32 protein-coding genes and 1 other RNA gene are annotated in these 42425 nt (G+C 46.1%); 19 read left to right on the top strand and 14 right to left on the bottom strand.

Annotated features, from left to right (window positions below):
- Positions 1-1973, bottom strand: a 1973-nt coding sequence (locus QT990_RS25560; protein WP_333465904.1) for a DUF4347 domain-containing protein, incomplete at its 3' end; no start/stop codon positions are given.
- A gap of 1016 nt (positions 1974-2989) precedes the next feature.
- Positions 2990-5101 (bottom strand): prolyl oligopeptidase family serine peptidase, encoded by a 2112-nt coding sequence (locus tag QT990_RS25555; RefSeq protein WP_333144728.1) that lies wholly within the window; start codon positions 5099-5101, stop codon positions 2990-2992.
- 258 nt (positions 5102-5359) lie between these two features.
- Between QT990_RS25555 and QT990_RS25550 the strand changes: the two genes are divergently transcribed.
- Positions 5360-6508, top strand: coding sequence for a flagellar assembly protein H (locus QT990_RS25550; protein ID WP_333144727.1), 1149 nt, complete (start codon positions 5360-5362; stop codon positions 6506-6508).
- Between the two features lie 101 nt (positions 6509-6609).
- Here QT990_RS25550 and recR read toward each other — a convergent pair whose 3' ends face one another.
- Together recR and QT990_RS25540 are read right to left on the bottom strand one after the other, a co-directional pair.
- Positions 6610-7203, bottom strand: coding sequence for a recombination mediator RecR (gene recR, locus QT990_RS25545; RefSeq protein WP_333036394.1), 594 nt, complete (start codon positions 7201-7203; stop codon positions 6610-6612).
- A gap of 152 nt (positions 7204-7355) precedes the next feature.
- Positions 7356-7724 (bottom strand): translation initiation factor, encoded by a 369-nt coding sequence (locus QT990_RS25540; RefSeq protein WP_333051370.1) that lies wholly within the window; start codon positions 7722-7724, stop codon positions 7356-7358.
- A gap of 258 nt (positions 7725-7982) precedes the next feature.
- Here QT990_RS25540 and trpB point away from each other — a divergent pair, with 258 nt between their 5' ends.
- From trpB to QT990_RS25525, 3 genes are all read left to right on the top strand, one after another.
- A complete protein-coding gene (gene trpB / locus QT990_RS25535; RefSeq protein WP_333085184.1) occupies positions 7983-9221 on the top strand; it encodes a tryptophan synthase subunit beta in 1239 nt (412 codons plus the stop codon).
- Between the two features lie 296 nt (positions 9222-9517).
- Positions 9518-10024, top strand: a complete 507-nt coding sequence (locus QT990_RS25530; RefSeq protein WP_333144726.1) for a CAP domain-containing protein — start codon at positions 9518-9520, stop codon at positions 10022-10024.
- 151 nt (positions 10025-10175) lie between these two features.
- The gene (locus QT990_RS25525; protein WP_333144729.1) at positions 10176-10808 is read left to right on the top strand and encodes a ribonuclease D; all 633 of its coding nucleotides are present in this window, start codon (positions 10176-10178) and stop codon (positions 10806-10808) included.
- A 542-nt stretch (positions 10809-11350) separates the two neighbouring features.
- Here QT990_RS25525 and QT990_RS25520 read toward each other — a convergent pair.
- Together QT990_RS25520 and QT990_RS25515 are read right to left on the bottom strand one after the other, a co-directional pair.
- On the bottom strand, positions 11351-12409 hold the full coding sequence (locus QT990_RS25520; protein ID WP_333144725.1) for a GspE/PulE/PilB domain-containing protein: 1059 nt from the start codon (positions 12407-12409) through the stop codon (positions 11351-11353).
- 604 nt (positions 12410-13013) lie between these two features.
- Positions 13014-14141 carry a HetZ-related protein 2 gene (locus tag QT990_RS25515; protein WP_333144724.1) on the bottom strand — a complete coding sequence of 376 codons (1128 nt, stop codon included), beginning with the start codon at positions 14139-14141 and terminating at the stop codon, positions 13014-13016.
- 178 nt (positions 14142-14319) lie between these two features.
- Here QT990_RS25515 and glyS point away from each other — a divergent pair, with 178 nt between their 5' ends.
- Positions 14320-16467 carry a glycine--tRNA ligase subunit beta gene (glyS, locus tag QT990_RS25510; protein ID WP_333144723.1) on the top strand — a complete coding sequence of 716 codons (2148 nt, stop codon included), beginning with the start codon at positions 14320-14322 and terminating at the stop codon, positions 16465-16467.
- Between the two features lie 596 nt (positions 16468-17063).
- A complete protein-coding gene (murD, locus tag QT990_RS25505) occupies positions 17064-18410 on the top strand; it encodes a UDP-N-acetylmuramoyl-L-alanine--D-glutamate ligase (protein WP_333465903.1) in 1347 nt (448 codons plus the stop codon).
- A 143-nt stretch (positions 18411-18553) separates the two neighbouring features.
- Here the strand turns inward: murD and QT990_RS25500 are convergent, their stop codons facing one another.
- From QT990_RS25500 to QT990_RS25485, 4 genes are all read right to left on the bottom strand, one after another.
- On the bottom strand, positions 18554-18754 hold the full coding sequence (locus QT990_RS25500; protein WP_333310139.1) for a hypothetical protein: 201 nt from the start codon (positions 18752-18754) through the stop codon (positions 18554-18556).
- Positions 18755-18790: 36 nt separating this feature from the next.
- Positions 18791-19150, bottom strand: a complete 360-nt coding sequence (locus QT990_RS25495; RefSeq protein WP_333310137.1) for a hypothetical protein — start codon at positions 19148-19150, stop codon at positions 18791-18793.
- A complete protein-coding gene (locus QT990_RS25490) occupies positions 19119-19301 on the bottom strand; it encodes a hypothetical protein (protein ID WP_333465902.1) in 183 nt (60 codons plus the stop codon). Before QT990_RS25490 ends, QT990_RS25495 begins: the two co-directional genes overlap by 32 nt.
- Positions 19302-19581: 280 nt before the next feature.
- Positions 19582-19992, bottom strand: a complete 411-nt coding sequence (locus QT990_RS25485) for an MAPEG family protein (RefSeq protein ID WP_333146441.1) — start codon at positions 19990-19992, stop codon at positions 19582-19584.
- A gap of 30 nt (positions 19993-20022) precedes the next feature.
- Between QT990_RS25485 and QT990_RS25480 the strand changes: the two genes are divergently transcribed.
- From QT990_RS25480 to QT990_RS25470, 3 genes are all read left to right on the top strand, one after another.
- Complete coding sequence (locus tag QT990_RS25480; protein ID WP_333146443.1) at positions 20023-20229, top strand: hypothetical protein; 207 nt, start codon at positions 20023-20025, stop codon at positions 20227-20229.
- Between the two features lie 397 nt (positions 20230-20626).
- Positions 20627-21406, top strand: a complete 780-nt coding sequence (locus QT990_RS25475) for a methyltransferase domain-containing protein (protein ID WP_333146447.1) — start codon at positions 20627-20629, stop codon at positions 21404-21406.
- A 92-nt stretch (positions 21407-21498) separates the two neighbouring features.
- The gene (locus QT990_RS25470) at positions 21499-21834 is read left to right on the top strand and encodes a cupin domain-containing protein (RefSeq protein ID WP_333411421.1); all 336 of its coding nucleotides are present in this window, start codon (positions 21499-21501) and stop codon (positions 21832-21834) included.
- Positions 21835-22085: 251 nt separating this feature from the next.
- On the opposite strand, the gene QT990_RS25465 is transcribed toward QT990_RS25470, so the two are convergent.
- On the bottom strand, positions 22086-22625 hold the full coding sequence (locus QT990_RS25465; RefSeq protein ID WP_333465901.1) for a Crp/Fnr family transcriptional regulator: 540 nt from the start codon (positions 22623-22625) through the stop codon (positions 22086-22088).
- Positions 22626-22833: 208 nt separating this feature from the next.
- Here QT990_RS25465 and QT990_RS25460 point away from each other — a divergent pair, with 208 nt between their 5' ends.
- From QT990_RS25460 to QT990_RS25440, 5 genes are all read left to right on the top strand, one after another.
- On the top strand, positions 22834-23352 hold the full coding sequence (locus QT990_RS25460) for a CdiA C-terminal domain-containing protein (protein WP_333146453.1): 519 nt from the start codon (positions 22834-22836) through the stop codon (positions 23350-23352).
- A gap of 199 nt (positions 23353-23551) precedes the next feature.
- Positions 23552-24358 carry a thiazole synthase gene (locus QT990_RS25455; protein ID WP_333154621.1) on the top strand — a complete coding sequence of 269 codons (807 nt, stop codon included), beginning with the start codon at positions 23552-23554 and terminating at the stop codon, positions 24356-24358.
- A 69-nt stretch (positions 24359-24427) separates the two neighbouring features.
- On the top strand, positions 24428-24595 hold the full coding sequence (gene psb34, locus QT990_RS25450) for a photosystem II assembly protein Psb34 (RefSeq protein ID WP_333103838.1): 168 nt from the start codon (positions 24428-24430) through the stop codon (positions 24593-24595).
- Between the two features lie 589 nt (positions 24596-25184).
- A complete protein-coding gene (locus QT990_RS25445) occupies positions 25185-27455 on the top strand; it encodes a hypothetical protein (RefSeq protein WP_333465900.1) in 2271 nt (756 codons plus the stop codon).
- Positions 27456-27560: 105 nt separating this feature from the next.
- Positions 27561-28253, top strand: coding sequence for a response regulator transcription factor (locus QT990_RS25440; RefSeq protein ID WP_333146457.1), 693 nt, complete (start codon positions 27561-27563; stop codon positions 28251-28253).
- Between the two features lie 93 nt (positions 28254-28346).
- On the opposite strand, the gene hemG is transcribed toward QT990_RS25440, so the two are convergent.
- A complete protein-coding gene (gene hemG, locus QT990_RS25435) occupies positions 28347-29807 on the bottom strand; it encodes a protoporphyrinogen oxidase (RefSeq protein WP_333310125.1) in 1461 nt (486 codons plus the stop codon).
- An 863-nt stretch (positions 29808-30670) separates the two neighbouring features.
- On the opposite strand from hemG, the gene QT990_RS25430 reads away from it, so the two are divergent.
- The 5 genes from QT990_RS25430 (at position 30671) to QT990_RS25410 (ending at position 39507) form a co-directional block, all read left to right on the top strand.
- Complete coding sequence (locus QT990_RS25430; RefSeq protein ID WP_333310123.1) at positions 30671-34906, top strand: PAS domain-containing protein; 4236 nt, start codon at positions 30671-30673, stop codon at positions 34904-34906.
- 76 nt (positions 34907-34982) lie between these two features.
- Positions 34983-36164, top strand: coding sequence for a magnesium/cobalt transporter CorA (corA, locus tag QT990_RS25425; protein WP_333146468.1), 1182 nt, complete (start codon positions 34983-34985; stop codon positions 36162-36164).
- A gap of 450 nt (positions 36165-36614) precedes the next feature.
- Positions 36615-37048, top strand: an RNA gene (rnpB, locus tag QT990_RS25420) — RNase P RNA component class A.
- Between the two features lie 287 nt (positions 37049-37335).
- Positions 37336-38040: a ribonuclease III gene (gene rnc, locus QT990_RS25415; RefSeq protein ID WP_333146470.1), complete on the top strand. Its 705-nt coding sequence runs from the start codon at positions 37336-37338 to the stop codon at positions 38038-38040.
- A gap of 219 nt (positions 38041-38259) precedes the next feature.
- On the top strand, positions 38260-39507 hold the full coding sequence (locus tag QT990_RS25410; RefSeq protein WP_333411434.1) for a Gfo/Idh/MocA family oxidoreductase: 1248 nt from the start codon (positions 38260-38262) through the stop codon (positions 39505-39507).
- A gap of 38 nt (positions 39508-39545) precedes the next feature.
- Here QT990_RS25410 and QT990_RS25405 read toward each other — a convergent pair whose 3' ends face one another.
- Both QT990_RS25405 and QT990_RS25400 read right to left on the bottom strand, forming a co-directional pair.
- Entirely contained in the window at positions 39546-41591 is a 2046-nt protein-coding gene (locus QT990_RS25405) for a sensor histidine kinase (RefSeq protein ID WP_333411435.1), read from the bottom strand.
- A 360-nt stretch (positions 41592-41951) separates the two neighbouring features.
- On the bottom strand, positions 41952-42095 hold the full coding sequence (locus tag QT990_RS25400) for a hypothetical protein (protein ID WP_333465899.1): 144 nt from the start codon (positions 42093-42095) through the stop codon (positions 41952-41954).
- Between the last annotated feature and the right edge of the window lie 330 nt (positions 42096-42425).

Raw genomic sequence — 42425 nt, 5'->3', positions numbered from 1 at the left:
TTGACTGTCGAAATTGTGTAAGTAACTATTTCACCCGGTGCTGCTGTGGCAGTCCCGGTTTTGGTGGTAACTAGGTCGGCAACAGCAGCAACAATTGTAGTTGAGACTTGAGAGATGGGTTGGGAACTATTGTTGTTAGCGAGCTTGTCGTCGAAAGTGCTGGAGGTGCTATAGGCACTGTTAGTTAAGGAAGCGCCGACTGTTGGGGAAACTCTTGCGGTGATGGTGCGGGTTTCGCTAGCACCGTTAGCCAGAGTCGGAATCGCCGGCCAGATGACCGTCCTCGTTGTGGGATTGTATGTGGCGAGGTCGGAGGCGCTGACGAAACTTAAGCCTGCAGGCAGGGGATCTTGAATCAGGACGCTTTCGGCGCTGTCTGGCCCGTTATTTGTGGAGGTAATCGTATAGGTAATGGTGCTGTTGGGTGTGGCGAACAGCGGACCTTTTTTAACAATGGAAACGTCGGCGCGGAGTGCAGGTTGATTTATACTTTCGACGATGACATTGTTAACTTCGTGAATGTTTGTATTTCCCCCTGTCGAAGCAGCAAAGCCAAATTTAAAAGTACGTGGCACTTCTCCGTTTATGGTTGCCAAATTTGATATGTCGATCAGTGTTTCGCCCGCATCAAATGTGCCGTTCCTGTTCACGTCGAAGGCCACTGTCAGACGGTTAGGAGATGTTGGTGAATTCGTCGTCGGGAATAATGTAATTTGGACGGTTCTTTTAGCCTGGGCGCGAATGCTTGTATCTTTATTGTCTATGCCAATGGAAACGCCAGTCAAACTGTTAGTTAAAAGACTAGAACCTAAAAATTTATAATTTTCGGTTGGGATTGTGCTTGCCCTGCCTCTAAGTCCTACTGCATCAGGTAGCTGGTCAGTTCCATTGTTCGGGATTCTGCCACCCTGTTTTCCAGCAATAGTGCTAGAATAATTGCCAAACTCGTCTAATCCGACACCTAAATAACCTCCTACAATACCCGGTACTTCTCCACCCCTATTATTCTGAGCATAGCCGAGAGAGCCACCGTAGCCTCCCGCTTTTGTTGGGGTAGCTGTTCCGTCAATGAGGAAAAAACTAATGCCATCAGCACCAAGGAGAGGCGCATTCGCTGGTGCATCACGATAAATGGCAGTACCTCTGTTATAGGCAAAGAAATCAAAGGTAACTCTCAGACCCTCAGTGGCGGAGATGGGGTTGTTGTAGATAACAAAAGCTGCTTGGTCAAAGGCGTTTGATGTTAATCTCAAAGTACCTTGTCCATCGGGATCGCCAGTCCCTAAAGCGGGAATAACGCCGCTGAGGTTTTCTGTACTACCTGCGGTTAAGCCTGGGTTAGCTGAAAGGGTGTTGCCAACTCCATATATCCAAGGCCCGATTACTGTTGAATTTTTAAATTCTTCAGCCGCTAAGGTTTCCAGGACTGATGTGTAGCCTTCTATGACTTCTTTTTCAAAGGCTATTTCGGTATTTATTTGTCCTGTAGTAATTTCTAATTCCCAGTTGCCACCTAATGCTGCACTCCCTGTTAGGTTGTTGGAAGCCGCAACATTTGCTCCTGTTATTTCGCTGAGTTTTTTTATGAATTTAATGCCGGATTCGCCTGCGGCTATGTTACAGCCGTAAAGTAAAATGCTGCCGGATTCGCTAAGGGCTTTTCCCCACTGCTGCAATTGGTTGCTGTAGGTTTCTAGATTATTAATATTAAGTTCCGCCCGGCCGATTTCTACTGCTGCTTCTCGGCCGTGAGAAACTATGTGCAGGCTGGTGATGTTGCTGCGCCGACTCATAATTTCGGTGATTTGCTCGATTCCATCCCGGGTTCTATCGAGCAAGACTACTTCTGTACCGCATTTCACTCCCCTGAGCAACTCTTGGTAGTTTTCTAGTTTTGAATCCACAATTGCTAGATTTTTTCGGCTAGCCGTCTCTGCTTCATAGCTGGCTTGTCTCAAGATTTTAGTTTCCATATTGGTAGATTTCCCTGTTTGTGTAGATGACCAAGTTGACAGATTTGGGATGGTTTTGATTTTTGGTTAATTTGGGTGCTAAATCTAAGCTACCCATGTTCATAGATGACGATAAACTTTCCAAGATAAAGCTTAGAAAGTTCTTTCTTTATGAGACATAATAGTAACCTATATTTGTCAATTGTGATGTTTGTCAATCATTAGACAGGATTTACTGCGATCGCCCTTGGATGTCCTGATGCGACCGATCGCTGCAAATTCTAACATGAATAAGGGGTAACAGCCTTTGTATTAGCGAATATGCTCTCTTTCTGGGAAAAATGATATCAGGTCTAAGGTTAGTTATATGCTAAATTACTTACGGATTTATCAGCATAAGGGGTCTCACCCCTCATGCTGCTGTTCTTAGTCTGGTGACATTGAGGCTGGCTCAGACAGATTGAACCGTAAATATACAGAAAATACTAATTTCCTAAAAATTGGCAGATTTTGACTTTCAGGTGCGATCGCTCTTGAAAGTTGAGAGTACCTGACATCTTGCAGCAATATCAATAAGAGGATTTTTCGTGGGGTCGGGCGGGTTTATAGAACCTATTTGCAAGCTTTAAGGCTGTTGGCGAACCCGCCCCTACGGCTAATTGAGAATGGTGCAATATCTCAGGAGTACCGCATTTCTAGAGATTTATACTTATACTAATTTGGTGTGCAGTAAACTCACAGCCATGTAATAATAGCCACTTAAGACTACAAAAGTTAACAAAGAAACTTGACAAATTATATATAGCGGTTCTCAAAAAAGTGAGGTATGCCCTATGCCCTATGCCCTATGCCCACGGAGGCCTATGCCCTATGCCCATGAGTACCTCATCTTTCTGAGAAAGGCTATATGTTAATACCAGGATTGCGGGGACAAAAAAGAACGATCGCCCTTCCATTAAAAAAGAACGATCGCCCTTTACACCCTCTTTCTATCTAAATCATGAAACTGCGTCGATCGCACGCCCTAATGCGGCTTGTTAAGCGTCAATATCGAGTTCGCGCACTAAAAAAGCCCATTCATCTGCCAATTCTTCAATCACTTTAGCAGTAGGTTTGCCGCCCCCGTGTCCCGCTTTAGTTTCAATGCGAATTAACACTGGTTTTTCTCCCGCGTGGGTTTCTTGCAAAGCAGAAGCAAACTTGAAACTGTGGGCCGGAACCACCCGATCGTCGTGATCGGCAGTTGTAATCATTGTCGCCGGATAAGCCGTTCCCGGTTTGAGATTGTGCAACGGAGAATAGCCGTGAATTGTGGAAAATTCTTCGGGATTTTCCGGCGAACCGTATTCAGAAGTCCAAGCCCAACCAATGGTAAATTTGTGGAAGCGCAACATATCCAAAACGCCGACTGCGGGCAATGCTGCACCGAACAATTCCGGCCGCTGAGTCATGCAAGCCCCCACTAATAAACCGCCATTGCTACCGCCTGCGATCGCCAATTTGGCAGGTTTGGTGTATTTGTTTTCGATCAACCATTCAGCGCCAGCTATAAAGTCGTCAAACACATTTTGCTTATTCAACTTTGTCCCTGCTTGGTGCCATGATTCGCCGTACTCGCCACCTCCCCGCAAACAGGCGATCGCATAAACTCCGCCCATCTCTAACCACACTATCCTGCTAACAGAAAAACTCGGAGTTAGCGAGATACCAAAACCACCGTATCCGTAAAGGTAGGTGGGGTTATTGCCATCCAAGTGCAAGCCTTTCTTGTGGGTGATAAACATGGGTACTTGCGTACCGTCTTTGCTTGGGTAAAATACTTGTTTTGTCTCGTAATCGTCGGGATTAAAATCGACATTGGGCTGCCGATAAATCGTACTTTCATCTGTCACCAGATTATACCGATAAATGGTGTTTGGTGCAGTGAAACTGGTGTAAGCATAAAAAGTTTCGGTGTCGTGCCGCTTGCCGCCGAATCCTCCCACCGAACCGATTCCCGGCAAAGCTATTTCTCGCGCGAAACAGCCGTCTAAGTTGAAGATTTTAATTTGGGTGTAGGCGTCTTTCAGATAAGAAGCCACAAATTGATTGTTCAGCAGGCCAATGCCTTGGAGGGTTTCTGCTGCTTCGGGGATAATTTCTGTGAACCCCCCCTCCCTGGGCGACGGGGGGGTTTCGTCACCAGCGAGGGATGAAGGAGGTGGGTTGTTGGTGTCGATCGCAATTACCCGGCCGCAAGGTGCATTTAAGTCAGTTTGAAACCAGAACAGAGGGCCTTCATTGTCGATGAAGCTGTACTCTGCCTCGAATTCGTTAATGAGTTCTACAACAGGCGATTCAGGGGCTGTTAAGTCTTTATAGAAAATCAGGTTTTTTGTTTCAGTTCCCTGCCAAACTGATATAATTAGATATTTGCCGTCTTCAGTGACGCCGCCGCTAAATCCCCATTCTTTTTGGTCTGGGCGATCGTAAATCAATACGTCTTCTGATTGGGCTGTTCCTAACTTGTGATAAAACAGTTTTTGGTAATAGTTAACGTCTTCGTGCTTGCTTTTTTCGTTGGGTTCGTCGTAGCGGCTGTAAAAAAAGCCTTTACCGTCGTGAGTCCAGGATGCGCCTGAGAATTTCACCCACTTTAAATGATCCGATAAATCTGCACCTGTTTCGATATCGCGGACTTTCCATTCTTGCCAGTCGGAACCGGAAGTTGACAAACCGTAAGCCATGTATTTGCCGTCTTCGCTGATAGCTATCCCACCCAAAGCAACAGTTCCGTCTTCTGAGAGAGTGTTGGGGTCAATTAATACTTTGGGTTCGTCGTCGAGGGATGTTAATGTGTAGAGTACGGATTGATTTTGCAGGCCGTCATTCTTGTAGTAGAAATAGCGAGATCCTTCTTTGAAAGGTATGCCGTATTTCTCGTAATCCCAAAGTTGAGTCAGGCGCTGTTTGATTTTTTCCCGCGCCGGAATTTCGTTGAGGTAGGCAAAAGTGACTGCGTTTTGGGCTTCCACCCAAGCTTGGGTTTCCTCCGAGTCAGGGTTTTCCAGCCACCTGTAGGGGTCGGATACTTTGACGCCGTGGTAGTCGTCTGTTTGGTCGATTTTGCGGGTTGTGGGGTAGCTTAAAGGTCGATCGAATTGGGTCATGATTTTTTACTACTCTCGGTAACTTTTTCCAGTTTACCCTTTCGCGGCAGTGACAGGGGAGAGTAGCTCAATTTGGGATTTGAGATTTTATCCTAAATCTTGGTTAAATAAGTAACCCCACCTCAAAAAACCGAATACTTTGATACCTGAATCCTTTAAAATATTGGGTGTCTAACATAGAACCTATCGCCAATAAATACTATTTTAAAATGAGATATAATTAATTTAGTTTCTTTCGGAATAAAGTGCTTCCCAAGAATGACTAAATTTCCCCATGACCAGTTTGCCAAAGAATACCTAAGAGAGTTATTGTCACCTCTAGGAGAAGTAGAAACCAGTAAAGATGTTTCTGCTCAAGTTCGAGAAATTGATATCTGGTTTAAACCCACTTCTGTATCGCCTGAATACGTAGAGAATTTAGGTTTGTTAGGTCAAATGACTGCGACTGTGGCTGCGATCGAACCATTTCGCAATGCCGTCAATACAGAGGATATTTTCAGTTGTGTTGTCAAACTTTTAAATACTAGGGCAGAATTACTGCGCCGAGCTAATCGAGAAGAGCAACGTTTAGAATCCCAACAATTACCCAGATTGTGGATTCTGACTCCCACTGCTTCGGAGGCTTTGTTAAGCAGCTTTAATTTTATGATTCCAGAAGAGTCAGAAGGTTGGGGGAGGGGGGTTTATTTTCTATCGGAAGTTTGGCGAGTAGGATTGATAGCTATCCACCAGCTACCGAATGTTCCAGAAACGATGTGGTTGCGGATTTTAGGTAAGGGTAAAGTACAGCAAGGGGCGATCGCGGAATTAACAAGATTGCCTGTTGATAGTCCCCTACGAGCTAATACGCTAGAATTATTGTACAACCTGCAAGCGAATCTGCAAGTAAATTTAGCAGCTAGTACCCCAGGAAATCAGGAAGATAAGGAGTTAGTTATGGCGCTCGTACCTCTGTTACAACAAAAAATAGATGAGGCCACACAACAAGGAAGAGAAGAAGGAAGAGAAGAAGGAAGAGAAGAAGGAAGAGAAGAAGGAAGAGAAGAAGGAAGAGAAGAAGCACAGCGGTTGATTTTGCAAAACTTTCTGCAAGTCAGATTTGGGGATTTAGACGCTAAGACAATTGCCTTTTTTGCCTCTGTCTCGGCTTTACCTGTTGGTGAATTCACTATGTTGTTAGTGCAATTATCCACATTGCCAATTGCCCAAGCAGATAGACAACAAGTACAAACTTTAATCGCCGAAAATGTCTTGAGAAAGCGCTTTGGTCAATTAGAAGTAAACACCGTCAATCTCATCCCAAATTTGCTCGCATTGTCGGCCGAAAATTTATCGCTATTGCTGTCACAACTGCCGGATTTGTCAATAGAAGAACTAATGGCTCGAATAGAAAACTCTTCCCTTTGAGTAAAAAAAGAGCGATTAAGCTCGATCGAGTTCTTGTGGAAAGTAGGGGTTGGGCGTCCCGCCCGCCAGAAAACACAATTTAGATGCGGGACAAATTATAACTAATCCAACTCCCTCCTTCCTTCCAAAGCACGAGCCAATGTAACTTCATCGGCATATTCCAAATCTCCCCCCATCGGCAAACCAAAAGCTATGCGCGTCACTAGGGTAAAAGGTTTTAATAAGTGACCGATATAAAGAGTAGTAGTTTCGCCTTCCACGCTGGGACTAATAGCAATAATTACTTCCTTAACCTTTTGCTGGCTGACGCGCCGCACTAACGGTTGAATGTTCAATTGTTCGGGGCCAATTCCATCCATCGGCGAGATAACGCCGCCAACAACGTGATATTTACCCATGTATTCCCGCGTTTTTTCTAAAGCGATTACGTCGCGGGATTCTGATACTACACAAATGGTATGAGTGTCGCGGTTGGTATTGCGGCAAATTTCGCAAACAGGGTCAGCAGATAAGTGAAAGCATACTTGACAGAAACCTACTTGCTGTTTGGCATCAATCAAAGATTTAGCTAGGGCTTGCACTTCTTCTTCCGGTCGCTTCAAAATATGTAAAGCTAGCCGCTGGGCTGTTTTTGGGCCGACTCCCGGCAAGCGCTGCAATTGTTCGATTAAACGAGCTAAAGGTCGAGTGTACATTAAAAATTGGCGGTAATTGGTAATATCATTTCTGGTTGATTCGCGACAAGATAATTTGTGCGATGTAGGGGCGGGTTTTACCAACCATCTATGTTTAAAACTAAGTATATCATAAACCAGTCCCGCCCATACACTGAGGAATATTGACTAATTTACCCTCCACTAATTTTAGCTTTGTAGCCTAATTTTGTGATAATTTCTAGCAACTTTTGCTTGTGTTCGCCTTGAATTTCGATTTCATTATCTTTGACTGTGCCGCCAGTACCGCATTGGGCTTTTAGCTGCTTGGCTAAAGTTGCTAATGTTTCGGGTTTTTCCTGAAAGCCGCTGATGATTGTAACTGTTTTGCCGCCGCGTCCTTTTCGGGATGCTTCGATTTTGAGGTTTTGTTGATTGGGGGGAACTTCGGCAACTCCCCGTTGGAGGGCGGCCGAGTTGTCAACGTTGCCAAACTCGGAGTAAACTATTCGTTTGCCCTCGGTTGTTTTGCTGTCAGAATCTTTGCGTTTGGATGCTGCCATAGGTTAAGATGCTTGAACTTTTTTTACTGGTATTTCTAGTTTTAGCGGATTGGGTGTAAGGCGGCGATCGCTCGTTTAGACTCTGATATTATACCTATTGTATTAGCCCATCAAGGGTTCAGGGAATTATAATGAAATTTGTTCGATCGCCTCAAGTCCCCAAGCAATTTGGTACGATCGACTAAGCGCGCGATCGACACGCCCGCCTCTAGCTTACCCGCCAATCTAAAAAATCTAAAATCTAAAATCTAAAATCAAATGACAGTCACCCCCCTGCATCTCACCACCGAAACCAGCGCCCAACGCCCCGACTCCCTCGGCAGATTCGGCAAATTCGGTGGCAAATACGTCCCCGAAACCCTGATGCCCGCTTTATTTGAACTAGAAGCCGCTTTCCACAAATACCGCAGCGAACCGGAATTTCAACAGCAACTCCAACAACTGCTCAAAGATTATGTCGGCCGCCCCAGCCCTTTGTATTTCGCCGAACGCCTCACCGAACACTACGCTAAAGCAGACGGAACTGGCCCGCAAATTTACCTCAAACGCGAAGATTTAAACCACACGGGAGCTCACAAAATCAACAACGCTTTAGCTCAAGCATTGCTGGCAAAACGCATGGGCAAAAAGCGGGTAATTGCTGAAACTGGTGCCGGTCAACACGGCGTTGCTACCGCCACAGTTTGCGCTCGTTTTGGTATAGAATGCGTTGTCTACATGGGCGTTCACGACATGGAAAGACAGGCTTTAAATGTGTTTAGAATGCGCTTGATGGGTGCCGAAGTGCGGCCGGTGGCTGCAGGTACGGGAACGCTGAAAGATGCGACTTCCGAAGCGATTCGCGACTGGGTGACAAATGTCGAAACAACTCATTACATTCTCGGTTCCGTAGCGGGCCCGCATCCTTACCCGATGATGGTACGCGATTTCCATGCAGTAATCGGTGAAGAAACCCGCGCTCAGTGCCAGGAAAAGTGGGGTGGTTTGCCGGATATTTTATTAGCTTGCGTCGGCGGCGGTTCTAATGCAATGGGTCTTTTCCACGAGTTTGTCGGGGAAGAAACTGTTAGATTGATTGGTATTGAAGCGGCGGGCGAAGGTGTGGAAACTGATAAACACGCTGCTACTTTGACTAAAGGAAGTGTGGGAGTTCTGCACGGGGCAATGAGTTATTTGCTGCAAGATAATGAAGGTCAAGTGATTGAGCCGCATTCGATTAGTGCGGGTTTGGATTATCCGGGTGTGGGGCCGGAACACAGTTATTTGAAGGATGCGGGCAGGGCTGAATATTATAGCGTAACTGATGCAGAAGCGCTGGAAGCATTTCAGCGGCTTTCGCAGTTGGAGGGGATTATTCCGGCTTTGGAAACTTCTCACGCGATCGCCTATTTGGAGACTCTGTGCCCGCAGCTAACAGGCAATCCGCGCATTGTGCTTAACTGTTCGGGACGCGGCGATAAAGACGTGAACACTGTGGCGAAGGTTCTGAATATCTAGGTTAGCGGAATGTGGGGCGATCGCCCTGTAGGAATTGGTAACAATTAATTGGTGTTAACTTAAGACTAAAATCCTTTGTATCTCTCGTTTGTATCGAAGTCTAGATCCCCCCTAGCCCCCCTTAATAAGGGGGGGACTGGAAGCGTTCAAAGTCAACCCCTACTCCCCTTATTAAGGGGGAGTAGGGGGTATGCGAGGGGGATCTAGAGGCTTATCCTCAGACGGTATACTCATATTACTTTTGGCATTAAGTTGACACTAATGGTAACAATTAACTTTATTTTTCGTTTGATTTCATGTCCAAAGGTTTGATTTCGATTTGCTTGGGATTGTTGACAATCCTGCCTAAGTGTGACACTTCCATTCCTACGCGATCGCTGCCACAAACTCCCATGAATACTAATGTTGCTTCGAGTGCTATTACTGACTTAGAAAAAGCGGTTAACCAACAGATAAATCAATACCGAGCATCTAAGAAGTTGCCGCCGCTGAGTGTCGATCCGCGAATCAGTCAGATAGCAAGAATTCACAGCGAAAATATGGCTAACGGTAAAGTACGTTTCAGCCACGATGGATTTGAGGGGCGGGCGAAAGCAATTACGATTCCTTATCAAAGTGTAGCTGAAAATCTTGCTTACAATATGGGCTACAGCGACCCGGTACGCAATGCTGTTGAGGGTTGGATTAAAAGTGACGGCCACCGTAAGAATATGGAGGGTCAGTTTAATGTGACCGGTATTGGGGTTGCGAAAAATGCCAAAGGCGAGTATTATTTTACTCAGCTTTTTGTCCGCAGTCGATAAGCGGGAGGAAGAAGGAAGTTCGGCAACGGATTCTGTAACGGATGTAACGGATGTAACGGATGTAACGGATGTCAGTCCGATGGAAGCCGGAAGAGGGAAGAGGGAAGAAGGCAGTCAACAGTCAACAGTCAACAGTCAACAATTACTAATAATGGAATTTGCAGATTTTCAAGTGTGCGATCGTGATATTCCCGATTCTCTCTTATCTTACTATTTGACAGCAGAGGCGATCGCCGTTGATACGGAAACAATGGGTTTGCTACCCTGGCGCGATCGCTTGTGTTTGGTGCAGTTGTGCAATCCAGAAGGTAAAGTTGCAGTGGTGCGGATTGCCAAAGATCAGACAGCAGCACCGAATTTAAAGAAGTTAATGGAAGCCGAAAATATTGAGAAAGTATTTCATTTTGCGCGCTTCGATATGGCAACAATGCGTTACAATTTAAGTATTGACGTTGCACCAGTTTTCTGCACCAAGCTAGCTAGTAAACTTGCTAGAACTTATACCCACAAACACGGATTGAAAGAATTAATTTTAGAACTTGAAAAGGTAGAATTAAATAAAACATCTCAAAGTTCCGACTGGGGAAATGCGACTAATCTTTCTGACGACCAACTAAATTATGCTGCTAACGATGTCCGCTATTTGCTGAGCGCTAAACAAAAGTTGACTGCTATGTTGCAGCGAGAAGAACGCTGGGAAATTGCACAACAATGTTTTCAGTGTTTGCCCGTTTTTGTGAGTTTGGATTTATTGCAGTACAAGGATGTTTTTGAGCATGGCTAATACCATTTTAGGTTTTAGATTTTAGATTTTAGATTTTAGATTTTAGATTGGGAATGACTGATGAGTACCAGGGTTTAGAGTACAGGCATACAGTTCCATTCTTTTAGGGAACTGGTATAATCTTGTGTCATATTATGTCCGATCGATTGACCATAATATCCCGGCCGGGCGGGTTTTTGAGATTGTCAATTATTGGCAGATATTATTGGTTAACCCGCCCCTACCTGATTTCGGGCGAAGCGAAGCGAAGGGAATCGACCGGACTAGATAGCACCTGGCAGAACTGCCATCAAATTGTTTTGTAGTGAAAACTTGAGTTATGATAAAACTCGCTTGGACTTGAGTCCTCACTACAAACGTAATTATTATTATTTCACCGGACTTGATGTGATATCAAATCCGGTAGCATCGGAAATATTCCTCTCTGTATTCTCTCCCTCTGCGTTCTCTGCGCCCTCTGCGGTTAAATCATTCCGATACAACCGGAAACGATATGAGTAAAAAAAAAATTCAAAACAGTGAGCTCTTGCTAAGTAGGGCTGCTAGGGATTGTGTTCGTGCATCAATGCTTCAATTTGGTCGTCAACATTTCTAATCACCTGTTCCAAAGCCGGCAACCCCTCTAAAGGCACAGGAGAAAGGCGAGTTCGATCGCGAATTTGATTCACTTTCCGCTGCAATTCTTCGGCCAGCCGCAGCGCGTCGCGACTCAAAGTAGACAACTGCTGCTGCTGGTAAAACCTCAAAGCTGCCCCCCGCAAAACTTGCAGGGTGGCTTCTTCCTTGCCACCCACCGTCATTACCCGCAAGCGCAACAGCAAATGAGTGTTTTGATAGATGCGCTCAACTTCGACTTGTTTGGGCTGTTCCACCGGGCACACAGGCATATCTGTCAGCCGCTTCAACTCGTCGATGACCTCTTGGAAAAGGACGATATCGATACCTTCGAGCATCGATTTCAAAACGCCGTCTTGACTCCAAAGAATCCGGCCTTGGGACTGATGCCGCTCAAAAAACAGGCGGCCGATACCCTCTCGCAGCACTCTACCAAGCAATTCTTCCAGCAGTTGGGGCGCGGGCAAAGTTGCCAAAACTTCGACTGGGCTTGACAAGTGCAAGGCCTCGACATTCAAAACCGATAGCTGTGTCGGTGTCGGGGGAACCTCGGCGCCAGCAGGTTTAAACTGCTCACGATCGGGCATCGAGGGTTCTGGCACAGACAGCAGCGTTTCTGCTTTGGGGCGTGAAATTGCTGGTGCGGGATTTTTGGGTGTTGGGGCTGCTGCGGTTTCTGTCTGGCTGGGTTCTCGAAGCTGGCTCCCGTGCAGCAAGTAAGCTGAGAGCATCGAGCGCTGAGTTTCCGACGCAATTGGCTCTGTTGTGACTGAGCAATTCATGTAAGCTAAAATCCGCTGCACGTAGTCCAAGGCGGAGTCATCCTGGGCATCGACTACGCCCAATTTAAACCGATTACCTTCTAGAGATAAAGGCAAAACTTGATAGTAAAGGCAAGCTTCAAAGGGGACAACTGTGTCGATTAGTTGAAATATTCGATCGGAGTCCATTGTAGCTGCCGAGTCTGTTGAAGATGTATGTACCATTAGCTGCTTTGTAGTTGGAAGCGCGATCGAGCGCGACGCACCAACCTGATGCGATAAAATTAAACGCTGCAACTTCCCTGACGGAGGAATTGGCCTAACAACCGGAAGCTTTTATTAAAGAAACATCCTTAGTCCCAGAATTTTCTCCCTGCTGTATTGCAGCCTCAAATTCTACCAAAAGATTGAGAACTAGATGATGACTGGCGCAGTCTAGACCCACTATCATCGATCGCCCGAAATTGATTCCCGTGGCTAGCAACGACAGAATTATGTCTTTAATGCACAAGTATTATAGATGCACCACAACCGATGATTTACGGGCCACCGCTGAATTTAGGATTGGTTAAAAAATCCTGAAAAGTCGATCGTGCTGCTAGTATCTTACCTCAGAGAGTTGACTGCGATCGTCTCGGAGCGCGATCGTCTCGGCAGCGCTACAAGAGCCCGATTAATCTAACCTGAATTGATACAAAGGGCATCGCGCGGTTTTCCACGGGGAAACTCGCAGAACTCTGTGGCTGTGAGGGAATTGATTTGTAGCGCGGATTCTGAAAAATGCTACCGCCCATTAACAATTAGCAATTGCCTGCCACCCATTACCAATCTACTCGTTGCGGAGAGATTGAGCTGCTAAATAGAGTTTGCTCCACTCGCCGATGACTTGATTGGTTTTCAGCTTTAATTCAGATGCGATCGTCTCTACACTTTTCCCTGCTTTCAGCGATTCTACCAACTGCCGCTGCACCGGCGTGAGGTTTTGTAAATATTGCTGCCACTGAGCCGGAGTCAAGCCCAAACTGTGTTCTTGGAGCGAAGTTTCCAGCCAGTTGGCGACTAATTCCGGTGCTTGTTTGACCGCAAAAACCCGAATCGCGTGGTAACTGACTTTTTCTCGCAAACGGTAAATTTGCTTGATTGGAACCTTCAAATCCTCGGCAATTGCCTCTTGGGAACGACCTTGGAGGTAAAGCCGCAGCCACCGGGAAGCCAGCGGATCGACTTCAGCGGCCAAGTAATTCTCAAATTCTTGTTGGACAATCTGCCGCTGAGTTTGCTGCTCTTCCCAAGCTTGATTTTCTCGATACTCGGACATCGCCTGTTCGTCTAGCAGGCTGAGCGGTTCGTCTGTATCGTCGGGTAGAACCTGTTCCGACACCAGCCGCACCCAGTCTCCCGCAGGCACTTGGGTCAACCCCCCCCGCTGGGCACGCCGCAGGTAGTTGACAAAACGGTACACCAGCAGCGGCTGGTTGCGGATCGGCCGCAAGCAGTATTCTTCTGTACTCGCTAGCAGCAAAGCATTTCGCAGCCGTCTGTCTGAGGTGCATTCGGCAATCCAGGCGACTTGCTGCTGCAGGTAGCGATCGGAATTGAGCATTTCCTGAATCACTTCTTGTAGTACCTCCACCGCACTCCGCTGTCTGTCGCGACTCAGGGAAACCCACGCTTGGATTTTTTGCCGGAGCACTACCAAACCGCCGAGTCGCCCGATCAAGTTGCGGTAAGCTTTTTCTGGCGGTACTCCCAGATACCGAGAAATCAAAATTCGATATAAAAAGTCGATCGCCCCAGAGGCAACAGACAATTGAGTTGGGCTAAGAGTGTCAAATCTTTCGGGCTTGTCTCCCAACAGCCAGCGGACAACACTCTCGCGAGTGCTAGAACTCTCCTGCGGGCAATCTTGTTCGAGTCGAGACTTCCAATCTTGTCCTAGTCTTTCCGCCAAGGTCATGGGCTGCCGAGAATATTGTCTTTCACCCCCGATTTTACGTGGTATCCTGGATTTTTGAGTATTTTTCAGATATACGATCCTCTTCGAGGGCTTTCCTTCGGATCGCTTCGCTAACGCCAACGCGCGATCGGATAAATTACCTTAAATTACCCTAAACAAAATTCCATTACGGTGCGATATGCCTAACTTTTTATTAGAACTCGGTACAGAAGAATTGCCCGCATCTTTTGTCTCAGGCAGCGCCCAGCAGTGGCAGCGACTTGTACCTGCAACGCTGGCAGAAGAATCCTTGACAAATGAGTCTATTAATGTATACGCTACTCCGAGGCGTTTGGCCGTTCTCGTGAAAGGACTGCCAGTTCAGCAATTAGATAGAGAAGAAGAGGTAAAAGGGCCGCCCGCAAGTTCGGCTTTTAAAGATGGCAAACCGACGAAAGCAGCCGAAGGTTTTGCGAAAAAGCAGGGCGTAGAAATTGATGCTTTGGAAGTTCGCGCTACGGATAAAGGCGATTTTGTGTTTGTGCTCAAAAAGATTCCGGGGCGGCTGACAGCGGATATTTTGACAGAACTTGTGCCGCAGTGGATTAACAAGTTAGAAGGCAAAAGATTTATGCGGTGGGCCGACGGAGATTTGAAGTTTCCGCGCCCAATTCGATCGATCGTGGCACTGTTAGATGATACTGTACTGCCAATTACATTGGTGAGTGGTTCGGATACGGTCAAGAGCGATCGAATTTCCCAAGGACACCGGGTGTTACATCCGCAGCCTGTCTCGATTCGGCAAGCCGAGGATTATGTCGAGTGTCTGCGGGCTGCTTGCGTGGAGGTCGATCGAACCCAGCGCAAAAATCAAATTAAAGCACAAGTAGAAGCCGCAGCAACAAAACAAGGCGGTTATGCCGACATTACCGAAGATTTGTTAGAAGAAGTCACCGACTTAGTAGAATGGCCGAACGCAGTTGTCGGCAAATTTGACGAAGAATTTTTGATATTGCCGCCGGAAGTAATCACCACAATTATTGTTACAAACCAGCGGTATTTTCCCATCCTCAAAAGCCCCGATTATCCAGAACTTCTGCCCTATTTCATTACAATTTCCAACGGATCTCCCGCTAAAGCCGCGATTATTGCCGCCGGTAACGAGCGAGTAGTGCGGGCAAGATTGGCAGACGGTCAGTTTTTCTACAAAGCAGACTTGGTAAAGCCTCTAGAGGATTATTTGCCCAAGTTGGAAACAGTTACTTTCCAGGAAGATTTGGGGACAGTACGCGCAAAGGTCGATCGGCTGTGCAAGATTGCCAGTTTAATTGTCAATCAACTGCAAATCACAGAGGAAGAGCAAGCTGATGTAGCGAGAGCAGCCTTACTTTGCAAAGCCGACCTCGTAACCCAAATGGTTTACGAACTTCCCGAAATGCAAGGAATCATGGGGCAGAAATACGCCTTAGCAAGTGGCGAATCGGAAACAGTAGCCACAGCGATTTTTGAACATTATTTGCCCAAAGGTGCGGGCGACAATTTGCCCCAAACTCTGACAGGTCAAGTTGTCGCCATAGCCGACAAATTAGATACATTAGTCAGCATCTTCGGTTTGGGAATGTTGCCGACTGGTTCATCCGATCCCTTCGCTTTGCGCCGCGCAGCGAATGCAATAACTAACATTATTTGGGCGGCTCAGTTGCCAGTCAATTTGCACAAGTTGCTTGCAGAAGTTGTTGCCGAATTTACCGCAGCGCGCCCAGAAACACCGGGGGAGTTGCTATCGCAATTATACGAGTTTTTCTTGCAAAGAATTAGGACTTTGTTGCAAGAAGAAAAGAATGTAGATTATGATTTGGTAAATGCAGTTTTGGGAGAAAACGACCCAGAATATACTGAACGAGCATTGAGAGATTTGTTAGACGCACTGGAAAGAGCACTTTTCCTCCAACAAATCCGCAATAACCAGACTTTGGATCTAATTTACGAAACAGTCAACCGTTCAACTCGTTTGGCGGCTCAAGGTGATTTGGATAAAATACAATTGGAACCGAAAACGGCGGTGAAACCGGAGTTATTTCAAAAGTCGTCTGAACAAGCTTTCTATGATGCAGTCGTGCAGTTAGTGCCGCAAACCCTGTTATCCAAACAAACTCGGAATTACCAGCAGTTAGTAGATAGTTTGACGGAAATTGCTCCGACTGTCAGCAACTTTTTCGACGGGCCAGAAAGCGTTTTGGTGATGGATTCTGACCCGGAAATTAAGCAAAATCGGTTGAATTTACTGGGTTTGCTGCGGAATCACGCGCGGGTTTTGGCTGACTTTGGGGCGATCGTGAAAACTTAGAATTTACAATATTTGAGTCCGCCGGGGATTGAAAACCTCCGCTTCAGTCCGCCGGGGGTTGAAAACCTCCGCTTCAGTCCGCCGGGGGTTGAAACCCCCGTCTCAAAGCGAAAGTCCTCTTAAGAGGACTGAAACCCACACATACTAGACTTTTCCGTCAGTTTTAACTCCTATGTTGCACCATTCTCAAATAGCCTTTTGTGAACAGGCAAGATGCCTGTTCCACAAGAAAATTTATCTTTTGTGGAACAGGCATCTTGCCTGTTGCTGACAATGGTGCAATATCTCAGTTTTAACTGACTTTAGCTGTTAGACAGGGGTTTTCAACCCCTGGCGGGCCTTGGGAGGCAACGGGCGAGCCTGTAGGCAAACCAACTTGAGAAACCTACTTGTTAAAAATATCGCTCCCAATAACATTAAAGCTTACCAATAAAACGAGTAAATCTATTAGGATTATTGCCGAACCGCGCGCGTCTGGGCAGAGTTCGATCGCTCTCTTAAAAAATAAGCTAAATGGCCAATAGTCAACAACCAATTCAAGGTTAAGATATAAACTTATAAAACCAGGGAAGTTCGCTCCATCACACACACAACTTATGCCGATAGCTCATATCATTGGACTAGGAAAATCAGGAATTGCCGCCGCCAGACTGCTAAAACGCGAAGGATGGGAAGTAACGCTGAGCGATCGCTCATCTTCCCCAAACTTGCTCGAACAGCAACAGGAATTTGCTAACGAAGGAATTAATGTTGAGTTAGGTAAATCCTTTGAACCAGTCGAATCTATAGAATTAATAGTAGTAAGTCCGGGCGTTCCCTGGGACAGTCCAGCATTAGTGCGCGCCAGAGAGTTAGGCATTGAAACAATAGGAGAAATGGCTCTCGCGTGGCGTTACCTCAAATCTCCTTGGGTGGGAATTACCGGCACTAACGGCAAAACTACTACAACTGCTTTAATTGCTGCTATTTTTGCAGAGGCCGGGCTTTACGCTCCCGCTTGCGGCAATATTGGCTATGCTGCGTGTGAATTAGCTTTAGCCGAAAAACAACCGGATTGGGTAATCGCAGAAATCAGCAGCTATCAGATAGAATCATCGCCGTTTGTAGCGCCGCGAATCGGAGTTTTGACGACTTTAACGCCAGATCACCTCAGCCGCCACAAAACTTTAGAAAATTACTACAACATTAAAGCGCATTTGCTGAAAAAATCTGAATTGCAAGTAATCAACGGCGACGATCCTTATTTGCGGCAGCAAGGAGTTGACGTTTGGCCGGATGCGTGTTGGACGAGTGTCAAAGGTGAAAAAGAACTGTTGGGAAATACAGATTTTGGAGCCTATATTCAAGATGGTTGGGTAATAGCTCAAGGCGAGAAAATTCTGCCTGCTGATTCTTTGCGGATGGTGGGAGAACACAATTTGCAGAATTTGTTAATGGCGGTGGCGGCGGCTAATTTGGCGGGGATAGATAAAAGTGCGATCGCCCGGGCGATCGCTAAATTCCCCGGAGTTTCGCACCGCCTCGAACACATCTGCACTTGGGAAGGCATAGATTTCATCAACGACAGCAAAGCTACTAATTATGACGCCGCCCAAGTCGGGTTGGCTTCAGTGAGCGCACCGGCGATTTTAATTGCAGGCGGCGACGCCAAAGAAGGGGACGATCGCGCTTGGATTGATACAATCAAGGCGAAAGCTGCTGGGGTGTTGCTAATTGGGGATGCGGCGAGTCTTTTTAGCGATCGGCTCGCACAAGCAAATTACAACGCTTGGGAAATTGTCGAAACAATGGAACGAGCAATCCCACGATCGGCAGAATTAGGCAAACAAAATCATGCTAAAGTAGTGCTGCTTTCTCCAGCCTGTGCTAGCTTCGATCAATACCAAAACTTCGAGCAACGGGGCGATCATTTCCGCCAAATATGCCTCGAATCCCTGATTTAACGGACACCAATCCCGTAGGGGCGGGTTCACCAACAATTTATGCCTAAAACCAATAATCTCGTAAACCCGCCCCCACCCAACTGTCAATCACAATCTACCGCTTTCAAGATACAAGAGGCGGGTTCACCAACATCTTTAATTGGCTAACCATAATCTTCATAAACCCTCCCCGTCCATACTGTCTTCCAAATATCCTTAATTCTCGCCTGCTCTTCCCATTCTAACTCATCAAAAACTAGCATCATTTCCTCATGAGTATAATCAATAATGATTGCCGCCAAATGAGCAGCGGTTTCCGCTTCCAGCATGGCTGTTTTTAACTTTGCCATTGCCTCTTTATCCATTAGCACTAAACTTGGAATATTGACCTCACTTTCATTTTAATTGTGTCTGCAAATGTCTTTTAATTGGGTCTGGAAATCAGCACTTTGAGCAGCACTTATTGTATCAGAATGCGACGACGATATTTTAAATTGGCTACAAAGCTGAGAGCGCAATTTTTCATCAATCTCCAGAATATTGTCTTCGGAAGTGACATTTTTTTGCAACAAAATTGCGATTTCTCTTTCCAGTTGGCGATAGCCTTGCTGAAAGAAATCTTGAGAGTTAGAACGAAACAAACCGCTATTGACTTGCTGAATTTGGCTAGGCGTCAGCGATTGAGCCGAGACAGCAGCCGGAAATCCCAAAGATGCTGCTAGCCACCAGCTAGAAATTATCTGTTTGAGAATGGTGTTCATCACTGTCGGGAGGAGTTTTTACCTCAGTTGGTTTCTCGTTTTCTGACTCGCTTGCTAATTCATCTTCTAGTTCAAGTTTTTCTTGCCACTCGACAAGCTGCTGAAAAAGTTTCGGGTTAATTTCAAATACGGGTTTGTTGGTTTCTGACATATTTACTCCTAACATTTATTACATTTAACTGGTTCCAGGGTTCTTTTTTGGAACCGCTCTCCAGAGGAAGATCCCCGTTTTTTTAGCAGGAAAATTGGAGGCTGAGCCTCCGAATCAGCGTTACCAGGCAGAGCCTGGAAACGAGTAGAAAAACAATTATAGCAATCCTAAATCATTTATGAATTTCTTACTCCCTCCCCAAGGCATCGGGGAGGGTTGGGGTGGGGTAAAAAATTTACGACTCCTGCAAGGATTGCTATATGTCGCTCGGAAGCTACGCTCAAACCTTCAGCAGCGACATAATTATGCCAGTTAAGGAACCACCAAGCAAAGCTAAAGTAGCTAAGGTACTAATGCCAAATCCTGCCGCTCTTTTTTCGGCAGCTTGATAGTAACCCCAAGCAAACAAAATGCGTCCAATTATCCAAACTGCGCCGATACCTGCGCCCCAAATTGGGCTGATAAATTGCGAGAACAGCCACAGCGAGGGCAAAAATAGAATCATTTGCTCTAAGGTATTTTGCTGAACTCGCAACACTCGCTCAAAGTCTGGGTTTCCTGTCACCTGCGGGGGAGAAACTTTGTATTTGAATCTAGCTCTGCCGACGTTGATGGTAACAACGAAGTAGAGAATTAATGCTGAAACAGTAATTAGACTAGGCCAAAGTGTCGCGTTTGCTTCTGCGAGCATGATTCGGTATTATGGGGTGGAGTATATATCTTGATTATAAATCAATTATTGCCGATCGCGTCATTCATCGCCCTCCCGTCATTCAAAGCGGGGGATGTGATGCAACTGCTGGGTATTAGTGGCGCGGCAATTGCTTTAGAGTTCCGGGACATCCTCGAAAACTTGCTGGCTGGGATTTTGATTTTTTTTGATCGCACCTGCATAGGGATACAAACCCGCGACTCTTGTCGTGAGTAGCCCAAATTTTAGACTCTTATTCAACCTCCAAGATTTATCTGTAGAGCAAATCTCAAATCTCAAATCTCACATTTAAAATCTAAAATCTAAAATCTAAAATCGACTGACTGCACCTGCATAGGCTTGTTCCACCGCAACAAAAGTTAATTATTTAGCTCTAATTCGTTGGCAGGATTAACAGAAATAAGTTCTACTAAAACGAGTACGGGTTTTGTGCTTTCGACAGAAAGCATTGTTGGCAATCAAAAACAGCCCGAATTGTTGATGGGCGGACATGGTATAATTCCTGATATTGTAGGGTTCGTCAGCCTACGAGAATTTGAATATGAGCTAGATCATAGAAAGATTTGAGAAAATTTGGCAAACTGAGAGTAAGGTTAAATAGGAGGTCAATTCAATGACCAATACTGCTCTGAATTTTAAGACTGCACCGGGACATGAAGTGCTCGCGGCGGCTGGCAAGAAAATGCTGAGGCCGGGGGGAAAACTTGCTACGGAACAGTTATTTGAATGGGCGGATTTTCAGCCTGGGGAGACTGTTTTGGAGTTGGCTGCTAGTTTTGGATATAGTTCGATCGCCCTTGCTGAACGTTTTGGCGTAAAAGTAGTGGGAGTGGAGAAAAATCCAGAGAGTGTGGCCCGCGCTCGTGCTAATGTTGCAGCAGCGGGTTTGAGCGATCGAGTGGAAATTGTGGAAGGAGATATTTTTCACTTGGATCGGATTTCCCAACAGTTTGATTGGGTGTTGGCTGAAGCTATCCTGACAATGCAGTCGCCGTCAGGCAAAGCTAAAATTGTATCGGGAATTTGCGATCGTTTAAAACCAGGCGGCAAGTTTCTTTCTCACGAACTTTTAGCTAGAAACCGAGAATCAGAAATTCACAAAGCTTTATCAGAAGTGACGCGGGCTAATTCAACGCCTTTGTCTGAGTCTGGCTGGATTGCTGTTTGCCAAAACGCGGGTTTGCAAGTAGAAAAGTGTCAAAGCGGGGCGATGGGGCTCCTCAACTTGTCGCGAATGCTGCAAGATGAAGGGTTTGTGGGTACTGTGCGGATTTTGTGGAATATTTTAAGTCGATCGCAAATTCGCGATCGTATATTAGCAATGCGTCGAGTTTTCCAGCATTACCAACAGGATCTAGGCTACATCGTTATCTCTGCCAAAAAACAATCTTAACCGACTCAATCGATTTTCGATTTTCGATGGAAGAAAGTGAAGCCACTGATAAATTCGAGACTTGTGACCAAATTAATTAATTGTCAAAAACTATGACTACTACTCTTTTACCGCTACAATCTTCAGCAATCCAACTCCGAGACGCAATTGAATATCCCGCCGCCGGAGTGCTGAACAAAATTTTAGTCAAAGACAAGAATTGTCAGTACAGTTTATTTTGTCTGGCTGCAGGAACGGAAATTTCGGAACACTCTTCGGCACGGAATGCCACAGTTAATGTCATCGAAGGAAAGGGTATTTTGACTTTGGAAGGCAAGGATATTGTTTTGGAACCGGGGGTATTTGTCTTCATGCCCGGTCACGCTCTTCACGCTTTGAAAGCCGAAGAAAATTTGGCGTTTATTTTGACACTTTCCGAGCCTCATTAATTCCATAAATATTGCTGTAGGGGCGGGTTTTACCAACCATACTTGCCTAAAATCAATAATCTCATAAACCCGCCCCCCACAGCCCGTGAATCGGGGCGGGTTTATATAGATAGTGAGTTGCACTCAAATATTGTTTGTGAAATCATGTCCCGTAGCATCATCAGTTGGGGCGGGGCGGGTTTACGAGATTGTTAGTTTGAGACGTAAATTGTTGGTAAAACCCGCCCCTACAAGAATTGGGATTTTAACATTTAGTCTATTTCATCTCCAGAGGCGGTATCCTCCAATTTTTCCCAATCCAATACAATAATTTTACCGCCTCGACTGTAGGAGACAAACGGCTTGAGTTTCTTAAATAACCGCACGCATTCTTCGTAGGTAATTCCAATACTGCGAGCAATTTGATAGTAGGGAAAACGTTTTTCTAAACATACACTATTATCCGCCATCTTCCTACCTTGCTCGACGCCAAAGTAATGAATAAATCGGGCCAGCCGCACGATCGCCCTTTCCGACACCAAACCGTGCACAGTCTCGTGCAGTTGCTGCAACCGCTGATTAAACACCGCCAATATTCGCAAGGCAATCTCAGGATTTTCCCGAATTGCTGCTAGCAAAACTTCCCGTTCTGTGGTAAGAACTTCCACATCAGTTTCTGCAGTCACCGTTGCGGGGGCAATGCCGTTGCCTAGCAAAGCAGGTGCGGCAAAAATATCTCCCTGAAACAAAGTGCGGAGAATTGTTTCTTTGCCCGCTGCCGCTGTTTTTGCAACCCGCAGAGAACCGCTCAATCATGGTGTATAATTTTTCGGGGATGCGATCGCCCTCATACATCACAACTTCTCCCTGTCCGTAAGTGCGAATTGCTGTATGTTCTTGCAATCGCTCTAATTCAGTTTGGTTTAAGCTGGTAAATATTCCAATTTTAGCCAGTTGCTCAACATTTGCTTTCATACCTTTAACTCTACCCGATCCGAGTCCATTGAGAGTATAGTAACGGTGAATTCAGAATATATCGAAACAAGCAGAGCCATCTACGAAAATGCAGAACCAGAATATCGGCGATATTATTTTGATGAGATAGCTGGCGGATTTGTGCTAATTCACCAACAACATAATCTTAATAATTCGGAAATCTTTCTTGCTGAAGTTTTGGCTAAAATAGGGAAGAGAGTTAGAATGTTGAGCGAGCAAGCAGCAGAGGGTGTGAGAACGCCAGACGCTGAGATAGACGGTGAGATTTGCGAATTTAAGGAGTTAACAGAATCTACGAGGAACATCAGGTATCGAGTTCAAGAAGGAATCAGCAGGGCCAAAAATCAAGGTGCATCAGTAGTTGTTTTTCACATCAACCGAGAAAATTACGATGTCTGGAAAATCAACGCTGGCATCAAACAAGGTCTGTTTTGGGATACCCAAAATCAGATTCAACAAATATTTTTTGTTGCCAACAGCAAACAAATTCAACTCATTACAAGGGAAGACTGGCAAAATGGAAGACCATTTCAGCGAATTTAAAGAAATCGTAGAGTGCGGGTTGAAAAATAATATGCCGCGAGATGCTAAATTAATTACTGTAGGGCAAATTTTATATGCTGTTACCCGCGACGATCTAACTATCAAAGAAGGTTGGCAGCTTGAAGCAATGCTGGGAGGCAGAAAAAACTGGGAAGAGGCACTTGAGTACAGCATTTTTGGCTATCCAGTAGATACAGAAATGCCATCTTTAGACAAACCTCTGGTTATTGCTGGCAAAACTTTTCATTCTCGCTTGATGACGGGGACGGGAAAATATCGCAGCATTGCAGAAATGCAGCAAAGTGTCAACGCTAGCAGGTGCGAAATTGTTACCGTGGCTGTGCGGCGAGTGCAAACAAATGCTCCGGGTCATGAAGGATTGGCAGAGGCTCTCGATTGGACTAAAATCTGGATGCTGCCAAATACTGCCGGTTGTCAAACTGCAGATGAGGCAATTAGAGTAGCTCGTTTAGGCCGGGAAATGGCGAAACTTTTAGGGCAAGAAGACAATAATTTTGTCAAATTAGAAGTGATTCCCGATGCTAAATATTTGCTGCCCGATCCGATCGGCACTTTGGAAGCGGCAGAACAATTAGTTAAAGAAGGTTTTGCCGTTTTGCCCTACATCAATGCCGATCCCCTGCTGGCAAAACGCCTAGAAGAAGTCGGTTGTGCGACAGTCATGCCTTTAGGTTCGCCCATCGGTTCAGGGCAAGGGATCAACAATGCGGCCAACATTCAAATAATTATTGACACGGTGAAGGTTCCTGTAGTTGTCGATGCGGGGATCGGAACGCCCAGCGAAGCAGCCAGAGCAATGGAAATGGGAGCCGATGCACTGTTGATTAATTCCGCGATCGCCAATGCCCAAAATTCCCCAGCGATGGCCAAAGCAATGGGAATGGCAGCAGAAGCGGGGCGGATGGCGTACTTAGCAGGCAGAATGCCGATCAAAGATTACGCGATCGCCTCTTCCCCCCAAACAGGCACTGTCACATCCAAATAAATTCCTGAATTTTCCTGGGCGCTTTTTTGGTAGAGTTGTAAACATCAAAAATATTAAGGATTGTGACTGATGCCTTACATCAAAGATGACGATGGACGCCTGAACAACTTTGCTAAAGAGCCGAAGGTGTATGAAGCCGTACCTCCCAACAAAAATCAGCAACGCAACTACATCATCCTGGGTATTGCAGCAGCCATGTTAGTCGCCGGTTTGGTGTACGTGGCTGCCTCCGTCTGAAAACTGGCCTGAGACTCAAAGCTGCTTCAAATCGCAATTTTAAATAATCCTTCGAGAAACCATGTTTTCCTTTCCCAAGGCAACATGGTTTTTGTGTTTCAATACAAAGCAGGGAGTTGCGACAATCCTGAAGCGTGCCGAGCGAGCTGGAAAGCTAAATAAGACCAGCATAAATTTGGTGTTTTCCTCTCGGCTGTCGGGTTCAGGGACTTGGGTTGCACTTAATCACACTGGTTTGCCACCCACATAAAATTGCCAATTGAAAATCTACACTCCTTTAGTCATCAACGGTGCGATTGACAATCAAGCATCCAGGATACAAGCCCCCGGATTCATTCCGAAAGCAGACTCAGGGCCCAGAAATAAAAAACCTGTATCCGATAAAGGAACCCCCGAATTTATCCGTGCGGTCAAGGCTTCAATCTAAAATCTCAAATCTAAAATCTCAAATCGATTGACTGCCTTCGGGGCGCAAGTTGTGAGTTATGAGCGATCGAGATTTCAACTCTCAACTCTACAATCTAAAATCTACAATCCAAAATCTAAAACCTAAAATCTAAAATCTAAAATCTAAAATCGGCTGATCCTGATGTCTATTCCTTCCCAAAAAGTTTCTAGCTCGAACAAGCTGATCTACCAACGCTTGAAACAGGCGATCGACCTCAATTTACGCCGTCAAATTTTTATCGCCGCCTGCGACGACTTGTGCTTGCGGGACTGTCTGGCAGCCCGCTTGCACACAGAATTAGTCGCAGAGAGCGCAGGCTCCGATCCTCGGATCGACTACCCCCGATTTGTCAGTTTGGAACTCGACTTGAGCGATCCAAATCCTTGGGGTTCGATCGCCGCGTGGCTGACCCAACACCCACCGCCGCAAAACAGGGGCAGCTACAGCCGTTTGCCGGGATTTCAAATTATCGGGGCAGAACACCTGACCAGGCAGTCAGCAGCCGTGCAGTGGTCGTTCCTGAGCTATTTGAGGGACATTGAAGCAAACCTGCAATTGTGCGAGTCTGCTCTGTTGCTGTGGGTGTCGCGGCCCTGGCTAAGTTCGATCGAGCAATCGGCCCCAGAATTTTGGCACTGGCGAACCGGAGTATTTGAGTTTGAAGGCGAACCAACTCCAGCTAAGGAAGACTTCGGGCACTTTGAGGACTTCGGGAACTCAGGAGACTTGCGAAACTTGCGGGACAGCGGAAACTTTGGCAACCAACTTTTAATATCTTCTTTGTCTGGACAATCCCCAATTCCCGACGAACAATTCCCAATTTCTCATCCCCCGTCCCCAGCGCCAGATTCTAAATCCGTCCAACTGACAGATGAGGAACAATCCCCACCAATTTCCCATCCCCCCTCCCCAGCGCCAGATTCTAAATCCGTCCAACTGGCAGATTTGGTGCTAGCAGCGGCTTCTGAGGATTTGGAAGCAGAAAATGATGCTGCATCAGAGGAGAATTTTCTGCCGCTGCAAACCCTGCAATACATCGAACTGCTGCAAGAACATCAGTGTTGTTCCGAAGCATTGGCTTTGGCTTATCACGGTTTGGGAAATTACTACCGCGATCGCATTCTGGGCGGAGACGTTTCAGAGCAAAACCTGACAATCGCCATTCGCGCGATCGAACAAGTGATTGCCTATCTCGACGTTGACAGTAACTCGCAGCAAAATCAACCACTAACTGAGGAATGCGCGCGGCTGATTGCCCAATTGACAGAAAATTTAACTCAGTACGCCCAGGAGTCCAACAGCCTACCGCCAATTTCCGATTTGCTCAACGATCTCGGTACTCTCTACTGGATGCTGTCGCGCGATCGCACCAATGCCCTCAACGCCTCAGATCCAGTATCCAGCCTTGAACGCAGCATCGCCCTCTACCTTGAAGGTTTGAACCGAACAGATGCCGAAACCGTACCCCAAACCCGCGTTAGATTAAACAAAAATTTGGGAATCGCCTCGGCCGATTTAGCCCGCTATCGAGACAAGACAGAGAACTTGCAGCACGCAGTTGCAGCTTACCAACAAGCGCTGCTGGATCTAGACCCCGCCGTGGAGCCTCAGCAGTACGCTGCTGCTCAGAATAATTTGGCGACAGCATACTGGAATTTAGCTCAAGATGGTGAGCCGATCGTATATCTCCAAAGTGCGATCGCAGCTTACACCCAAGCCCTCTCCTGTTACAGTCCCGAACGAGAACCCCTCAACTATGCCGGAGTGCAAAACAACCTCGGTACCGCCTGCTGGAACCTCGCCCAGCACCAACCCTCAGAACCCTTGCTAGTCAGGGCGATTTCCGCCTACCGCGAAGCATTGAAATACCGCACCAGAGAATTAGTACCCGCAGCAGCAGCCGCCACCTACAATAATCTCGGTACCGCTTATTGGCATTTGGCGAACCACTTCCAGCAGAAACAGGCGCGGACGGAATCATTGCAGCAGGCGATTACCGCCTACGAAGCCGCCCTGGATATTGCCGGAGAGATCGATCGAACCAAACTCACTTTTGACGCCTTGGCCGCCCGTAACAATCTCGGACTAGCCCACTATCAACTAGCCACAGACCCAGATTTCGCCGCTAACAAAGTCGCACAGACAAGGCATCTAGAAGCAGCACTGCACCACCAGTTGCAAGTGTGCGCCGAATGGGGACAATATCTCAATGACAAAGGGTTAACATATGGGGATAAACTCAACCTGCAAGCCCCGGCAAACTCCCAAGCTGCTGATTCCCGGCAAACAGCATTGAGCTATATTGTCAAAACGATTAGAGCTTTCTATAGTGAATGTGGGCTGCCCGGCCAAAATTTAGCCTTATCCAAAGTTCCCGGAGATTTATTGCCCGAAATCTTGCGTAGGTTATAAATATGGCTATAACTATTAAAAGCTCAATTTTTTCGAGATTTGTATCCAGTTTTCTATTATTATGGCTGAATCTTCTTGCCTAATTCTTCAAGCAAACTTGTGGTCATGGCCCCTGTAAAAATCCTTGTGGTTGATGACGACCCGGCAATCCGAAATTTAATTCACCGTTTTTTGAGCCAGCAAGGTTATCAAGTTGAGTCTGGCGAGGACGGTGAGACTGGTCTGGAATTATTTGAGCAACTCAATCCTGACTTAGTAGTTCTAGATGTAAATTTACCAGATACAACTGGTTACAAACTGTGTCAAGAAATGCAAAGACGCACGGGCGTGTTTGTGTTGATGCTGACTGCCCGAACCGATGAAGCTGACAAAATGAAAGGGTTTGCCGAAGGTGCTGACGACTACATTACTAAACCTTTTAGTCTTGTAGAGATTGGAGCTCGCGTTGCAGCAATTTTGAAGCGCAAACGCATTGTTACTCCCGCCGAACAACAAAGTCTTACTTTTGGAGAGCTACTAATAGATCCGGTTCGCCGCGAGGTAATTCTCGGCAGTCAGATAGTTGCTTTGACTGCTTTAGAATTCGATCTGCTGTACTGTTTGGCCAGCAAACCCGGTCGCGTGTGGAGGCGATCGGAATTGCTGCATGAAGTGTGGGACTACGAGTATGTAGGAGCCGATCGCGTGGTGGATGTCCATATCGGTCAAATTCGCCGCAAAATTGAACCAGATGCCACTCAAATATCGATGATTCAAACCGTCCGGGGGGTGGGTTACAAGTTTGAGCCAACAACCTAGTAGCATCCGCCATTCCGATCTAGGGGGCGGGTTCACCAATATCTCTGATTCACATCCTCGATATTTGTAAACCCGCCCTCCCCACACAATAATTCAGATCGATCGAGTATCTGATTGTTTTTTCTGCAAATACTCGCCCACTTCTCGTGCACCCTCAAAACCCCTTCGCACGCAATCTCCCAAAGCCACGCCGCCAACGTAGTTACTGCACAAATACACCCCCGGCAAAGATTTTAAGCCTTCATCGATTTGTTGCAGGCGATCGAAATGCCCCAAATTGTACTGAGGAATCGCCCGCTTCCACACATTCACCGCTAAAACTTTTGGCTGCGGCACATCTGGTTTCAGCAAAATCCGAGACAAATCTCGGTGCACCTCCCGAACGATTTCTTCTGAGTCGAGATTGCCAATTTCCGAGTCTGTAGCCCCGCCGATGAAACTGGTGAGAGTGTGCCAGCCCGCAGGCGTGCGATCGGCAAATAAACTTGATGTCCAAATCGTCCCCAGAGTGCGAATTCCCTGCCCCCTCGGAATTAAATTTCCAAAACCTACTAATTTACCCTTGACATCCGAATGCGGATATGCTAATACCACGCAGGCAACCGCAGGATAAGTAAAAGCTTGTAAAGCGCTGCTAACTTCTGGTTGCAGAGGCTGCAACAAATCGGCTGTAACATAAGCCGGTGTGGTCAAAACCACGGTACGCGCCTCAACTTCCTGCTGTCCGTCGGGCGACGAGAATACAGCAATGTAAGTTTCGCGTTGTGTACGCTGGAGGCGAGTCAGGTGCCAGTTGAGTTTCACTCGATCGCCCAATTCAGCAGCGATCGCCTCTGGCAAAGCCTTTAACCCCTGTTTGAACGAACCCAACTCCCCCGGCCTAGTCTTAGGCACATTCGGGTCTGCAGGCATTTGCTTCGGTCTTTTCCTAGCAGAAAGCAGCGCCCCCGCCATCAGCCCGCCACCCAGATCAGCCATCTTTGCTACCCGGCCAAAAGCCGCCGCCGCGCTAAGTTGTTGCGGATCGCCCGCATAAACCCCAGAAACAAAAGGTTCCACCAACCGCTGCATCACTTCCTGCCCCAGATGACGGCGGAAAAATTGAGAAACAGTTTCCTCGTCACGCTGCTGCGAAAGTCCAGCGCCCATTGCCGGCGCGACAAACCCCAAAGCCCCGAACAACGCCCGCAGTTTCCCCGGAAAACTCAGCAACTGAGACTGAATCATCGCCGGTGGAGTCATCGGCACCGGTTGCAGCTTTTTTTGCCAATACACAAAACGAGGCAATTTGCGATCGGCAAAAATCAACTCCTGCTTCAATCCCACATCTACAGCCAACTTCATCAATTCTGGCGTCGGCGAAAAACTGTTCGGGCCCTCCTCCCAGAGAAACCCCCCCGCTGTCACAGTGGTGATGTTCCCGCCCACACGTCCTTGACTCTCAGCGACTAAAATCTTTAGCGAGGATGGACTCGTTGCTTCCTTGTGAAGTGCGTGCGCCAAACTCAAACCGCTAATACCCGCACCCACAATCAAGGTATCTAATAGTTCCATATTACATAGAAAAATATCGCAATCTTTATGTTACATGGCTTTGCACGGCTTGCGTTCTTTGCTTCGGGTACTGCCAAACCGCTTTCAGATTACCGAATTGGGAATTGGGAATCGGGAATTGGGAATTGGGAATCGGTAAGCTTTCGGGCCTTTCTTAAGCATTTTTCTCGCAGGTTGTGGATGAGAACCTCTGCCCACCTCCCCGTCTCCCCGTCCCTCCATCTCGCTTTTGTATCCGCTGGGTCTGGTTTTAAAAAAGAGCATCTGCTGTTATTAAGCTATATTCCCAAAAATACTATTTCTTTAAAATTTTTGTATTATAGGCAACAGCGCCGAAAATTGCACCGGGAAACGCAGCAGTAAAGTGCCCAAAAAGATTTGAGTGGGTTAAACTAACTTTAGGAAAATTTTAGAGCTTAAGCAAGTCAGCACCCCGCTCTGAAGAGATGGGGCTTTATGCCCTAATCAAAAGACATAGTTGACCCGCTATCGTCTTAACTGATTAGGTTATCAAAAATATGGGTGTAAGCCCAAGCTGCTATGCGATCGCGCGTGAAATATTTAAAACGGTAATTGTTCCGTTGAAAGTAGATCATAAAAGTACCAAGTGACCAAGTAGCCCCCTCTAGCAATAATCAATATTCAAGGCGGTTAAAACTGCCTGATGAGTGTTTTCCTCGATCGGTCTACTCACATCTTGCACCATTCTCAAGAACAGGCAAGATGCCTGTTCCACAAAGAGTTAATTTCTTGTGGTTTGGGCATCCGGCCCGCCCATAAAAGCTTATTGAAAATGGGGCAACATATGAGTCTAAAGACACGAGGTTTCCACAATACTAAACTTTTCTCATGAAAAAATACCCATGCAGGAAGTTATCAACTCGTTTCAGTCTTTTTTCTCTAACTCTGTTGATGCTTTCCTAGAGTGCGATCGACAGCAAAATTACCTATCGATAAATCCAGTCGCTGCTGCTTGGATGGGATTGGAGCCGGCTGAAATAGTCAACAAAACTAATCAGGAATTATTAAAATTATATCCCAATAATGCTGCTGTAAAAAATATAATATCGCAGATTGATTCCTGCCTGCAACAAGTATTTATAACCGGGGAAACAAGGCTGGCAATTCATGAGGTGACGACGGCAGACGGCGGGATTAAAATTTACGAAACTGCTTACACGCCAGCGGTGGATGCCTCTAGCAAGCAGATGCGGGTTTTGGGCGTCGGTAGAGATATCACCAGGCATTACCGCTGGCAGCAGCAGAAAACTCAACAGTTGCGCCGATCGAACCATTTACTGTGGTTGAATGCAGCTAACAGCCCCCTGGCAATGGTGGGCTGGGATGAAGATTTTCGGATAGTTCAGTGGTCGAAACGTGCCGAAGAAATCTTTGGCTGGACAGCCGATGATATGATGGGCAAGCAGTTCGGCGATTTGGCTTTGATTTGCGAGGAAGATCGAGAGGCTGTAAGCGCGATCGAGCTTGAACTAGCCACTGGCAACGGCAATACTTCAATTAACCGCAACTATACTAAAAGCGGACAGGTAATTTGGTGTCGCTGGTTCAACTCGATTATTCGCAGCGGCGACACTTTTACCGTGCTTTCTTTGGTGGAAGATATCACCGATCGCAAACGGTTGGAAGCAGAAAAAGCCCAAGCTTCTCGCCTCACAGCAATGGTAGCCGATGTGGGTATTGCCCTTACCAAACACCCTGAAGATATCCTGCTTCCCTGCTGCGAGGCAATGGTGCGAAATCTCGATGTCGCTTCGGCTGAAATTTGGACTTTCAACTCTCAACATAATGTTTGCCAATTGCAAGCAGCATCGGGAATCTACAGCCGCACAGACGATCGGGCTAGGTTTATTGAAAGTAAGGTTAACTTTATAGCCAAACAGCAAAAACCGGAATTTGACTGCGGATTTGAACTGAACAATTTTGGACTCCCAGAGGAAGAATCCGCAAAAGCAACAGATGAGCAAAGTTCCGAAGTAGCAATTATCAATGCCAGTCAAAAGCCGACAAATTGCCCAATTCCCAAGCAAATTCTCACCTTCGCCGGCTACCCTTTAATAGTCGAAGAACGGCTGGTGGGAGTAATGGTAATTATCAGCAGCCAGCCGCTGACAGCACCGTTTCAGGAAACTTTAGCATCGGTTGCGGATGTCATTGCTTTAGGCATCGAACGCAAGCGTTCAGAAGCTGAATTAAAATCAGCTAGAGGGTTTCTAAATTCCGTAGTAGAAAATCTGCCGGTGGGAGTTTTTGCTAAAGATGCTTCTTCGCTGAAATTTGTGCTGTGGAATAAAGCGGGAGAAACGATCGCAGGTGTTACTTCTCAAGAGGCGATCGGCAAAAATGACTACGATATTTACCCCAAAGAACAAGCTGATGTTTTTACTGCTCAAGACAGGGAAATATTGACCGGTGAGCACAACCAATCTACTGTTAAAGACATAGGCGAAGAGCCGATCCAAACTCGCCACAAAGGTATGAGAATACTGCACACCCGCAAAGTGCCAATTCTCGACGCCACAGGCCGTCCTCAGTACGTTTTGGGGATTACTGAAGATATTACCGAACGCAGGCAGGTAGACGAAAGCGTGCGCCTCTACGACCAAATTGTCGAGAATATGCAAATTGGTTTGTACGTCTACCATTTAGAAAATATAGACGATGACAGCACTCTCAGGGCGATCGCATCCAATCCTGCAGCTACCCTATTTACCGGATTAGAAATGGCGGATGTTTTGGGTATGACAATCGACGAGATTTTTCCCCACCTGCGATCGAAAAATATTCCCCAAGCATTTGCTTCGGTAATTCGCACCCAGAAAGCCGTAGAAGTTGAAGATATTGAGTGCGATGAAGGGGGTCGAATAACTCGCGCTTTTTCTATTAAAGCTTTTCCATTACCCAACAACTGCGTCGGTGTTGCTTTTGAAAACATTACTGGTCGCAAGTGCCTAGAACTAGAACTGCAGGCGTCTTTGGAAAAAACCGAACGTTCCGAACAACTCCTGCGTACAGTAATAGACAAAACTAGCGACTGGATTTTGGCCAAAGACAAAAATTTTCGCTGTATTTTGGCCAACAGGAGTTTCGCTCAAGCGATCGGCAAAACAGTCGAAGAGATAATTGGCAAATCAGATTTAGAATTAGGATTTTCAGAAGAACTCGTGTTTGGGAATTGGGCCAGAAATATCCGAGGCTTCCGCACAGACGACTCTGCTGTACTGGCCGGCGAAATCATCCACAATCCCTGCGATCCGGCAACTCTTGCTGACGGTTCAGTACATATTTTTGATACCCAAAAACTTCCCCTGCGCGACGCTGAAGGTAATGTATTTGCAGTGCTAGCTTTCGCTCACGATATTACCGAACGACATGAATCGGAAGCAGCTTTGCGTAGAAGTGAATCCAGATTTAGGTCTTTGGTAGCTAATATTCCCGGAGTGGTTTATCGCTGGAGGTGCGATTTTTCGACTAATTTTATTAGCGATGCCGTTTACTTATTAACGGGCTACCATGCGGCAGATTTTATTTGGCTTTTGGACAGGAGATGCCGGACTTTTGCTAGCATTATTTACCCGGAAGATTTGGCCAAAGTAGAAGCAACTATTCGGCAAGCCATAGGAAACAAAGAGTCTTATAACTTGGAATACCGCTTGCTAGCAGCAGACGGCACGGTTAAATGGGTGTGGGATAAAGGTTCTCCTGTGTTCGACGCAGATGGAAACGTTTGCTATTTGGACGGGGTGATTTTTGATATTAGCGATCGGTACTACGCCGAGGAAGCATTGCGCCAAAAAACTTTAGAGTTAGAAGCTGTTTTTCGCGCTTTGCCTGATTTGTATTTTCGACTAGATGCTGACGGTATAATCGTGGATTATTTGTCAGGAACTTCTTCGAGTTTATACGTACCTCCCGAACATTTTATTGGTCAACGCATCACAGACATATTGCCACCCAATGTCGCCGGTCAATTTGCCCAAGCAATCTTTGAAATTTCCGCAACCAGAAATTCAATCGATATAGAATATTCGCTTTCCATGTCGGAAGGAGAAAAAACTTATGAAGCCCGACTGTTGCCGTTTAATTCCGATCAGATTATTATTCTAGCCCGCAATATTACCCAGCGCAAACAAGCCGAAGCTCAATTAAAACATAAAAATCGCCAGCTAGAGCAAACATTGAAACAATTAGGCAGGACTCAAGCTCAACTAATTCAAGCGGAAAAAATGTCGGGTTTGGGACAGCTAGTGGCGGGAATTGCTCACGAAATTAATAATCCTGTCAGTTTTATTTACGGTAATATCACTTACGCTAGTGAGTATGCCAAAAACTTGCTGGAACTGTGCAGTTTGTACCAGGAATACTACCCGGAACCTGTTGCGGTTATCCAAGATTTGGCAGAAGAAATAGAACTGGAATTCATGAAAGAGGATTTCCCGCAACTGCTGACTTCAATTCAAACGGGAGCCGATCGAATTCGCCAAATAGTTCTGTCTTTGCGTAACTTTTCCCGCCTGGAAGAATCCGATCTTAAGCGTGTTAATATTCACGAAGGAATAGAGAGTGCTCTGTTAATTTTGCAACACAAGATTAAAGAAAATGGTAGAAATCGTCCTATTCAAATAGTTAAAGAATATGGGAAATTGCCGCAGATACAGTGCTACGTGGGACAGTTAAATCAAGTGTTTATGAATATTTTAAATAATGCTATTGATGCTTTAGCGAATGTCAGGCAGAGGAAGTGGGAATTGGCGACTTATGTGGAAGAGGAAGGGCAAGATTTTGCTAGTTTACCTTTAAGTTGTGACACATTGCCTTGGATTCGGATTCGCACGGAGGTGTTGGAGAATAATCGGGTGGCGATCGTAATTTCCGATAACGGGTGTGGAATGGCAGAGTCTGTTAAATGTCGGGTATTTGACCCGTTTTTTACTACTAAACCAGTAGGCAAAGGTACAGGTTTGGGACTGTCTATCTCCTATCAGATTGTGGTGGAAAGACACGGAGGGACGCTGCAGTGCATTTCGGCGCCGGGAGAGGGAACTGAATTTGCGATCGAGATTCCAATTCGGCAGAGGTAATGAGTCATTGGTAAGTGGTAGTTGCACCATAAAAATGATAATCTAATTAAAGGTTGTAAAAGTCAGGAATATTAGCATGGTATACAAAAGCATACATACTTCTAATGCAGTTGCACAACCAATTAAAGATGATGAGGATGATGATGATTCCTACGTTGACTATTTTTATGACGATCCGGGGGCTCCGCCGGGAACTCTCGACTTAGAACCCGATGCGCCGCCTCCGGAGATTGTATTAATTGACTATTGCGAAACAGCCGCAACTCGCGGTAAATTGGCAAATCCTCAAGACGCTTCGGCCTATTTAGATACAGCATCTGTTTCTTGGGTTGATATGTTGGGGTTAGGAAACAAAGAAACTTGGCGCCAAATGGGTAAAGTGTTTAATTTGCATCTTATGGCTCAAGAAGATGTGGTTAATGTCCCACAGCGCCCAAAAGTTGTAGATTACGAAAATCACATTTTAATCATTGCCTGGATGGTGATACTTAAGCCGAATTCAGAGAATTTTCATAAAGAACAAGTTAGTTTAATTTTGGGGAAACATTACCTGTTAACTATTCAGGAAGAACCGGACTATGATTGTTTTGAACCCGTGCGCGATCGCATTCGTAAAGGACAAGGAACTATTCGCAAACACGGAGCCGATTATCTGGCTTATACTCTGTTAGATTCGATTATAGATGGCTTCTTCCCTGTATTAGAAGTTTATGGAGAGCGCATTGAAGAATTAGAGGATGAAGTGGTGGTGAACCCCACCCGCAAAACCCTGGAAAAAATCTATAAAATCCGGCGAGAATTGCTGACTCTGCGCCGCGCCATTTGGCCGCAGCGGGATGCAATTAATGTTTTGATTCGAGATAGCAGTGATTTGATTAGTCCAGAGGTGCGAATTTACCTGCGCGACTGTTACGATCACACAGTGCAGGTGATGGATATGGTGGAAACATATCGAGAGTTGTCTTCTGGTTTGATGGATGTTTACTTGTCTTCGGTTGGTAATAAAATGAATGAAATCATGAAATTGCTGACGGTGATTTCGAGTATCTTTATTCCTCTAACTTTTGTGGCGGGAGTATACGGGATGAATTTCAATACAGAGAAATCGCCTTGGAATATGCCGGAACTGAATTGGTATTTTGGCTATCCGCTTTGTTGGGCGGTGATGGTAGGAATCGCCTCTGGTTTAGTTTACTTTTTCTGGCGACGCGGCTGGTTTGATAATTTTTCTACTGTGAAAGATGACTCATTAAAGTAACCGAATTGAAGATTTGAGATTGGGGATTGAAGATTGAAAAATCCAAAATCCTTTTATGTAAAAAGGTTTCCTGCCCCTAGTTGAATCCCTGCCATAAATCCTGGCATGATAATTCCCAACTTTTGGGCCTCCAGATTCATCCGTGAGTGATTTTAAGGGGAGTTGCAGGGAAATTTAATTGTTGGGCGGGCTTTCGGGCCCACCGTACAAGAGTTTGAATAAACTGAGATGTTGCACCATTCTCGCTTAACAGGCTTTCCGGCCTGTTCCACAAGAGATGAATTTTATTGTGGAACAGGCCGGAAAGCCTGTTCATAAAAAGCTTATTGACAACAGTGCCAGATGTGAGAATAAACACAAATGTCCAAATTAAGTGGCCGACAAGTTAAAATATTCAATCTCAAATCCCAAATTGATTGACGAACGATCGCGTACAATAAATCTGGGGAAAAAGTAGGCGCAGGCGGTTGCGGATTAGCGAAAGCTTGTCTGAGGAAAGTCCGGGCTCCCGAAAAACCAAACTTGCTGGGTAACGCCCAGTGCGAGCGATCGTGAGGATAGTGCCACAGAAAGATACCGCCAATTAGTCATTAGTCAGCAGTCATTGGTCATTAGTAAGTAACTGAGGATTTTTGACTGGGAAGCAACCACTAATTTGGTAAGGGTGCAAAGGTGCGGTAAGAGCGCACCAGCAGCATCGAGAGGTGCTGGCTCGGTAAACCCCAGTTGGGAGCAAGGTCGGAGGAACTATGGTTGGTTTTTTACCAGTTCCGTTTTTTGGTACCGCTTGAGGCGTCTGGTAACAGGCGTCCCAGATAGATAACTGCCCTCGAAAACTGCTTGCAGTTGAGAGAACAGAACCCGGCTTATGTCCGACTTTTTCCCCCCCCATTTAATTAAAATTACCGCTTGGGAATCAGGTCAACAAATCCTTTCGACCTGTTTTATGTTGGGAAAGGTGTGCACTGCACACCCGGAGGAAGATTTTGGGTAAGGTGCACCATAAGCACCGGGAGGAATATTTAGTCTGTCAACTAATTTTTTTTTATTAATATGAATCTGATACCAGTTAAAAAAAATAATGCAACTTTTGAAAAGCTCCAAACCCGGATAGTCATCCGTGATTCCCACTTCTAAAATCTAAAATCTAAAATCTAAAATCTAAAATGGTATGATTTATCCGGGTCGCCAAAAGCAACTTGAAACATTAATTCAAAAATTGGGACTGACGAAGAATGCTTCGATAAAATGGCATCTCCTGGATTTAGCTTTGACTCATGCGAGCGCGTCAGCTAAGGCAAATTACGAGCAACTAGAGTTTGTCGGGGATGCAGTTGTGCGGCTGGCTGCGTCGGAATTGTTGTTTGAGATTTATCCTGACTGTACAGTGGGGGAATTTGCTGCTATTCGATCGATCTTGGTGAGCGATCGCATTCTTGCTAAAATCGCTGAAAGTTACGGGTTCGATCGCTATTTAATTGTTTCCAGCAGCGCCGCCGCAGACAAAACAGGCGCTGAACCCCGGCTGGCAGATGCTTTGGAAGCGGTACTGGCTGCGCTTTATTTGAGTACCCAGACGTTAGAATTAATTCGCCCTTGGCTAGATTCTCACTTTCAACGCCTAGCGGCGGAAATCCGCAGCGATCCGGCCCGCCAAAACTACAAAGCTGCTCTCCAAGAGTTGACTCAAGGCAAATACAAAACTTTGCCCAAATATAGCGTGCAAGAAACCGGGACAGTGCAGGGCGGGGAGGATCGTTTTACCGCAGAAGTTCTCATTCAGGGAAAGTTGGTAGCAGAGGGAAAAGGTCGATCGATCAAAGCGGCCGAACAAGCAGCGGCTCAGGCAGCTTTCAATAAATTAGTTGACAGTTGACTGTTGACTGTTGGCTGTTGACTGTTGACTGTTGACGGTTGACTGTTGACTGGTGTTATCAGTTATTGGTTATTTGTTAGCTGCTACCAATAACCCATAAGCAATAACCAATAACTACTGCCAACATTCAACAGTCAACAGTGATTTTTTTGAGTTAAAACATAGATAATAATAACAAAATATGCTATAATTACTGTGCGATTTTTGAAATTATAATTAATGAAAATCGGAATAGCTGTATTGGGTGCCGGTCGCTGGGGAGTTAACCTAATTCGCAACTTTCTCGAACATCCCAATAGCCAAGTTTTAGCGGTGGTAGACCCGAATCGAGATTCATTGGCGGCCGTTCAAAAACAGTTTAATCTGGATGCCTCGGTGATTCTAGCTACCGATTGGTCTCAAGTGCAAGCCTTGCCGGGACTGCAAGCTGTGGCGATCGCTACTCCAGCTTCCACACACTACACCCTCGCAGCAGCAGCGCTGAAACAAGGCTACCACGTCTTAGCCGAAAAACCCCTCGCCCTCAACCTGACTGAAGCAATAGAACTCTGTCAATTAGCCGAAAAACAGCAGCGGCAACTGTTCGTTGACCACACTTATCTGTTTCATCCAGCAGTCGATCGAGGCCAAAGAATTATTCAACAGCATCAACTCGGAAAATTGCGCTACGGTTACGCCCAGCGCACCCATTTTGAACCGGTTCGCCATGACGTTGATGCCCTGTGGGACTTGGCGATTCACGATATCGCTATTTTCAATACTTTGTTGGAACAAACGCCAATTGAAGTAAGGGCGATCGGCACTGTTTTTCCCAAGGAAGAAGGAAGTTCGGCAACGGATTCTGTAACGGATGTAACGGATGTAACGGATGTAAAGGATAGAAGGAACAAGGAAGAAGGAAGAGCGAACCAGGAAGAAGGAATAAATCCAGAAGCTGCAGAAATTGAAAATCAATTTGCTCCTTCACTGGTGACTACTAATCCTGCAGAAAAACTAGCAGATTTAGTTTGGGTAACGCTCACCTATCCCGACGGATTTCAAGCATTTATTCACCTGTGCTGGCTAAATCCCGACAAACAACGGCGCTTAACAGTTGTTGGCAGTTTGGGAACCTTGATTTTTGATGAAATGTCGCCAGAAACTTCCCTGATTTTGCAGCGCGGCAATTCAGATTGGCGAGGGGAAGAGAATAACTCTTTTGAAAGTGCGTTAGCGAAGCCCGCCCCTACGGGGGCTACGCCAACGAAGAGGATCGCGCCGCAGCCAAAAAGCATCAGACACCGCGAAGTGTTGAGTTTAGAACAAGTAGAACCGCTGAGGCGAGTGTGCGATCGCTTCCTCAACTGCGTGCAAACAAATACCCCCTGTCTTACCTCTTCGGGCGCGGCCTCCGTCGAATTAATCCGCATTCTCAGCACTTTGAGCAAATCCCTCGAACTCGGCGGACAGCCCCTAATACCATTTTAGATTTGAGATTTTAGATTTGAGATTGGGAAAATCAGTCCTCAACTTTTGAAATTTCCCTTTTCCGTTACTAAGTCCGGGCTGTGAAAATAAAAATTTGACTGCTGATTGACAGGCAAAGAAATCATCACCATAGTACCTTGATTCACGCCTGCGCTGTGCAGGGTAATGCTTCCGATCATAGATTCCATTATCCTTCGCGAGATAGCCAAGCCCAAACCGTTACCGCCAAACCTGCGAGTTGTAGAACCATCAGCCATCACAAAAGGTTGAAACAATTTCTGCTGGTGCTCGGGATCGATACCAATTCCTGTATCTTTAATTGTCACCACCACCCAATCGCTTTGACCGCTGGGACCCGTTTTACTTTCCCCACTGCCGTTAAAACTAGCAGAATTAGTCCTCGATTCTAGCCGCACAGATATACTAATGCTGCCCGACTCTGTAAACTTAACGGCATTGCTCAAAACATTTAAAAACACCTGTTTGAGCTTCTCTGGATCGGCATGAACAATAATCGGATCGTGAGGAGCTGGCAAACTTAACTTCAAGCCTTTTTCCTCAATTTGAGCCGCTTGCAAATCAATCGCGTCTTCAAGTACCTGAGTAATATCAACTACTTCTAACATCATGGAAAAGGTGCCGGCTTCTATTTTAGCAATGTCCAAAATATCATTAATAATATTGAGCAATTGCATGGACGAGTCGTGGGCGCGCTGTAAAAATTCCATTTCTTCATCTCGGTCATCGCAGTAGCCGTCCCGCACAATTTGAATAAAACCAATAATCCCGTTGAGCGGCGTTCTCAATTCGTGAGAAATATTGCCCAAAAATTCATTTTTTAATTGATTGGCAACTTGCGCTTCCTTGGTGGCGACTTCCAATGCTTTTGCCCTGGATCTGAGGCCCTGCACCATGCTGTTTAGTGCTTCTGATAGTTGATTAAATTCCCTAATTTGGAAATCTTGGGGCACTGTCTGCGACGCTTCCGTATCTACTTTCATGGCGTAGTCTCTCAGTTTTTCCACAGGACGCGCCAAGTCGCGAGACAGATATAAAGTCGCGATGATACTAGCAGCAACCAAACCTACAATTAAATTAAATAAAACTTGCTGAATTTCTTCCAAACCTGAGAGAGCGTAATCTAAACGAGAGACAGCTAAAATAATCCACTTGCTGTTCTCATGTGTAGTTGAAGGACTCGGGATAGCGGCGTATCCTGCTAGCAACTCTACACCATTTCTTTCAAAGGAAAATAGGTGGAGAAAAGCTGTTCCGCCGGCGATCGCCCTTTTGACAATACTTTTTAGTCGAGCGGCATCTGCCTCTTGGTCGATATTGCGGCCCACGCGGTTGACATTAGGGTGCGCCAAAATTGTCCCATCTTGGTCGATCGCCACCGTATAGCCGGCTAGAGAACCCTTGGGAGCGCTGGTTTGCACAGGCAAGGCAGACTGCAAACTCAAAGCATAACTCAACTGCAGGGTATTGCCCCGACGAATGTAAACAGGAGCGCTCAACACCAAACTCGCTTGGCTATCGGAGCCTTCTTTACCCGCATCGGGAAAATCATCAGCCCCCAAAGCCACCTTCTGATCGTTTGCTGTCGCCTGGCGCTGCGGAGGTAAGGACAGACTGATGTAAACGCTCTTGTCGTCCAGCAGCGTTTGCTGCTGCTGTACGGGCGGCCAAAATTTTGCCGGCAACGACTGAATCGGCTGCTGCCCGCAAGTGCTTGCTATCACTTGATTTGTCTTTAAGTTAGTCAATTGCAAGCAATCAACCTGCGCTGGCAACCGCTGCCCTAATTGCGCGATAAACTTTTGATAATCCTTCGGATCTACCGACTGCAACATCGAGCTTTCGGAAGCGCCGATCAGATTCGACTTCAGCGATTTCGCCCACTGTTCAATAGTGTCTGCTTTTCTGACTGCACTTTCTGTCAAGTTTTGACGAGCAGTTTCCAGAAGTGTCGAGCGTGCCTTGCGATAGGTAACATACTCCCCCACCAGTAGAACCGGTACGCTGAGCAACAAAATCCGCGACAGTAAAATACGGCGAAAGGAGGATTGACCTAACTTAACCATAGGAAATATCTAAATTAAGGTGCAACACCCAACAGCGACCATTACAGTGAAATAAACCAGACCGAAAGCGTGAATCTGTCTAGGAGGCTCTGCTGACTGGACAACACAGCTTCCGAACAACATTTAAACACAATTATAGAAGCCACTGTAGTAATCTCGATTCTAAGTGTGTGGACTTAAAGAGGCTTAGCAATTTGTTTGGCAAATGCCTGTGATTTCGGTCACACTTCCCTTCTCAATTCTTGGCTCGACTTGCGCCCCATCGCCCAGGGGCCCATTTTTCAGGCTGCAAAAAGCGTCGGGTGGACATACCACTGTTGCTGGAAGCTAGAATCGCATAGATGCACTCTGACACCCAAATTAACGGGCAAAAAGTTCTGTCTCCGGGTAGTGTACAGAGAGAATTGTGCTCGATCGGACTTTTTCTTTCCGAATGCCTTCGAGAGATGGGCCAGAGATGGGCGATGCGAGATTTGGCATCCTGTCAAAGATTTCTTTTGCCATCCGATTGATTCGGTGACAATAATTCACCGGTCAAACAAAAAGAATGAGACGATCGAGCTGTCGATCGACTCTGCCAACCCTAATGTGGGGAACCTTGGCCCAAACAGTGCACCCACGCTCCCTAAATTCGCGGTCTCGGCAATAATCTCCATAGCTTAATCGATGAAAAAAAACTTTAGCAATTATACGTATTATTACACAAACAACCGTCCGAGATATCATCACGCATATTTGATATCTGATACTTTTAATTCAGACAATCCCCGACAATCGGCAACAATCTGAATATAGCACACTCATCAGACAGGTCCCAGAGTATGGTGGTATCCC

Origin of the sequence: Microcoleus sp. T3_B1 (genome assembly GCF_036700445.1) — a bacterium.
GTDB lineage: Bacteria > Cyanobacteriota > Cyanobacteriia > Cyanobacteriales > Microcoleaceae > Microcoleus.
Note: the sequence above shows the minus strand (reverse complement) of the source record. Positions and strands in the feature narration are given on the sequence as shown.

Coding starts and splice junctions, on each gene's coding strand:
- glyS (WP_333144723.1), top strand. CDS start 14,320: ATGCCTAACTTTTTATTAGAACTCGGTACAGAAGAATTGCCCGCATCT.
- QT990_RS25475 (WP_333146447.1), top strand. CDS start 20,627: ATGACCAATACTGCTCTGAATTTTAAGACTGCACCGGGACATGAAGTG.
- QT990_RS25430 (WP_333310123.1), top strand. CDS start 30,671: ATGCAGGAAGTTATCAACTCGTTTCAGTCTTTTTTCTCTAACTCTGTT.
- QT990_RS25470 (WP_333411421.1), top strand. CDS start 21,499: ATGACTACTACTCTTTTACCGCTACAATCTTCAGCAATCCAACTCCGA.
- hemG (WP_333310125.1), bottom strand. CDS start 29,807: ATGGAACTATTAGATACCTTGATTGTGGGTGCGGGTATTAGCGGTTTG.
- QT990_RS25455 (WP_333154621.1), top strand. CDS start 23,552: ATGCCATCTTTAGACAAACCTCTGGTTATTGCTGGCAAAACTTTTCAT.
- QT990_RS25515 (WP_333144724.1), bottom strand. CDS start 14,141: ATGACCTTGGCGGAAAGACTAGGACAAGATTGGAAGTCTCGACTCGAA.
- rnc (WP_333146470.1), top strand. CDS start 37,336: ATGATTTATCCGGGTCGCCAAAAGCAACTTGAAACATTAATTCAAAAA.
- psb34 (WP_333103838.1), top strand. CDS start 24,428: ATGCCTTACATCAAAGATGACGATGGACGCCTGAACAACTTTGCTAAA.
- QT990_RS25555 (WP_333144728.1), bottom strand. CDS start 5,101: ATGACCCAATTCGATCGACCTTTAAGCTACCCCACAACCCGCAAAATC.
- murD (WP_333465903.1), top strand. CDS start 17,064: ATGCCGATAGCTCATATCATTGGACTAGGAAAATCAGGAATTGCCGCC.
- QT990_RS25400 (WP_333465899.1), bottom strand. CDS start 42,095: ATGGCAAAAGAAATCTTTGACAGGATGCCAAATCTCGCATCGCCCATC.
- QT990_RS25530 (WP_333144726.1), top strand. CDS start 9,518: ATGTCCAAAGGTTTGATTTCGATTTGCTTGGGATTGTTGACAATCCTG.
- recR (WP_333036394.1), bottom strand. CDS start 7,203: ATGTACACTCGACCTTTAGCTCGTTTAATCGAACAATTGCAGCGCTTG.
- QT990_RS25440 (WP_333146457.1), top strand. CDS start 27,561: ATGGCCCCTGTAAAAATCCTTGTGGTTGATGACGACCCGGCAATCCGA.
- QT990_RS25485 (WP_333146441.1), bottom strand. CDS start 19,992: ATGCTCGCAGAAGCAAACGCGACACTTTGGCCTAGTCTAATTACTGTT.
- QT990_RS25495 (WP_333310137.1), bottom strand. CDS start 19,150: ATGAACACCATTCTCAAACAGATAATTTCTAGCTGGTGGCTAGCAGCA.
- QT990_RS25550 (WP_333144727.1), top strand. CDS start 5,360: ATGACTAAATTTCCCCATGACCAGTTTGCCAAAGAATACCTAAGAGAG.
- QT990_RS25490 (WP_333465902.1), bottom strand. CDS start 19,301: ATGTCAGAAACCAACAAACCCGTATTTGAAATTAACCCGAAACTTTTT.
- QT990_RS25540 (WP_333051370.1), bottom strand. CDS start 7,724: ATGGCAGCATCCAAACGCAAAGATTCTGACAGCAAAACAACCGAGGGC.
- QT990_RS25445 (WP_333465900.1), top strand. CDS start 25,185: ATGTCTATTCCTTCCCAAAAAGTTTCTAGCTCGAACAAGCTGATCTAC.
- QT990_RS25405 (WP_333411435.1), bottom strand. CDS start 41,591: ATGGTTAAGTTAGGTCAATCCTCCTTTCGCCGTATTTTACTGTCGCGG.
- QT990_RS25500 (WP_333310139.1), bottom strand. CDS start 18,754: ATGGATAAAGAGGCAATGGCAAAGTTAAAAACAGCCATGCTGGAAGCG.
- QT990_RS25410 (WP_333411434.1), top strand. CDS start 38,260: ATGAAAATCGGAATAGCTGTATTGGGTGCCGGTCGCTGGGGAGTTAAC.
- corA (WP_333146468.1), top strand. CDS start 34,983: ATGGTATACAAAAGCATACATACTTCTAATGCAGTTGCACAACCAATT.
- trpB (WP_333085184.1), top strand. CDS start 7,983: ATGACAGTCACCCCCCTGCATCTCACCACCGAAACCAGCGCCCAACGC.
- QT990_RS25525 (WP_333144729.1), top strand. CDS start 10,176: ATGGAATTTGCAGATTTTCAAGTGTGCGATCGTGATATTCCCGATTCT.
- QT990_RS25520 (WP_333144725.1), bottom strand. CDS start 12,409: ATGGTACATACATCTTCAACAGACTCGGCAGCTACAATGGACTCCGAT.